This window comes from Marinobacter sp. ELB17, from assembly GCF_000169375.1.
Taxonomy (GTDB): domain Bacteria; phylum Pseudomonadota; class Gammaproteobacteria; order Pseudomonadales; family Oleiphilaceae; genus Marinobacter.
The window spans coordinates 1-57,671 of record NZ_AAXY01000015.1 but is presented as its reverse complement, the minus strand read 5'-3'; the positions used below and the strand labels follow the sequence as shown (position 1 = coordinate 57,671).

Annotated in this window: 48 protein-coding genes, 3 tRNA genes and 1 pseudogene (1 of these 52 running past the window's edge); 29 read left to right on the top strand and 23 right to left on the bottom strand. The window is 55.8% G+C overall.

What is annotated here, in order from left to right; all coding sequences use genetic code 11:
• From MELB17_RS15515 to rpoS, 3 genes are all read left to right on the top strand, one after another.
• Positions 1 to 403 carry the end of a DUF368 domain-containing protein gene (locus MELB17_RS15515; protein WP_007351242.1) on the top strand. It extends 587 nt beyond the left edge of the window, so only the last 403 of its 990 coding nucleotides appear in the window; its start codon lies beyond the left edge, outside the window; its stop codon occupies positions 401 to 403.
• Positions 404 to 591: 188 nt separating this feature from the next.
• A complete protein-coding gene (locus MELB17_RS15510) occupies positions 592 to 1,398 on the top strand; it encodes a peptidoglycan DD-metalloendopeptidase family protein (protein WP_007351241.1) in 807 nt (268 codons plus the stop codon).
• Positions 1,399 to 1,573: 175 nt separating this feature from the next.
• Positions 1,574 to 2,575: an RNA polymerase sigma factor RpoS gene (gene rpoS, locus MELB17_RS15505; protein ID WP_007351240.1), complete on the top strand. Its 1,002-nt coding sequence runs from the start codon at positions 1,574 to 1,576 to the stop codon at positions 2,573 to 2,575.
• Between the two features lie 60 nt (positions 2,576 to 2,635).
• Here rpoS and nth read toward each other — a convergent pair whose 3' ends face one another.
• From nth to metG, 8 genes are all read right to left on the bottom strand, one after another.
• Complete coding sequence (nth, locus tag MELB17_RS15500; protein ID WP_007351239.1) at positions 2,636 to 3,274, bottom strand: endonuclease III; 639 nt, start codon at positions 3,272 to 3,274, stop codon at positions 2,636 to 2,638.
• A gap of 76 nt (positions 3,275 to 3,350) precedes the next feature.
• Positions 3,351 to 4,067, bottom strand: coding sequence for an electron transport complex subunit E (locus MELB17_RS15495; RefSeq protein ID WP_007351238.1), 717 nt, complete (start codon positions 4,065 to 4,067; stop codon positions 3,351 to 3,353).
• A 5-nt stretch (positions 4,068 to 4,072) separates the two neighbouring features.
• Entirely contained in the window at positions 4,073 to 4,768 is a 696-nt protein-coding gene (rsxG, locus tag MELB17_RS15490) for an electron transport complex subunit RsxG (RefSeq protein WP_007351237.1), read from the bottom strand.
• A 4-nt stretch (positions 4,769 to 4,772) separates the two neighbouring features.
• Entirely contained in the window at positions 4,773 to 5,825 is a 1,053-nt protein-coding gene (rsxD, locus tag MELB17_RS15485) for an electron transport complex subunit RsxD (protein ID WP_007351236.1), read from the bottom strand.
• 50 nt (positions 5,826 to 5,875) lie between these two features.
• Positions 5,876 to 7,786 carry an electron transport complex subunit RsxC gene (gene rsxC, locus MELB17_RS15480; RefSeq protein WP_007351235.1) on the bottom strand — a complete coding sequence of 637 codons (1,911 nt, stop codon included), beginning with the start codon at positions 7,784 to 7,786 and terminating at the stop codon, positions 5,876 to 5,878.
• Complete coding sequence (gene rsxB / locus MELB17_RS15475) at positions 7,783 to 8,418, bottom strand: electron transport complex subunit RsxB (protein WP_007351234.1); 636 nt, start codon at positions 8,416 to 8,418, stop codon at positions 7,783 to 7,785. The genes rsxC and rsxB overlap by 4 nt, the downstream gene beginning before the upstream one ends.
• A gap of 15 nt (positions 8,419 to 8,433) precedes the next feature.
• On the bottom strand, positions 8,434 to 9,015 hold the full coding sequence (gene rsxA, locus MELB17_RS15470) for an electron transport complex subunit RsxA (RefSeq protein WP_007351233.1): 582 nt from the start codon (positions 9,013 to 9,015) through the stop codon (positions 8,434 to 8,436).
• 39 nt (positions 9,016 to 9,054) lie between these two features.
• Positions 9,055 to 11,094, bottom strand: a complete 2,040-nt coding sequence (metG, locus tag MELB17_RS15465; RefSeq protein ID WP_007351232.1) for a methionine--tRNA ligase — start codon at positions 11,092 to 11,094, stop codon at positions 9,055 to 9,057.
• A gap of 230 nt (positions 11,095 to 11,324) precedes the next feature.
• On the opposite strand from metG, the gene apbC reads away from it, so the two are divergent.
• From apbC to MELB17_RS15440, 4 genes are all read left to right on the top strand, one after another.
• Positions 11,325 to 12,437 (top strand): iron-sulfur cluster carrier protein ApbC, encoded by a 1,113-nt coding sequence (apbC, locus tag MELB17_RS15455; RefSeq protein WP_007351230.1) that lies wholly within the window; start codon positions 11,325 to 11,327, stop codon positions 12,435 to 12,437.
• 56 nt (positions 12,438 to 12,493) lie between these two features.
• A complete protein-coding gene (gene dcd / locus MELB17_RS15450; RefSeq protein ID WP_007351229.1) occupies positions 12,494 to 13,060 on the top strand; it encodes a dCTP deaminase in 567 nt (188 codons plus the stop codon).
• Complete coding sequence (locus MELB17_RS15445; protein WP_007351228.1) at positions 13,057 to 13,656, top strand: YjaG family protein; 600 nt, start codon at positions 13,057 to 13,059, stop codon at positions 13,654 to 13,656. The genes dcd and MELB17_RS15445 overlap by 4 nt, the downstream gene beginning before the upstream one ends.
• Before the next feature lie 69 nt (positions 13,657 to 13,725).
• Positions 13,726 to 15,003, top strand: coding sequence for a valine--pyruvate transaminase (locus tag MELB17_RS15440; protein WP_007351227.1), 1,278 nt, complete (start codon positions 13,726 to 13,728; stop codon positions 15,001 to 15,003).
• Positions 15,004 to 15,024: 21 nt separating this feature from the next.
• On the opposite strand, the gene MELB17_RS15435 is transcribed toward MELB17_RS15440, so the two are convergent.
• The 3 genes from MELB17_RS15435 to purM are packed head-to-tail and all read right to left on the bottom strand — an operon-like array spanning position 15,025 to position 17,550.
• Entirely contained in the window at positions 15,025 to 15,795 is a 771-nt protein-coding gene (locus MELB17_RS15435; RefSeq protein WP_007351226.1) for a DUF3108 domain-containing protein, read from the bottom strand.
• A 31-nt stretch (positions 15,796 to 15,826) separates the two neighbouring features.
• Entirely contained in the window at positions 15,827 to 16,489 is a 663-nt protein-coding gene (gene purN, locus MELB17_RS15430) for a phosphoribosylglycinamide formyltransferase (RefSeq protein ID WP_007351225.1), read from the bottom strand.
• Positions 16,486 to 17,550 (bottom strand): phosphoribosylformylglycinamidine cyclo-ligase, encoded by a 1,065-nt coding sequence (gene purM, locus MELB17_RS15425; protein WP_007351224.1) that lies wholly within the window; start codon positions 17,548 to 17,550, stop codon positions 16,486 to 16,488. Before purM ends, purN begins: the two co-directional genes overlap by 4 nt.
• 316 nt (positions 17,551 to 17,866) lie before the next feature.
• On the opposite strand from purM, the gene MELB17_RS15420 reads away from it, so the two are divergent.
• The 5 genes from MELB17_RS15420 to MELB17_RS15400 are packed head-to-tail and all read left to right on the top strand — an operon-like array spanning position 17,867 to position 21,437.
• Positions 17,867 to 18,961 (top strand): DUF2066 domain-containing protein, encoded by a 1,095-nt coding sequence (locus MELB17_RS15420; RefSeq protein WP_227498933.1) that lies wholly within the window; start codon positions 17,867 to 17,869, stop codon positions 18,959 to 18,961.
• A gap of 21 nt (positions 18,962 to 18,982) precedes the next feature.
• A complete protein-coding gene (locus MELB17_RS15415) occupies positions 18,983 to 19,543 on the top strand; it encodes a CDP-alcohol phosphatidyltransferase family protein (protein WP_007351222.1) in 561 nt (186 codons plus the stop codon).
• Positions 19,522 to 20,238 (top strand): DnaA regulatory inactivator Hda, encoded by a 717-nt coding sequence (gene hda / locus MELB17_RS15410; RefSeq protein ID WP_007351221.1) that lies wholly within the window; start codon positions 19,522 to 19,524, stop codon positions 20,236 to 20,238. Before MELB17_RS15415 ends, hda begins: the two co-directional genes overlap by 22 nt.
• A 48-nt stretch (positions 20,239 to 20,286) precedes the next feature.
• Positions 20,287 to 21,096 (top strand): ParA family protein, encoded by an 810-nt coding sequence (locus MELB17_RS15405; RefSeq protein ID WP_007351220.1) that lies wholly within the window; start codon positions 20,287 to 20,289, stop codon positions 21,094 to 21,096.
• Positions 21,093 to 21,437, top strand: a complete 345-nt coding sequence (locus MELB17_RS15400; protein WP_007351219.1) for a YqcC family protein — start codon at positions 21,093 to 21,095, stop codon at positions 21,435 to 21,437. Before MELB17_RS15405 ends, MELB17_RS15400 begins: the two co-directional genes overlap by 4 nt.
• 34 nt (positions 21,438 to 21,471) lie before the next feature.
• On the opposite strand, the gene nadC is transcribed toward MELB17_RS15400, so the two are convergent.
• Positions 21,472 to 22,314 (bottom strand): carboxylating nicotinate-nucleotide diphosphorylase, encoded by an 843-nt coding sequence (nadC, locus tag MELB17_RS15395; RefSeq protein ID WP_007351218.1) that lies wholly within the window; start codon positions 22,312 to 22,314, stop codon positions 21,472 to 21,474.
• A gap of 210 nt (positions 22,315 to 22,524) precedes the next feature.
• Here nadC and MELB17_RS15390 point away from each other — a divergent pair, with 210 nt between their 5' ends.
• The 4 genes from MELB17_RS15390 (at position 22,525) to MELB17_RS15375 (ending at position 28,594) form a co-directional block, all read left to right on the top strand.
• Positions 22,525 to 24,861 carry a DUF1631 domain-containing protein gene (locus MELB17_RS15390; protein WP_007351217.1) on the top strand — a complete coding sequence of 779 codons (2,337 nt, stop codon included), beginning with the start codon at positions 22,525 to 22,527 and terminating at the stop codon, positions 24,859 to 24,861.
• Positions 24,862 to 24,983: 122 nt separating this feature from the next.
• Entirely contained in the window at positions 24,984 to 25,556 is a 573-nt protein-coding gene (ampD, locus tag MELB17_RS15385; protein WP_007351216.1) for a 1,6-anhydro-N-acetylmuramyl-L-alanine amidase AmpD, read from the top strand.
• Positions 25,553 to 26,449, top strand: coding sequence for a histidine kinase (locus MELB17_RS15380; protein WP_007351215.1), 897 nt, complete (start codon positions 25,553 to 25,555; stop codon positions 26,447 to 26,449). The genes ampD and MELB17_RS15380 overlap by 4 nt, the downstream gene beginning before the upstream one ends.
• 117 nt (positions 26,450 to 26,566) lie before the next feature.
• On the top strand, positions 26,567 to 28,594 hold the full coding sequence (locus tag MELB17_RS15375; RefSeq protein ID WP_036185055.1) for a methyl-accepting chemotaxis protein: 2,028 nt from the start codon (positions 26,567 to 26,569) through the stop codon (positions 28,592 to 28,594).
• 7 nt (positions 28,595 to 28,601) lie between these two features.
• On the opposite strand, the gene cysG is transcribed toward MELB17_RS15375, so the two are convergent.
• From cysG to MELB17_RS15355, 4 genes are all read right to left on the bottom strand, one after another.
• Positions 28,602 to 30,062, bottom strand: coding sequence for a siroheme synthase CysG (gene cysG, locus MELB17_RS15370; RefSeq protein WP_007351213.1), 1,461 nt, complete (start codon positions 30,060 to 30,062; stop codon positions 28,602 to 28,604).
• A 24-nt stretch (positions 30,063 to 30,086) separates the two neighbouring features.
• Entirely contained in the window at positions 30,087 to 30,710 is a 624-nt protein-coding gene (locus MELB17_RS15365; protein WP_007351212.1) for a phosphoadenosine phosphosulfate reductase family protein, read from the bottom strand.
• 79 nt (positions 30,711 to 30,789) lie between these two features.
• Positions 30,790 to 31,284 (bottom strand): DUF934 domain-containing protein, encoded by a 495-nt coding sequence (locus MELB17_RS15360; RefSeq protein WP_007351211.1) that lies wholly within the window; start codon positions 31,282 to 31,284, stop codon positions 30,790 to 30,792.
• The gene (locus MELB17_RS15355) at positions 31,268 to 32,935 is read right to left on the bottom strand and encodes a nitrite/sulfite reductase (protein ID WP_007351210.1); all 1,668 of its coding nucleotides are present in this window, start codon (positions 32,933 to 32,935) and stop codon (positions 31,268 to 31,270) included. Before MELB17_RS15355 ends, MELB17_RS15360 begins: the two co-directional genes overlap by 17 nt.
• Positions 32,936 to 33,197: 262 nt before the next feature.
• Between MELB17_RS15355 and cysD the strand changes: the two genes are divergently transcribed.
• On the top strand, positions 33,198 to 34,115 hold the full coding sequence (cysD, locus tag MELB17_RS15350; RefSeq protein WP_036185029.1) for a sulfate adenylyltransferase subunit CysD: 918 nt from the start codon (positions 33,198 to 33,200) through the stop codon (positions 34,113 to 34,115).
• A pseudogene (cysN, locus tag MELB17_RS15345) lies at positions 34,115 to 35,614 on the top strand (sulfate adenylyltransferase subunit CysN); the annotation flags it as partial. The gene cysD and the pseudogene cysN, both read left to right, overlap by 1 nt.
• Positions 35,615 to 35,810: 196 nt before the next feature.
• Here cysN and MELB17_RS15340 read toward each other — a convergent pair.
• From MELB17_RS15340 to MELB17_RS15315, 6 genes are all read right to left on the bottom strand, one after another.
• Positions 35,811 to 36,389 carry a cob(I)yrinic acid a,c-diamide adenosyltransferase gene (locus tag MELB17_RS15340; RefSeq protein WP_007351207.1) on the bottom strand — a complete coding sequence of 193 codons (579 nt, stop codon included), beginning with the start codon at positions 36,387 to 36,389 and terminating at the stop codon, positions 35,811 to 35,813.
• Between the two features lie 46 nt (positions 36,390 to 36,435).
• Positions 36,436 to 37,245: a ketopantoate reductase family protein gene (locus MELB17_RS15335; protein ID WP_007351206.1), complete on the bottom strand. Its 810-nt coding sequence runs from the start codon at positions 37,243 to 37,245 to the stop codon at positions 36,436 to 36,438.
• Positions 37,246 to 37,528: 283 nt separating this feature from the next.
• The gene (iscB, locus tag MELB17_RS15330; protein WP_083796407.1) at positions 37,529 to 38,872 is read right to left on the bottom strand and encodes an RNA-guided endonuclease IscB; all 1,344 of its coding nucleotides are present in this window, start codon (positions 38,870 to 38,872) and stop codon (positions 37,529 to 37,531) included.
• Positions 38,873 to 39,165: 293 nt separating this feature from the next.
• Entirely contained in the window at positions 39,166 to 42,036 is a 2,871-nt protein-coding gene (locus tag MELB17_RS15325) for a valine--tRNA ligase (protein ID WP_007351204.1), read from the bottom strand.
• Positions 42,037 to 42,166: 130 nt separating this feature from the next.
• Entirely contained in the window at positions 42,167 to 42,691 is a 525-nt protein-coding gene (locus MELB17_RS15320) for a DNA polymerase III subunit chi (protein WP_007351203.1), read from the bottom strand.
• Entirely contained in the window at positions 42,678 to 44,171 is a 1,494-nt protein-coding gene (locus MELB17_RS15315; RefSeq protein ID WP_007351202.1) for a leucyl aminopeptidase, read from the bottom strand. The genes MELB17_RS15320 and MELB17_RS15315 overlap by 14 nt, the downstream gene beginning before the upstream one ends.
• A gap of 190 nt (positions 44,172 to 44,361) precedes the next feature.
• Here MELB17_RS15315 and lptF point away from each other — a divergent pair, with 190 nt between their 5' ends.
• Both lptF and lptG read left to right on the top strand, forming a co-directional pair.
• Positions 44,362 to 45,510 (top strand): LPS export ABC transporter permease LptF, encoded by a 1,149-nt coding sequence (gene lptF, locus MELB17_RS15310; protein ID WP_007351201.1) that lies wholly within the window; start codon positions 44,362 to 44,364, stop codon positions 45,508 to 45,510.
• Complete coding sequence (gene lptG, locus MELB17_RS15305) at positions 45,503 to 46,564, top strand: LPS export ABC transporter permease LptG (protein ID WP_007351200.1); 1,062 nt, start codon at positions 45,503 to 45,505, stop codon at positions 46,562 to 46,564. Before lptF ends, lptG begins: the two co-directional genes overlap by 8 nt.
• Positions 46,565 to 46,631: 67 nt before the next feature.
• On the opposite strand, the gene MELB17_RS15300 is transcribed toward lptG, so the two are convergent.
• Complete coding sequence (locus tag MELB17_RS15300) at positions 46,632 to 47,165, bottom strand: RDD family protein (RefSeq protein ID WP_007351199.1); 534 nt, start codon at positions 47,163 to 47,165, stop codon at positions 46,632 to 46,634.
• 141 nt (positions 47,166 to 47,306) lie between these two features.
• Here MELB17_RS15300 and alaS point away from each other — a divergent pair, with 141 nt between their 5' ends.
• The 9 genes from alaS to MELB17_RS15255 all read left to right on the top strand — a co-directional run bounded on the left by alaS (position 47,307) and on the right by MELB17_RS15255 (position 57,583).
• On the top strand, positions 47,307 to 49,937 hold the full coding sequence (alaS, locus tag MELB17_RS15295; protein ID WP_007351198.1) for an alanine--tRNA ligase: 2,631 nt from the start codon (positions 47,307 to 47,309) through the stop codon (positions 49,935 to 49,937).
• A 101-nt stretch (positions 49,938 to 50,038) separates the two neighbouring features.
• Positions 50,039 to 51,271: an aspartate kinase gene (locus MELB17_RS15290; protein ID WP_007351197.1), complete on the top strand. Its 1,233-nt coding sequence runs from the start codon at positions 50,039 to 50,041 to the stop codon at positions 51,269 to 51,271.
• 180 nt (positions 51,272 to 51,451) lie between these two features.
• Positions 51,452 to 51,649, top strand: coding sequence for a carbon storage regulator CsrA (csrA, locus tag MELB17_RS15285; RefSeq protein ID WP_007351196.1), 198 nt, complete (start codon positions 51,452 to 51,454; stop codon positions 51,647 to 51,649).
• 127 nt (positions 51,650 to 51,776) lie between these two features.
• Positions 51,777 to 51,866, top strand: a tRNA-Ser gene (locus MELB17_RS15280).
• Between the two features lie 67 nt (positions 51,867 to 51,933).
• Positions 51,934 to 52,010: transfer RNA gene (locus MELB17_RS15275), tRNA-Arg, on the top strand.
• Between the two features lie 36 nt (positions 52,011 to 52,046).
• A tRNA-Arg gene (locus tag MELB17_RS15270) sits at positions 52,047 to 52,123 on the top strand.
• Between the two features lie 290 nt (positions 52,124 to 52,413).
• A complete protein-coding gene (locus tag MELB17_RS15265) occupies positions 52,414 to 53,391 on the top strand; it encodes a TAXI family TRAP transporter solute-binding subunit (protein WP_007351195.1) in 978 nt (325 codons plus the stop codon).
• A gap of 82 nt (positions 53,392 to 53,473) precedes the next feature.
• A complete protein-coding gene (locus MELB17_RS15260; RefSeq protein WP_007351194.1) occupies positions 53,474 to 55,654 on the top strand; it encodes a TRAP transporter permease in 2,181 nt (726 codons plus the stop codon).
• A 114-nt stretch (positions 55,655 to 55,768) separates the two neighbouring features.
• Positions 55,769 to 57,583 carry a sensor histidine kinase gene (locus MELB17_RS15255; protein WP_007351193.1) on the top strand — a complete coding sequence of 605 codons (1,815 nt, stop codon included), beginning with the start codon at positions 55,769 to 55,771 and terminating at the stop codon, positions 57,581 to 57,583.
• Positions 57,584 to 57,671 lie beyond the last annotated feature (88 nt).

Sequence of the window (57,671 nt, the reverse complement as noted above, 5' to 3'; positions counted from 1 at the left end):
TCTGGGTATGTATGTGCCAGTGCTTGGCGCCATAAAGGACTTTGACGTTGCGTTGTTGTTGCTGTTTGTTGGCGGCTGTGCAACGGGTCTTTTTTCTATTGCTCGTGTTATTACCTGGGCCTTTGACCGTTTTCACGACGTTGTTCTGGCACTGTTGATCGGATTTATGCTGGGCGCGCTGAACAAGGTCTGGCCCTGGAAAGAAACTCTGAGTTGGCGGATTAACAGCGCCGGAGAGCAGGTGCCTGTGCACGAAGTCAGCATTAGCCCGGCGTTGTTTGCTGAACTGACCGACCTGAATCCACTTGTTTTCCAGGCCTTATTGATGGTCGTGGCGGGCATTCTGCTAGTGCTGGTGGTGGAGTGGTTGGGGCTGCGTTTTGCCGGGCGTAAACGCTCCTGAATGTTACGAAATGTAAGAGACACTGTTCCCCTGAGTAACATGAGTGCCCGTAAAGCCTGCTGTACCAGTTAGAAAAATCACCGCAACAATAGTGGCTTACAGCGAATATTCCGAATCTACTTAGACACCGGCGCGGGCTTGCATTATTGTTGAGCTGAATTTTTCATAACCGCATCGGTACCTATGTCGTGATTTCCCAGCCCCGCGTTTTTTTCAACTATCCAGTCGCAGCTCTGTTGTGGCTGACGTTGATGCTGGGCGGCTGCAATACGGCGGCGCTGTATCAGGACGACATTTATAACCCCCCGGTGTATTGGGGCCAGCACATGGTCAAGTCCGGTGAAACGCTGTACGGCATTGCCTGGCGCTACGGTCGCGATTATCGGGAGTTGGGCAACGCCAATGGCTTGCGAGCACCTTGGACCATTCTACCGGGCCAGGTGTTGCGTCTTGACAAGCGTGGCCGAGCGCCCACTACAGCGGTTGCAGGGGCTGGGGCCAAGCGCAGCGCAGCGGCAGTAACGAGCAGCAGCGCCCGAGTCCCCAAGCCGACCAGACAACCTGTGATTACCCGAAAGCCTGACACAAGCGCACCTTTGGCGTCGCAGACCCAGACCGTTGCCGATATAAAATGGCGGTGGCCTCACTCTGGCACTGTAATTGCTAACTTTTCAGCATCCGGGAAAGTCAACAAAGGGATTGATATTGCCGGAAAATCCGGCGACTCTATACGGGCTGCGGCTGGCGGAAGTGTGGTCTACGCAGGCAGCGGCTTGCTGGGTTATGGCAACCTTGTAATCGTTAATCACAGCGAGCAGTATCTCAGCGCTTACGGGCACAATCGTAAAATACTGGTCAAAGAAGGGGAGAATGTTCAGGCTGGTCAGATAATTGCCGAATTGGGCAGCAGCGGCGCAGAGCGGCCAATGTTGCATTTTGAAATACGAAAAAATGGCAACCCAGTAAATCCAGCATATTATTTACCAGCGCGGTAGACTAGGTAGTACTCCGTAAAAGCACGTACGCACACATAAAATAATAATGAAACAACAGCGGCCAGGGTGGCCATGAATAGATGTCCTGAATACGACCACGAATAGAACGGCACGCCCGACCTAACAAACAAAACACGGGCGCTGTCCAGGATCATTTAGAGGCGGGGCAAACAAAATGTCACAATATCAGGAAGACTTGATTGTCGATCGCGTCGAGCAGTCCGAAGACGCTGAAAAGAAGAAACTAAAATCCGGGGATACAGCCTCACCGCGCAAGGTTGCCACCAAAACATCTGCGAAACCTGCTAGTCGTCCGGCGAGCAGTCGTTATTACAGCAGCAGCAAGCAGCTGGATGCAACACAGCTTTACCTCAACGAAATAGGCTTTTCGCCGCTGCTTACCCCTGAAGAGGAAGTGTACTTTGCACGCCTGGCCCGAAAAGGCGAGGAATCAGGTCGTAAACGCATGATTGAAAGCAACTTGCGGCTGGTTGTAAAAATCGCCCGGCGCTATGTGAATCGCGGTTTGACTCTGTTGGATCTGATTGAAGAAGGTAACCTTGGTTTGATTCGCGCGGTTGAAAAGTTTGACCCAGAGCGCGGGTTTCGCTTCTCTACTTATGCCACCTGGTGGATTCGCCAAACCATCGAACGCGGCATCATGAACCAGACCCGCACTATTCGCTTGCCCATTCACGTGGTGAAAGAACTCAACCTGTATCTGCGGGCGGCCCGCGAGCTGACCCAGCAACTAGACCACGAACCCACAGCCGAAGAAATTGCCCGCAAGGTCGACAAACCGGTCAAAGATGTTAAGCGTATGCTCGGGTTGAACGAGCGCGTTGCTTCTATGGACACGCCCATTGGCGCCGGCGGTGAAAAATCCCTTTTGGATACGGTAGCCGACGAAGGCGCATCAGACCCCGCCGATGTGCTGCAGGACAACAACATTTCGGTTTGCCTGCAACAGTGGATTGACCAACTTAGCGAAAAACAGCAGGAAGTGCTGGCTCGCCGTTTTGGCTTGCGTGGCTATCCTGTTAGTACGCTGGAAGAAGTTGGGCAGGAAATCGGACTGACCCGAGAACGAGTGCGCCAGATTCAGGTGGAAGCTCTACGTAGGCTGCGCGAGATATTGGAAAAAGAAGGGCTTACTGGAAATCTTTTATTCCAGTAGCCGTCAGGGCTGCCAGCGCCGCTCACGTGTTGGCAGCCGAGCCTGATCGGGCATCAGGCATCATATATAGTCGCGTTTATCCTTGAACTCGCACAAATCTTCAATAAGACAGGCACCGCACCGAGGTTTTCGGGCGATGCAGGTATAGCGCCCGTGCAGAATAAGCCAGTGATGGGCATCCAGCAAAAACTCCTGCGGTACCAGGCGTATCAGACGTTTTTCCACTTCCAGCACGTTCTTGCCCGGAGCAATACCGGTACGGTTAGATACTCGGAATATGTGGGTATCTACGGCCATGGCGATTTGACCAAACGCTGTGTTCAGCACCACATTGGCGGTTTTGCGGCCAACACCGGGTAATGCTTCCAGTTCTTCCCGGGTTCGCGGTACCTGGCTTGCGTGCCGATCGATCAGCGCGCGACAGGTTTTTATCACGTTTCCGGCTTTGCTGTTAAACAGGCCAATGGTTTTTATGTATTCCTTAAGGCCATCTACGCCCAGGGCAAAAATGGCCTCCGGGGTGTTCGCCACCGAATACAGTTTGTTGGTGGCTTTGTTCACGCCCACATCGGTGGCCTGCGCCGATAGAATGACCGCAATCAGCAATTCAAAATTGGAGCTGTAGTTCAGTTCGGTAACCGGCTTGGGATTTTCTTCCCGTAAACGGCTGAAAATTTCTGTGCGTTTCTGTTTGTTCATAACCGTCATTCAATAAAGAGGGTGTGCCAGGCAAGATTGCGCCTGCAATCGATCGTTCGTTGTTTGTCAGTTTTTATCAGGAAAGGCTGCCAGTAACTCGCACCCGTTTACTGCCGGCGCTGACCGTTTCAACTTGCGCAGCTTTGCGTTTTTCTTCAATGCGACTGTCAATCACGTTTTTCAGTGCGATCAGCAGGCCCAGGCCCATAAACGCTCCGGGTGGCAGCATCATAAACAGCATGTTGGGGTAATCTGCAAACGGGCGCAGTGTCCACTCGGCGGCCACGGGCCCCAGCAGAAGGTGCATGTCCGCGAACAGCGTGCCTTGGCCGATCAGTTCGCGCATGGCGCCCAGCACCACCAGCACTGCCAAGAAGCCCAGCCCCATCATGGCACCGTCGAGCAGCGCGAGCCCTGGAGGGTTGCGTGATGCAAAGGCGTCGGCGCGGCCCAGAATGGCGCAGTTGGTCACAATCAACGGGATGAAAATGCCCAGAATCTGATACAACTCGTAAGTGTATGCCTGCATCAGCAGTTCGGCGCAGGTTACAAACGAGGCGATGATCATCACAAAGGCCGGCAGGCGAACAGATTCGTTTACAAAGTTCCGTATCAGCGATACCGCCAGATTTGAACCCATCAATACCAGCAGTGTGGCCAGCCCCAGTCCCAGTGCGTTCACCACTGTGCTGGTTACGGCCAGCAAAGGGCACAGCCCCAGCACCTGCACTAGCGCAGGGTTATTGCTCCAAAGACCGTCGCGAATAATCTCGCGTGATGTTTTTGTTGCCATGGCAATTAGTGCTCCGGCTCGGGAAGATGACTGGCAACGGCACTGCGTTGCTTGCGGTTGCCACGATCGAGGGGCAAACCCAGACTCTGGCGAATTTCGGCTTGGTGTTCGCGCACATACACCAGGGTTTTGTGAACCGCCTTGACCACTGCCCGGGGGGTAATGGTGGCGCCGGTGAACTGGTCAAATTCGCCGCCGTTCTTCTTTACATTCCACTGTTTGCCCGGCGTATTGGCCAGTGAGTGGCCGTTAAACTGGTAAACCCAATCCGATTTTCCGGTGTCTATGCGATCCCCCAGTCCTGGTGTTTCATGGTGGCCGGTCACCCGCACACCCAATAACTCGCCAGACGGAGTAATGCCCACCAACAGGTTGATGTCGCCGGAATAGCCGTCGGTGGCCGTGACCGGAATGATAAAGCCCACCAAGTCGCTCTGCTGTCGGGCTACCCAGGCGCTGGGCGTCTCACCGCTGTTAAGAACAGCAGCGTCTGGCAAGCTGATGGTGTCATTCAGCATGTCATTGTTATGGGCGCTTTCGGGAATGATTTCGAACAGCGCAGCGGCTTCGGCCCGTGCCGCCTGCTCGGCAATACGCTCCTTGGTGACTGCCTGGGTCAGGGCGATGGTGCCACCGGTTATCACTGCGAAAAGGCCAAGGCCGATGGCGCTGCGGCTTATGGATTGAGCCATGGTTGCCATAAAGTCAGCCCTGCTTCCGGGTGGGTAAACCGCGTCGGGCCTTGTGATGACCGTAGGTGCGTGGTGGCGTGTAATAGTCAATAAACGGCACCGCAAAGTTCATTAGCAACACGCTGAAAGCTACGGCGTCTGGATAGTTGCCCCAGCTGCGTATCAGGTAAACCAATGCGCCAATGCCCACCGCATAAATCAGTTTGCCTTGGTGGCTGGTGGCTGCCGACACCGGATCGGTGGCGATGAAGAATGCTCCCAGCATGGTGCCACCGGCCAGCAGATGCAGCGAAAGCGGTGCATACTGATCGGCGTTGGTGCCAAACAGCAGGCTCATGGCTACCAGCCCACCTAAAAAACCGACGGGTATGTGCCAGCTGATAATACGCAGCGCCAACAACACCAGGCCGCCTGCCAGGAAAGCTGCGTTCACCCACTCCCAGCCGCGAGCGACAAAGCTGCCAAAGGTGGGGTGAACCGTAATTTCCGCGGCGGTGTGGCTGCCTACCTTGTGTTTGTATTCGTCCAGCGGGGTGGCCATGGTCCAGCCGTCAACGGCGGTTTGCTGGCCCGAGGCGATGGTGCTGAGGGTTTCGCCAAACCCGGGTGCGTCCTGCCATAGGCCGACCGGCGCGGCCCAGTTGGTGGTCATCGCTAGCGGAAATGAAATCAGCACCAGGGCGTAACCCACCATAGCCGGATTGAACGGATTGGAACCCAGGCCGCCGTATAGCTGTTTGGCCACCACAATGGCGCTGAAAACCGCTACCGCAGACACCCACCAGGGCGCAAATTGCGGCAGCGATAGGCCCAGCAACAGGCCGGTTACAGCCGCAGTGTTGTCTTTCAGGAAAAACCCGACTGGCTTGCTCCGCCATTTTAGAATGGCGGCTTCAGTAGCCAGTGCCAGCGCGATGCACCAGACCACGTTGATCAGATTACCCCAGCCAAAAAACACCGTTTGCGCCAGCAGCCCCGGTACCGCGGCGATAATTACCCACAGCATTACCCGCGCAGTAGGGCGAGCCCGGTGGGCGTGGGGGGAAGACTGTTGCACAAGCGCCATGACGTTACAGCCTGTTTTTTAATAGTTTAATAGTTTAATAGTTTAATAGTTTAATAGTTTGTCCGGCTTAGCGCCGGTTCGGCGTTGCCATTGGCGGGCACGGCCTGCTGTTGGGCATCATCAATCGCCCGCTGTGCGTGCCTGACCCGCTCGATATTCTTATCAACGGCGCGTTCGAGCTTGTCGACGTTGGGCGCTTGGCCGCTGTGAGCGTCTTCCAGCATGCTCTGCATTTTTTCCAGTTTGGTTTGGGCCTGAGTCAGCTGCTGTTCCAGTTCTTCTATGCTTGGAGCCGTCTCGGCCGCAGGAATTTTGTCTGCATGTTCGGGTGTGAATGTTTCAGACGGCGCTGCTTCTTCAGAGAGTTGTGTTGAAGGCTCGGTGCGCTCAGCGCTAGCACCCGCGGCTTTGGCTCTTTTACGGGCCAGAGCTTGCTCTACCAGGGCAGATTTGCCTGCACGCTCGTCGGTTACCGTGCCGTCTTGAACCCTCGTCTGGGCGTCGGCTGTTTTCTGTTCCTGAGCTTTGGCGGCGGCCAACGCCCGGTCTTTGCGGCGCTGATCTTTTTCCTGCTGTTCACGATCAAGGCGCTGCTGGCGGGCTTCAAAGCGTACGCGGGCACGGTCGGATTTTTGCTGTTCGGCGCGTTGCAGGCGAATTTCGCCTTTGGCAAAGCGGTAATACTGCACCAGAGGAATGGAACTTGGGCACACGTACGAGCAGGCGCCGCATTCGATGCAGTCAAACAGATTCAGATGTTCGGCTTTGTCAAACTCTGTGGCTTTGGCGTGCCAGAACAACTGCTGAGGCAAAAGCTCCATCGGGCAGGCTTCGGCGCACTGGCCGCAGCGAATGCACGGCTGTTCCGGCGCCGGCGCGGGCAGCTCGCTGGCGCTGGCGGCAATCACGCAGTTGCTGGTTTTTATCAGCGGGATATCCGTGTTCGGCAGCGTATAGCCCATCATCGGGCCGCCGAGCACCAGGCGCGACATGCGCTGTTTATCAACACCGGCGCAGGTCAGTAAATGGCGGGCGGGGGTGCCAACCAAGACTTCAAAGTTGCCGGGTTCGGCCAAGGCTTCACCCGTGGCCGTCATCACGCGAGAAATCAGTGGTTTGCCTTGCAAGATAGCGTCGGCAACGGCTACCGCGGTACCAATGTTCTGGCACATCACGCCAATATCCGCCGGTATGCCACCGCTGGGTACTTCTTGGCCGGTCAGAATCTGGATCAGCTGTTTTTCACCACCGGACGGATAGATGGTGGGAATCACCGCAATTTCGGTTTTGCTGCCCTCTGCGGCCTGCCGCAAAGCGGCAATGGCTTCGGGTTTGTTTTCTTCGATGCCGATCACCACCCGTGCCGGGCGCAGGAGCCAGGCCATTATGCGCAGACCGGCCATCATCTGGTCTGCTTTCTCGCGCATGGTCATGTCGTCGGCGGTAATGTAGGGCTCGCACTCGGCGCCGTTGAGAATCAAGGTGTCGACTTTGCGGTCTACAGACGGCCGTAGTTTGATGTTGGTTGGAAAACCGGCGCCGCCCAGGCCCACAATGCCGGCCTGACGAATCAGCGCCAGCACTTGGACGCGCTCTAGCTTGCGATATTCTGGCTGCGGCACCAGCTCGCACCAGCGCTCCTCGCCATCCGGTATCAGCACCACGCAGGTGTCGCTCATACCCGACGGGTGCGGCACGGGCTCTAGGGAAATACGCTCAACGATGCCTGACGTGGGCGCGTGTACTGGTACGCCCATGCCGTTGCCTACCTGGGCGATGACTTCACCTTTCAGCACCTTTTGCCCAGGCTCGACAATACAGCGCGCAGGCTCGCCAATGTGCTGTTGCAACGGCAGTATCAATTTCGCGGGTAAGCCCGCGGGGCGGATGGGCCGACTGCTGGATTGGCTTTTATTTTCTGGCGGGTGTACGCCGCCGCCAAAGCTCCACAGCTGGGTCATAACAGGCTCGCTTCGCGGGTTTCTGCCTGGCTGTCGGTGGCAATCACGCGGGCATCGGTAGCGCTGGGCTCTTCATTTGGTGCCTTATCCAGAACGACAGGCGGCGCCCAGATCCAGCTGCGGATGTCCGGTTCGATGACTATCATGTCGATACAGTCAACCGGGCAGGGCTCCACGCACAAATCACAGCCGGTGCATTCGCTTTCTATCACTGTGTGCATGTGTTTGGCGGCGCCCAGAATGGCGTCTACGGGGCAGGCCTGGATGCACTTGGTACAGCCAATGCATTCGTCTTCGCGAATCACGGCTACCCGCTTGGCTTGGGCAGCACCGTGTTCGGCGTCCAGAGGTTGGGGCTCTACGTCCAGCAAGTCGGCCAGGGCGTTGATGGTGGCTTCACCGCCCGGTGGGCACTTGTTGATGGCTTCGCCGTTGTTGATGGCTTCAGCATAGGGTCGGCAGCCGGGAAAACCACACTGGCCGCACTGGGTTTGCGGCAAAAGCGCATCTATCTGATCGACCAGCGGGTTGCCTTCTACCTTGAAACGCTCGGCGGCAAAGCCCAGCAGGGCTCCAAACACGGCGGCCAGGCCTAATAAAACGGCAATTGCGATGATGATATTTGTCCACATAAGCCAAGGACTCCGTTACACGCTGACCAGGCCGGTAAAACCTAAAAACGCCAGGGCCATGAGCCCTGCGGTCACCATACCGATGGCTGCGCCGCGAAAGGCAACGGGCACATCGGATACCGCGATACGCTCGCGCATGGCGGCAAAAAAAATCAGCACCAGGGAAAACCCAAGTGCGGCACCAAACCCATAAAGCAACGATTCGACGAAATTGTTGTTGCGGTTCAGGTTTAGCAGGGCCACACCCAACACCGCACAGTTAGTGGTAATCAGCGGCAGAAAAATGCCCAGCACCCGGTACAGCAAGGGGCTGGTTTTGCGTACCACCATTTCGGTGAACTGCACCACCACCGCTATCACCAAAATGAAGGTGATGGTTTTCAAAAACGCCAGATTCAAAGGCTCTAATAAATAGGTGTACGCCAGATAGCTGCACACCGACGACAATGTCAGCACAAAGGTGGTCGCCAGCGACATGCCCATGGCGGTTTCCAGTTTGCTGGACACCCCCATAAACGGGCACAGGCCCAAAAATTGAACCAGCACGAAATTGTTGACCAGTATGGTACTGACCAGTATGAGCAGGTACTCGGACATGTTTGCTTCGGGCCTCGCTGGCTACTTTCTATTGACGACTCACATTATCCGCATGCCGGGTGTAGCGCCGGAGTCTGGCGACAGAATAAAGATGTCTTTTCCGCCCGGGCCGGCTGCCAGCACCATGCCTTCGGACAGGCCGAATTTCATTTTGCGGGCTTTCAGGTTGGCGACCATTACGGTTAAACGGCCTTCCAGGTCTTCGGGCGCGTAGGCTGACTTAATACCAGCAAACACGTTGCGTTCGCCATGTCCCACGTCAAGTGTCAGGCGCAACAGCTTGTCGGCGCCCTGTACGTGCTCGGCTTTGATGATTTTAACCACCCGCAGGTCCACCTTGGCGAAGTCGTCAAACTCGATTTCCGGGCTAATGGGCTCCAGTGGTGTTTCCGGCGCGGCTTCTGCCGGCGCTTCAGCCGCCGGCAGCTGTTCTTTCGAGGCATCGAGCATTTTTTCGATCTGCGCCATGTCCACCCGGCTCATCAGCGGCTGAAACTTGTTGATGCCGTGATCTTGCAGCAGCTCGGCGCGGTTGTTCCAATCCAGCTTCGCGTTCAGGAAAGCTTCCGAGGCGTCAGCGGTTTTTGGCAGTACCGGCGCAAGGTAGGTCATCAACAGGCGGAACATGTTCAGCGCGTTGGTGCAGATGGCTTGAAGCTTCTCGTCTTCGCCTTTCTGCTTGGCCACTACCCAGGGTTGTTCGTCGTTGACGTACTGATTGGCAATATCCGCCAACTCCATGATTCGGCGCATGGCGCGGCCGAACTCGCGGTTTTCGTAGTAACCGGCTAGCTCTTCGCCGGCGTCGATGAACTCGTTGAGCTTGTTGATCTCGGTGACTTGACCCAGCTTGCCGTCAAAGCGCTTGCTGATAAAGCCGGCGCTGCGACTGGCTATGTTAACCACCTTGCCCACCAGATCCGAGTTTACCCGGGCGGCAAAATCGTCCAGGTTCAAATCCATGTCATCAACGCCGCCGGTGAGTTTGGCCGCAAAGTAATAACGCAGGTATTCCGGATTCAGGAAGTCCAGATAGGTGCGGGCCATGATAAAGGTGCCGCGGGATTTGGACATTTTTTTGCCATTAACGGTCACAAAACCGTGGGCCCAAACCGCGGTGGGCGTGCGGAAACCTGTGTCGTGCAGAATAGCCGGCCAGAACAATGCGTGGAAATTGATGATGTCCTTGCCGATGAAGTGGTACACCTCGGCGGTGGAGTCGGCTTTCCAGAAGTGTTCGAAATTGATGCCTTCGCGGACGCACAAGTTTTTGAAGCTGGCTAGATAGCCGATGGGTGCGTCCAGCCACACATAAAAATATTTGCCCGGCGCGTCTGGCACTTCAAAACCGAAGTAGGGCGCGTCACGGCTGATGTCCCAGTCGTGCAGACCAGCGTCCAGCCATTCAGCCAGCTTGTTGGCTACCTGCGGCTGCAGGGTGCCGCTGCGAGTCCATTTGGCCAGGAAGTCGGCAAAATCCGGCAGTTTGAAGAAAAAGTGCTCGGATTCTTTTTCGATAGGCGTGGCTCCGGACACCGCCGAACGAGGGTTGATCAGTTCGGTGGGTGAGTAGGTGGCACCACAGACTTCGCAGTTATCGCCGTATTGATCGTCGGTTTTACACTTGGGGCAAGTACCCTTGATAAACCGGTCGGCCAGAAACATGTTTTTTTCAGGGTCGAACGATTGGGTAATCGTGCGAGTCGCAATGTGCCCGCTTTGCTGCAGTTGACGGTAGATAAACTCTGAAAACTGGCGGTTCTCGTCAGAATGGGTGGTGTAGTAATTGTCAAAGCGGATCAGGAAGTCGCCAAAGTCTTGCTGATGTTCCTGGCGGATGCGGTCAATCAACTGCTCGGGGGTAATACCTTCCCGCTCGGCGCGGAGCATAATGGCGGTGCCGTGAGCATCGTCGGCGCAAACGTAATAACAAGTATGGCCGCGCAGTTTCTGGTAGCGCGCCCATATATCGGTCTGGATGTATTCCAGCAAATGGCCCAGGTGGATGGGGCCGTTGGCATAGGGCAGGGCGCTGGTGACCAGAATGTCCCGTTTTTGCTTCGCACTCGCTTGCGTCATGGTTGAGCTTGAACCTTTGCTGGAATTGAATGTGGGCCGCGAATCGACAAAACACCCCCGCGCGGATTTGCGCACGGAACGCGGGTATCCTGTATGGCCAGAATTGGGCACAAATGATACCTTCCACGCAGAATTTTTTCATCCGAAACCCCGTTTAAGTGCCGCATTATCGGCCTGAACTCTTTCTGAACTCTTTCTGTGCTGTCCCTAAACTCTCCCGGAGTGATGTTATGACCACGATTCCCCGCCAGGCCCTGGAGGCAGCCATTCGCGAATACCGCGATCCATACCTTGAAAAAGACTTGTACGAGTTGGATGCGGTAAAAAAGCTGGACGTGGACAAGCGCGGCAAAGTGACCTTGATGGTGGAGTTGCCCTATCCGTCCAAAGGCATTGCCGGGGCTTTGAAGCAGCTGGTGGGGAATGCGCTGGAATCGGTTGAAGGTGTGGAAAGCTCGGACATTCACGTGGCCCAAAAAATCCACGCCTACAAAGCCCAGAAAGAATTGCCATTGATTCCCGGGGTTAAAAACATTATTGCTGTGGCTTCCGGTAAAGGCGGCGTGGGCAAGTCCACCACTGCGGTGAATCTGGCTCTGGCGCTGCAGCACGAAGGCGCCCGGGTGGGCGTGCTGGATGGCGATATTTACGGCCCCAGCGTAGGCATAATGCTGGGCGTGCCGGATGGCCAAAAGCCGGGGGTGCAGGAGCAAAAGTACTTTATTCCAATTGAAGCCCACGGTTTGAAAACGAATTCCATGGCGTATCTGGCTAACGACAAAACCCCAATGATCTGGCGTGGCCCAGTAGTCACAGGTGTTCTTATGCAGCTGCTGCAGCAGACTCTGTGGGGCGAATTGGACTATCTAATCGTGGATATGCCGCCGGGCACCGGTGATATCCAGCTGACGCTGGCGCAAAAAGTACCGGTAACCGGCGCGGTGATTGTCACTACGCCGCAGAATATTGCCGTGATGGACGCCCAGCGCGGTATTGAAATGTTCCGCAAAATGGAAATACCGGTGTTGGGTGTGGTGGAAAATATGAGCGTGCACATCTGCAGTAACTGCGGTCATAAAGAAGCGTTGTTTGGCGCCGATGGCGGAGCGCGTATTGCCGATGACTACGACACCGTATTGTTGGGCCAGTTGCCACTGCACAAAACCGTGCGCGAGCAAACCGATGGTGGCAAGCCCACAGTGGCCGCAGAGCCGGATTCGGAAGTGGCGCGGCGCTATCTGGACATTGCCCGCCGTGTGGGGGCGGAGTTGTCAAAGCGTGAACTCCACTTAAGCGGCGCTATTCCCAGCGTGTCGGTCACCGGCCATTGGAATTCGCACTAAAACCGGCCAACAGTTAAACTGTCGCCCTTTATAACTCCGGGATATGAGAAACCAGCATGAGCATTAAACCCGACAAGTGGATTCGCCGCATGGCGCAGCAACACAGCATGATTGAGCCCTTCGAGCCCGGCCAGGTGCGTGAATCGGAAAAGGGCCGGGTAATTTCCTACGGTACCTCCAGTTATGGCTACGACGTGCGGTGCAGCAACGAGTTCAAAATCTTCACCAACGTGCATTCCGCCACGGTAGACCCAAAGAATTTTGACGAAAACAGCTTTGTTAACATCACCAGCGACGTTTGTATCATCCCGCCCAACTCGTTTGCGCTGGCGCGTACTGTGGAATATTTTCGCATTCCCCGCAATGTGCTGACCATCTGCCTGGGCAAGTCCACTTATGCCCGTTGCGGCATTATTGTCAACGTCACTCCGCTTGAGCCAGAGTGGGAAGGCCAGGTGACATTGGAGTTTTCCAACACCACCAACTTACCGGCAAAAATTTACGCCAACGAAGGCGTGGCGCAGATGCTGTTTTTCGAGGCTGACGAAGTGTGTGAAACCAGCTACAAAGACCGGGGCGGCAAGTACTTGGGCCAAACCGGCGTAACGCTGCCGCGCACATGAACGCCAATCAGTTTTTGAAAGCAGTACAGCAGCTACAGGGCTGGCGCGAATGCGCTTTTTTGCTATCGCTCGCCGAGCGGGCGTTTCCCAATTACGCCCTGTTTGCGGACGCTATGGAACTGAAAACCGGCGCCAAAATGCGCCAGATTCTGGATGCGGGTTGGAATCTGTTAAAGCCAGATGCCATCGAGACTGCCATTCCCCAGTGGCTGCGCAAGCTAGAAGCGCTGTCGCCAGACGTTGAGGACTACGACGCCTACGGCGTCTACCCCGCATATGACTTCTGCCAGTTGCTGGAGCAGGCGCTGTTGAACAGGTTGAACCCTGGCAAGCATAGGGCGACAGAAGCTTCACAGCTTGCCACGGCAACAGTGATGAGCTTTGTTGAGGTTTCAGAGGCCGAAGAACTAAGCGAAGACGAACTGGTGCGCCTGCTGGATCAGCATTCCTTGATGAAAGAGGACAAGTTGTTTCAGCGCGACTTGGTGCTGGAATTAAAGCGTCAGCGCGTTCCGCGGCAAGAATTTATCGATACCCTGCGGCAGCAGGCGGAAAACGATGGCGTTAGTAATCTGGGCATTTCGCTGTCCGATTAACATTGACTGAATAACCTTGACTGAATAAAACCGCTCAACCAACGCTGTTCAATTAACGGACGGGATCTGATGAAACTCTCTGCGTTTGGCCAGAAATTTACGGCGGATGCCGGTATTACCTCGTTGATGGACGATCTAGGTAATGCCATGGCCTCGGGTGATGACCTGATCATGATGGGCGGCGGCAACCCCGGCCATATTCCTGAGATACAGCAGCGGGTTCGGGAGATTCTTGTTCAGATCAGCCAGAGCGACGCCGATATGCGTCGCCTGGTGGGCGTTTATGATCCCCCTCAGGGCGAAAAGCAGTTTATTGCCGCGTTGGCGGAATTGTTGAGACGTGAGTACGGCTGGGATCTGACCAGCGAGAACATTGCGCTCACTAACGGCAGCCAGGCAGCATTCTTTATGCTGTTCAATATGTTCGGTGGTGACTACGGCGATGGCGTGCACAAACACATTCTGTTGCCGCTGGCACCAGAGTACATCGGTTACGCCGACGCAGGCATAGACGCGGATCTGTTTCACGCGGTGCAGCCTGACATTTCCTTCACTGATGCCCACGAGTTCAAATACCGAATCGACTTTGACGCGGTAGAGGTGACCGGCGAAACCGGCGCTATTTGTGTGTCCAGACCAACCAATCCCACCGGCAATGTGATCACCGACGACGAACTGGCGCAATTGGAAACCCTGGCGCGGCGCCAAAATATCCCTCTCATTGTGGATGGCGCCTACGGCACACCGTTTCCCAACCTGTTGTTTACCGAAGCCAAACCGACCTGGAACGAGCAGATCATTCTGTGCTTGAGCCTGTCCAAATTAGGGTTGCCTGCGGCCCGCACCGGCATTGTGATTGCTGCGGCGCCTACCATCAAGGCGCTGGCGAGCATTAATGCGATTATGAATCTGTCCACCGGGAGCTTTGGTGCCATGCTGGCGGAGCCGCTGGTGCGCTCGGGGGAGATCTTGACCCTAAGCCGTGACCTGGTATGCCCGTTCTACAAGGCCAAAATGCAGCGCGCCGTGGCAGCGTTCACCGGCGCCATGGAAGACGCGTCTTGCCGCTGGTATATCCATAAACCCGAGGGCGCGATGTTCCTGTGGCTGTGGTTTCCGGATTTACCGATTACCAGCCTGGAACTGTATCAGCGCTTGAAGCTTCGCGGTGTGCTGGTGGTGTCTGGCCATTACTTTTTCCCGGGGCTGCCCGAGGATGGCTGGAATCACCGTGACGAGTGCCTGCGGGTGACCTATTCGCAGAACGATGAGCGGGTTGCCGAAGGGCTGAGAATTATTGCTGAAGAAGTTAAAGCCGTTTGGGTTGAGGCTGAAACTGCGGACTGATGCCCGCAGTCCAGGCGCAGATTAGAGCTTTTTTATGCTTTTCAGGTTGAGCTCGTAGCGGCTGCCATCAGGCTCGGTTTGCAGCAATTGCACCAGCATGTGGTCGAATTTCGGGGCGAACCACATCAGTGTCTCCCGCTTGGCGCCTTCGCCACGCAGTTTTTCCACTGTCAGAGCGTTCATCTCGCCTTGGGGTGTTTCAATCAACCCCTCGTTAATGACTGCAAACCGTTCCTTGTCCACTCGGCCGTGGCGCACATAACGGTACTCCATTTCCCGTTTACCGGCCTTGATGTCTTGGTGCAACTGCAGTTGGTAGCCCAGTGGGTCCAGCAGGCCGGGGCTGAGGGCGACTTCGAATGCTTTATCTTTATAGCGGCCGGTCGCAAGATTTTGCTTCCAATCAAAATCGATGTTTTCTTCGCGGTCGCGAATCAGCAAACCTGAGAGCTTATAGCGATAGCGCAAAGGAATGACCTGACCGTCCTGCCATTTCAGAACCACCGATTCTTCAATATCGGCTACAAACGATTTTACCGAGGTGCGATAAAGCCAAACGCCGTTATTCTGGTCACTAAGAATGCGCCTTGCGCTGCCGCTCAAGGTAATGCCCTGCTCGATAGAGGCAGAAAAAGAGGCTTCGAAAGGCGCTAATCTGGGCGTGTCTGAAGGCTCGCCACCCACTTCAGCCAGCACAGGTGTAATAAAGACAATCAGGCACAACCGCAAGGCCAAGCTGAGCCGCAGGGGTAAACCCGGAAAAGCGGATCCAACCAGGGATTTTTTCTGCATGACAGCCTCCTCAAGCACAGCGTTCGGGCGATTAGTTTGCCGGCAATACCACTGGCTGGCGAAGCGCCTGGCCATCAAACAAAACCCGTTCAGCCCCCAGTTGCACGCGGCCTTCACAGCACCAACGCACCACAATCGGATAAAGCACATGCTCCTGAGCCTGCACCTTCTGCGCCAGGGTTTCAGCGCTATCGTCCGGGCCCACTGCAATCTGGGCCTGGGCAACAATCGGCCCGCCATCCAGTTCTTCGGTGACAAAGTGCACAGATACACCGTGCACTTTGTCACCGGCGTCCAGTGCGCGCTGGTGGGTATTCAGGCCAGTGTATTTTGGCAGCAGCGAGGGGTGAATGTTCAGTAGTTGGCCGCGGAGCGCGCGGACAAAACCCTCGGTCAGGATGCGCATGAAACCGGCCAGCACAATCAGGTCCGGGTTGTGGCGGCGGATTTCCTGCATCAGAGCGCCGTCGAATTCATCGCGACTGCCATAGCGACCGTGTTCAATCACAAAGGTCGGAATGTTCGCATGGGCCGCCTTCGCCAGTGCTGGCGCCTTGGCCTGATTACTGCCAACCGCCACGATGTCGGCGGGGTAGTCGCGCTCACGGCTGGCTTCAATCAGCGCCTGCAGGTTGCTGCCCTCGCCTGACACCAGAATCAGAATCTTGGGGCGCGGTGACGGATCCGCTTTCATATCGCCAGCAGTCCCGGTTGGTAGCGTACAGCGCTGTTGGCCTGGCGATCCGCGCCGGCTTCAATCGTACCAAGATGCCATGCCTTTTCGCCCATGGCATTGAGTGTATCCAGTGTCAGCGACAGTTGGTCTTGTGGAACGCAGAGCACCATGCCAATGCCGCAGTTAAACGTGCGGTACATTTCTTCAGTGGCCACGCCGCCGGCGTCTTTTAGCCATTGAAACACCGGCGGTAGCTGCCAGCTGGCGGTATCAATTGCGGCCACGGTGCCCTTGGGCAATACGCGGGGTATGTTCTCGGGCAGGCCACCGCCGGTAATGTGTGACAGAGCACGTACGTCTATGTCGCGAATCAGCTTTAGCAGGTTTTTGACATAGATGCGTGTCGGGGCCATCAGGGCCTCGGCCAAGGTGGTATCGCCTATTGGCTGGTTCAGATCGGCGTTGCTGACTTCCAAAATTTTGCGGATCAGCGAATAGCCGTTGGAGTGGGGGCCGGAAGAGCCCATTGCCAGCAGGGCATCACCCGGGCGCACGCGGCTGCCGTCAATAATATCAGCGCGCTCGGCTATGCCAACGCAGAACCCGGCAAGATCGTAGTCGTCACCTTCGTACATGCCCGGCATCTCGGCAGTTTCACCACCCACCAGCGCGCATCCGGCCAGCTCACAGCCTTCGCCAATGCCTTCAACCACGCTGGCAGCAACGTCTACATTCAGTTTGCCGGTGGCGTAATAGTCCAGAAAGAACAGGGGCTCGGCGCCACCCACAATCAGGTCGTTGACGCACATGGCGACCAGGTCGATGCCGATGGTGTCGTGTTTTTGTAACTGCATGGCCAGGCGCAATTTTGTGCCTACGCCGTCGGTGCCAGACACCAGTACAGGCTCTTTATAGCCAGCAGGAATGGCAACCATGGCACCAAACCCACCCAGGCCGCCCAGCACTTCCGGGCGACGGGTGCGTGCCGCTGTCGCTTTAATGCGGTTGACGAGTTCATTGCCGGCGTCAATATCAACGCCTGCGTCGCGGTAAGTCAAAGAGGGCTTGTGTTCGCTCATGGAGGTGTAAACCGTTGGCCAGTGGGTCAAGGCGCGGATTTTAGCAGGTGCAGTGAATGGTACCAACCGTAATTGCCACGATTCCGCCTCAAAGCTGCTGGGGCGCAGCGCTACTCAGGCCCGGGGGCTTGGTGTATCCTGTCCGTCATCCATGCAATTGCCGGGTTTTTACATGCGTGCATTTCAAAAGAGCTACAGGCCTGAATTTCCAAAAATCTATATGCCTGACTTTCAAAGATCCATCGAATTCAAGTTATTGTCCGAGTCTTGCTGCCGTCTCGTAGTCAGCGCCCTGGCCCGTGTCAGGCAGTCCGCTGTGCGCTGGGTATTGGCGGCGATGTTGCTGCTGGCGGCTCAGGCTCAGGCAGTAACTGTCAACAATCTGTATTCTGCCAACGTGGCTCTGCAAGGCACCGGGCCAGAGGCGTTATCGGCGTCTTATGACGCAGGGTTGCGTGAGGTGCTGGTGCGTGTTGCCGGCAGCCGTGGAGTATTAGAGCGCGAAGGTGTCGATGGTGTGCTTGGCACGGCCGAGTCCATGCTGGCGTCTTACCAGGTTTTAAATGCAGGGGCTGAAAGCCGGGTACAGATGAGCTTTGGCGCGGTAGCAGTCACCCAGGCGCTGGCCTCAATTCAGGCGCCGGTGTGGGGTGCCAACCGGCCACTGACATTGGCCTGGGTTGCGCTTGAAGAAAATGGTGTGAGGGCATTGATTACCGATACCGGCCCTCTTGATGGTGCCAGCGCCGATATCCGCTCCGGTCTTGAAAACGCATCGCGGGTTCGCGGCTTGCCGCTGGTGTTACCGGTTGCGGGGGCGGCAGGTAATCGCGAGTTGCTGTCGGATATCTGGGGCCAGTTTGTTAGCCGTGTACGCAGCGCTTCCAATGATGTTGGTCGTGATGTGTTGGCGCTGGTGCGGGTTAGTCGTAGCGGTGATCAGTGGCGCGCGGGCTGGGTGATGGACGGCTTCAGTTCTTATAGCCCTGGCGAACAGGCGGTGAACGCAGACTCGCCGGCGGCCCTGGCGCAAGCCCTCATCGATCGCTGGACCGAACTTTATGTTAGCCGTTACGCGGCAAGCGGAGGCGAGGCTGGTAAACAACCTACGGTGGATTTAGTACTGCAGGGCGTGACTAAATTGGCTGACTACGCCAAAGTAACCCGAGCCTTGGCGCAGATTAATGCTGTTGAAAATGTGGTACCTGTTGAAGTGAAGGGCAGTGAGCTGACCATGCGCCTGACATTTTCTGGTGAGTTGGATCAGCTGCGTGACCACATCACGCTGGATTCCCGCTTGGTGTCGCAGCCAGCAGCGGCCGGACCGTCTGAGGAACAGGCTCTGCAGGCGCTGTATCCGGTTCTGATCTATCGCTGGCAGCCTTCACCGGTCCCGGCGGTGGTGCGTTAAGGTCGATGTGAGGAGGGCGCTTTGAGCTTGCATCATTGGCGCTGGATTCCGAATGCCCTGACCTTTCTGCGTATTGCGTTGATTGTTCCGTTTGCTATGGAGTTGCACGCAGGCAGTTATCCCATGGCATTGATTATTTTTACTTTGGCAGCGGTGACTGATGGCGTAGACGGGTATCTGGCCCGCCGCTTTGACTGGCGCTCCCGCTTTGGCGCCATCGTCGATCCGCTAGCGGACAAAACTTTGCTCATTACCGCCTATCTGATGTTGGCACTGGGCGGAGTATTTCCTTTGTGGCTGTTTTTGCTGGTGCTGGGGCGCGATCTGTTAATTGTTTGTGGCGCACTGATATTTCACTATGGAATCGGCAGATTCGAAATGGCTCCGAGCCTGTTGGGCAAATTCAACACCGCGATTCAGATTTTTGCAGTGCTGGTGGCAATGCTATTGCAGGTCATCACCATGGTGCCGCCATGGATAAACTCGGCGCTCGTTTGGGTGGTTGCTGTATTCACAGTGCTTAGCGGTGCGCACTATCTGCTCGCTTGGAGCTTACGGGCATGGAGGGCCAGGTTGTCGTGACAAGTTCACAGTTAATTCTGGGTGTTAAATTGCGTGACGATGCCCGCTTCGACAACTTCCACGGCGAGCGCAATGCGGCTGTGGCCGAGCGTTTGCAACAGGCTTGTCAGCCTCCGGTGACGGTGCCAGTGGTGGTGTTGTGTGGCGATTCCGATACCGGCAAAAGCCACCTGTTACAGGCCCTGTGCCACTACGCTGAAAGCCAGTCGTTATCGGCGGTTTGTATCAGCATTACCGAGCTGGGGCCGTTTGGACCAGATGCGCTGACCGGGCTTGAGCAATTTAACCTGGTGTGCCTGGACGATCTGGACAGCGTCGTTGGTCAGACCGGCTGGGAAGAGGCCGTTTTTCATCTTTACAACCGCATGCTGGATGCCGGCCACCAGCTCGTTGTGAGCTTGTCGGACGTGCCCGCGTCTTTACCGTTTATTTTGCCCGACTTGTCTTCCCGTCTTAGCCACGGTTTGACTCTGCAGCTGGGTATTTACCGCGATTCAGATCGCAAGCGTATTCTGATGGCCCGCGTAGAGCAGCGAGGTCTGGTGATGGCTGACGACGTTGCCGGATTTATTCTGCGCCGCGCACCGCGACGCCTGGGTGAGCTGCTGGCCATTCTGGACTCGCTGGACGAAAATTCGTTGCAAGCCCAGCGCCGGCTGACCATTCCGTTTGTGAAAACCGTAATGAACTGGTAACTGCGGCCGCTATGAGCGAACGCCAATACACAAGTAAGGAGACGAGCGATGAGACGGGTGGTATTCAATCAGAAAGGCGGTGTCGGCAAGTCCAGTATTGCCTGCAACCTGGCCGCAATCAGTGCGGCTCGCGGCAAGCGCACTTTAGTGGTTGATCTGGACCCGCAGGGTAATTCAACCCATTACCTGATGGGTCGGCCTGCCACCGAACTCGATAACAACGCGGCTGATTTACTTGAGCAGACCTTGACGTTCACGGTGTTCAACCGGCGCCCGGAAGAGTCGTTTGTGCACACAACGCCTTTTGAGAACCTGTGGGTGTTGCCTTCAAGCCCGGAGTTGGAGTTTCTGGAGCGCAAACTTGAAGCCAAGCACAAAATCTACAAACTGCGTGAAGCCCTGAAAAAGCTGGATCAACATTTCGACGACATTTACATCGATACTGCGCCGGCGCTGAATTTTTACACCCGCTCGGCATTGATTGGTGCTCAGCGCTGCCTGATCCCGTTTGATTGCGATGACTTCGCGCGCCAAGCGCTTTACAGCATCATTCACGAAATTCGAGAGCTGCAGGAGGACCACAACCCGGAGCTGAGTATTGAAGGTATTGTTGCCAATCAGTTCCAGGCCCGCGCCAGTCTGCCGGCCAAGCTGTTGGCTGAATTGGAGCAGGAAGGTTTGCCGGTACTGTCGGTGCGCTTGTCTAGCTCGGTGAAAATGAAAGAGTCTCACCAGTGTCACCAACCGCTGATTCATATGGCACCGCGACACCCGCTAACCCAGCAGTTTGAAGACCTTTACCGATTGCTTCACGGCGAACCACCGGCTGCCGAAGCGGCGCTAACGGCGCAAGAATGAGAGCCGCACCCGACAACCTTGGCCATACCTACCAAGTTGCCGACCGTCTGCTGGCTATTGAAATTCAGCTGCGTCAGATGAATTGTTGGCAAAGCGAGCCTCTGGCAGCAGAAAAGTACCTCAGCCGCGAGCCGTTTTGCCTAGATACAATGAGCTTTGAGCAGTGGCTGCAGTTTGTGCTTTTGGCGCGGCTGAAACAGCTGGTTGAAGATGATCAGCCGTTACCCACGGTTAGCGGCGTGGCGCCTATGGCAGAAGAGCACTATCGCAGCGGCCCCGGGCAGGCGTTGATTCGCGAACTGGCAGCACTGGACGAACTGTTGGGTGCAAAGCCCGGCTGAGCGCTATCGCCAGGTCACGAAATGTGATGGCCGCTCAGGCGTCCAGGCGCATGGACAGGTCTACGGCTCGCAGGTTTTTTGTCAGCGTACCTAAAGAGACAAAGTCCACACCGGTTTCGGCGATGGCCACCAAGGTGTTGTCGTCAATACCACCAGAGGCTTCAAGGCGCGCTTTGCCTGCAGTTTGTGCCACTGCTGCGCGCATATCCGCCAAGGAAAACTCGTCAAGCATGATGATGTCGGCGCCAGCATCCAGCGCCTGCTGCAGTTCGTTCAGATTTTCGGTTTCCACTTCTACCAGTTTACCCGGCGCCAGTTCCCTCGCTGCACGCACAGCGGCCGCAATAGAACCGCAGGCCGCAATGTGGTTTTCTTTGATCAGAAAAGCGTCCCACAATCCCAAACGATGATTACTGCAGCCGCCACAGGTGACCGCGTATTTTTGCGCCAGGCGCAAGCCAGGCAGAGTTTTGCGGGTATCCAGCAGGTGCGTTCGGGTGTGGCTGATCAGCGCCGCGTAACGGGCGGCGTGGGTGGCGACCGCAGACAGGGTTTGAAGCCAGTTTAAAGCCGCACGTTCGGCGGTCAGCAGGCTGCGGGCCAGGCCGTTCATGCGGAACAGTAGCTGACCGGGTTCGACGCGTTGGCCGTCTTCCACCTGCCAGTCCAGAACAACGTCGCAATCAACCTGGCGAAATACTTCATCTACCCATTCTCGGCCGGCAATAACGGCGTGTTCGCGGGTAATCACGCGGCCTCTGGCGCGGGTGTCGGCCGCGATAAGTTGTGCGGTAATGTCACCGTCGCCAATGTCTTCGCGCAGACTGTGGGCAACCGTTTCAATTCTGGACTGGCGCAGAAGTTCGGCACTGATCATGGTGTGGTGTCCGTAACGGCAGAGAAGTTAGGTGCACGCGGCACAAATAGGCAGAAACAGAGTTTATCGCGCCCGCCGGCGTTCGCCAACCGTCGCGCACATGTCGCCGAGTGTGATCCAGTTCAAGACTCTACAAATCCTGACAAATCCTGACACATGCTGACGCAAAAAGGCTTTATGATATTATCTGCAAGTATATCCCGATCGGCAATGGAAAAGGCGGCTCGGCATAAGCAGGAGGTAGATACAGTGCAGGACAAAAAAGTGGTCAACATCACTGGACAGGGTTCGACGTCCCGCTTTTTTTTGCCGACTGCGTTAATTCGGCTACGGGACGCGTCTGCCCAGAGTATCCGTACTGTGCTGAATCAATTTTTTGACCGCGCTGACGATGCCCTTTTCGAACTCGCCGATCGCGCCGGCACTGATCAGGAACAAACCCGCTATTTTGACGCCATGCGTGAGCTTCGGCTGCGTCGTAAGTCGATGACGGTAGCGGTGTTGCATCACGTCGGTCAGGCCTTCAACGATATTGGCAAGTTCCGCCCGCAGAGCACCGTTTCGAGCCTCGACAGTGTCGATGAAGGTTTCCTTAGCCTGCTGGATCACGCCGAACTTGAGCAGCAGGTGGCCATCGATAATATGGTCACAAAACTGCGTTACCAATACAGCGAAGCGTTACGTCACCTGAGCTTGCGCGTGCGTCATTTGTTACCCGGTGTGACTCTGGAAGACGACCAGATGCCCTTGTGCCCGGAAGTTCTGTGCGGTGGACTGGCCGCGGCCAGCAAAGACCTTGACGTTGACATAAAAGCACGGCTGATAGTGCTGAAATTGTTTGACCAATTGCTGGTGACTAGCCTCGGCGAGGTGTATCACGGCGCCAATGTGACCCTGATCAAAGAAGGCGTTCTGCCTGACAGCAAAGCTGTCAGGCCGGTGCAAACGGCTCGCAGCCGCCAGGGCGCGCCTGTGCCGCCGCCATCAGTAGTGTATCGAGAGGCAGATTGGTACGGTGTGGGGCAACCTCAGGCAGAGGTCTCTGCCGCTACTTTTTCGCAACTGAGCGCGCTGCTGCGGCAGGGTCAGCCTGCTTATGGTGACGGTCAGGCTCCTGCCAGTGGTGGCCAGTGGCTGCAAACCGACGCGTTGCTGGCGCGGCTGAGCCAGGTTCAGACAGCATTTGGCAACGACCCCGGTGCGCCGCTGGTATCTCTGAGCCAGCAGCTGCAACCGGTGTTACAGAATTCGTCTGGCCAGTCACTGCGGCCCGGCCAGGTGGACAACGACGTCATCAATCTGGTGGCTATGTTGTTCGAGTTTATTCTGGACGACCGCCATTTGCATTCGGTGATGAAAAGCCTGTTGGGGCGGCTGCAGATACCGATACTGAAAGTGGCTTTAACAGACAAGAATTTCTTCAACCGCGGTGGCCACCCCGCACGCAAGTTGCTTAACGAAATGGCATTGGCCGCCACTGGCTGGACTGAAAAACGCCCCGGCCAGCGCGACCCCTTACTGGATAAAATCAGCGCAGTAGTAAACCGGATACTGGCGGAGTTTTCCACAGACGTATCGTTGTTCAACGAGTTGCTGGACGATTTCAACCAGTTTTCTGATCTGGACCAGCGCCGCAGTGACTTGGTAGAGCAGCGCCTGCGGGATGCAGAAGAAGGTCGTGCACGCCATGAACAGGCGACCGCAGACACCAAAGAGCTGCTGCATGAGGCAATGGATGGCCGGCTGTTACCCGAGCCGGTGCAAGATATGCTGAATGGCCCCTGGAGCCACTACCTGCATTGGCTGGCGCTCCATGAAAGCACCGACAGCGAGGCCTGGCAGCGAGCCAAGACGTTAACCGAGCAGCTGATCTGGACCATTGACCCGGTACCCCTGACGGCAACGACCCATGAGTTGTTACAACAAGCCATACCGCAAGTTATTGAGCAGTTGCGTGGGGCTCTGGAAGGTGTGGCCTGGGATGGTTTGTCGGTAGAAATGGTGGTCCGTGATCTGGAACTGGTACATCTGGACGTGTTTCAGCGCCTGGTGATTGCGCCCAGTGAAGCCGCCGGCAATGATCATGCTCAAATTGATGACAGCCAGGAAGCGCCTGCTGTCAGAGCGGATGCTGTACCTTCAGACACTACAAACACTTCAGCCGATGTCAGTCACCCGGCGCCTGCCTTGCCAGTTGCCGCAGATGACCCCAAAGAAGCGGTGGTTGCCCGGGTGCCAGAGCCCACAAGAGCTCAACCGGTTGTTGCCGAGGAATGGCTGGCCAAAGCCGATGGTTTGCGAGTTGGTTGCTGGCTCGAGCTGAATCGCGATGGCAGTCAGATTCGCTGTAAGCTTGCGGCGTTTATCCGGGCGGTAGATAAGTACATATTTGTAAATCGCAGCGGTGCCAAAGTCGCCGAATACCGCCGCAACGAGCTGGCGGAAATGATGGCCCAAGGCCATATTGAAATACTGGACGATGGTTTGATTTTTGACCGGGCTCTGGAGTCGATTATTGACAACCTGCGCACCAGTCGCCGCTTTTGAAGGTTACAGCGTGCCGTGGCACACGGTGACGCTTTGTGATTCAATCGGAGTTATTCCACTTCGTTGAATCAGGATTCGCCTTGCCTCAAACTCCCCACTCTGTGTTTACCCCAGCCTCTGAGATGGCAGCCACACTGCGCGCAAACGGCAGAATAGATGCAGCCCTCTGGCGACCGTCTCCTAATTTTGGTGCGCGGCCCGCGACCAGTCAGGTAAGCCTGATTGTTGTGCACTGCATCAGCTTGCCTCCGGGCCAGTTCGGGGGCCCTGAAATTGAAGATTTCTTCTGCAACCGGCTAGACATCAAGGCCCACCCGTATTTTCAGGCCATCGCCACAATGACTGTTTCAGCCCACCTGTTGATACGCCGTGATGGCACGCTTATCCAGTTTGTCAGCCTGCTGGATCGTGCCTGGCACGCTGGCCGTTCCCGTTTTTGCGGCCAGGACGAGTGCAACGATTTTTCCATCGGCATTGAGCTTGAAGGCAGTGACGATGTGCCTTATACCGAGGGTCAATACCAGGCATTGTGCGCTGTTTGCCAGCAAATTATGGCGGCCTGGCCAGAAATTGGCGTTGACGAGATTACGGGCCACAGCGACATTGCGCCGGGGCGAAAAACCGATCCCGGGCCGGCGTTTGACTGGCCGCGGTTGTATCAAAGCCTGGCAAAACCCACAAAGGACAGATTATGACCTTGCTTGTATTTGTGCTGGCCTACCTGCTGCGGCGACGGCTGGATAGTCGCGATCAGTTTGACGGCCATCAGCTATGGCGCAGCTGGTTTGAAGGCTTGGGGCAACGCCTGTCGCAAAGCCTTACCCAAAGGACGAGTGCTTTGGCGCCGTTTTTGGCGGTGGCTATTCCGACCGCCGTGGTGTGGCTGGCGCAGAGTTACTGGCACCACCACCACTGGCTCTTGGCGGGTTGGTTACTGGAATTGTTATTGCTTCTGCTGTTGCTGGGTATGCCAGGCTGGCGTCAGCTTCTGGCAAATTACGCCCGGGCATGGCGCCGTGGTGACATGCAGGCAGCCTGGCGCTATATCCAGCATCTGCTACCGGCGCATCAGCGCGGCGCAGCGCTATCGCCTGAAACCATGCAGCTGGCGCTCTCTGAAGCGTTAATGGAGCAAGTATTCTGGCGTTATTTCATGGTGCTGTTCTGGTACGCGGTGGGCGGCATTTCTGCCGCGGTGCTGGCGAGCGGCCTGGTTGCATTGGGGCAGAGCTGGCCGCAATCTGGCAAATGTGGCCAGTGTGAGCGTTGGCGCGAATGGGGCGGTTGGTTGCCGGCGCGGCTGCTAGCGCTGACCTTTGGCCTGGCCGGTGACTTGGCCGGCTGGCTGCGGCAACGCCGCCAAGCCCGGGACCACTGGCAATTGCCAGTAGCAAAGCTGCTGATGGCCACTGCCGATGGCGCTTTGACCGGTTACGCGCTGGACCCAGGCCGATTTGCCTCATTACACCCGCAAGACTGGCAGAGCTATGGTGAACGTAGCTTGAACGCCATTCGCGATCTTCTTAACCGCAGTATGCTGGTATGGCTGTGCCTACTGGCATTGATGGTGATCGCCGGCGTGGCCTAGCCGAGTGCGAGGAATATTGTTACATTTCCTGACAAAAAAGAGCTAAGGTTTTTAGGGTTTTGGGCGACACTCAAGTTGAATAATAAAAATGCAGAATCTGATAAAGCGGCGAAACACGTGAAAAAATTGATTGCTCCAGCCATTGCGCTGATGAATCGACTACCGATGATTTTTAAATTCAGCCTCATTAGCTTCCTCTTTTTGCTGCCCATTGCCGGGCTGTCCTGGCTGGTCATTACTCAGCTTAACCATTCCGTGGCCATTACGACCAACAGCAAGGCTGGCTTAACACAGCTAGAGCAAGCCGATGAACTACTGCGCCGCGCCATTGACTATCGCGATTATCAATCGGTAGCGGCATTCCGCGACGATAAGGAGTTGCATGCCCGTGCAGACCAAGCGGCTGCGGCTGTTGATGCCGCAATTGCTCGCTTGAACAGTGCCGCTCCCGAGTTTGATCGCGGTGGAGTATGGGCCGCCCAGGCCAACCAATTGCGCGAGGCCTGGAATACTCTGCGTACCACGCAGGTCGTTAATAACCGGTTTGACGCCCAGTTCACCTATAACCAAGAGTTTGTGCAGAAAGCGTCAACCCTGTTACCCGCTACCGTTGAACTGTCGGGCCTGGCGCAAACCGATTCGCGGGAAAATCTGGTGTTGTTGAAGTTATTGGGCGACTCTTTGCCCGAGGCGCGCAGTGCGATCGGTCAGGCTCGATCCTATGGCATTTACGCGTTGCTGGAAGGGCAATTAAGTTATGATCTGGGCGATCAGCTGAATCGGGTTTACGATCGCTTGACTAATCAGGCCTCTTTGCTCACTCCCGCGTTGACGGTGGCGCAGGAAGCGGCGCCTTTGCTGGCAGCCCACGCTGCTGGCGTACAGAAAGTCAGCGCGAGCGTACTGCAAACCCAAGCTTTTGTGGACGCCAACGTACTGACTCCAGTGCGCCTTGAGATGAGCTGGGAAACCTATGACAGTGCTGTGAGTGGGTATTTGCTGGACCATCAGCGCCTTGGCGCTGTGGCGTTTAATGGTCTGTTGCAAAATCTGGGTGATCGTCTTCACTTCGAAACCACTCAACGCACGTTGATTATCGTTTCGCTGCTGTGCGTGCTGATTCTAGTGGTGTATCTGTACATTGGATTTTTCATATCAGTACGCACCGCCATAAACCGTTTTGCCGATTCTGCGCGGCAAGTGGCATCGGGCGATATGACGGCGCGCATCGAGCTTAGCAATCGTGATGAATTGGGTGAACTGACCGGTGAATTTAACAGCATGACTGACCGTATTGCCAGCCTGATCCGCTCGGTGGGTAACACCACCGCAGAGGTAGATCAGCAGGCGAGCCGGGTAAATGCTACGGCGGTAGCGACCAGCGATGCAGTGAGTCGGCAGATGCATGAAAGTGAGCAGATTCAAGAAGCTATGAGTCAGATGACGGGTGCGGTCAATGAAGTGACCGAGAGCGCTCATCGGGTAGCTGATAGCGCCGGAGCTGCCGAAAAAGATACCGAGACCGGACGCCAGACTGTAGCCGACTCGGTGACGACGATTCACCAGTTGGCGACTGAGATTTCCAGCGCTGTAGACGCGATTCACCGGGTCAGTTCTGACAGCAGCGACATCAGCAAGGTGCTGGTGGAAATCAAGGCTATCGCCGGACAAACTAACCTGCTGGCGCTGAATGCGGCCATTGAAGCGGCTCGGGCGGGAGATCAAGGCCGTGGTTTTGCGGTCGTAGCCGACGAGGTGCGATCCTTGTCTCAGCGTACTCACAAATCCACTGAAGAAATAGAAAAGATGATCTCGCGTCTGCAGAGTGGCGTTAAAGGGGCGGTTGCCGCGATGACAAACAGCCATCAGGTGACTGAAGTGACTGTGCAGAAATCTGCGCTGGTGACCCAGGCGCTGGACCGCATTGCTTCCGGCATTTCGACCATTGTCGATATGAGTCAACAGATTGCTCAGGCGGCAGAGGAACAATCGGCGGTCACCCGTGACGTTAATACCAGCGTAGCGCAAATTGGCGAACTGAGCTTGGCGACGGCACAGAACGCCCGGGGCACATTGGAATCGTCCCAGGAAATGTCACGGCTAACGGCTTCGCTGCAGCAACTGGTAGAGGCGTTTCGGGTCTAGAAGCGGCTCAGGCCACGTTCGCCTCAGTGAACTTGGCCTTTCTGCGCACCATGCCCAGGGCGTGGGTGATATTGTCGCTGGGCGCAGCCTCGCCAAACCAAGCCAGCTTTTCGTAAAGGCGTACTACGTCACCCACAATAATCAACGCGGGCGCCGGCAGTTGCGCCAGTTCCTGTTTGGCAGCGATATCGGCCAAAGTGCCAATCAGCACTTTCTGGTCGACTGCGGTACCGCGGGAGACAATGGCAACCGGTGTATCCGTCGCCCGGCCATGAGCCATCAGGCCGGCACTGAGTTGCGGCAGTGTGTGCAGTCCCATATAGAACACGACCGTTTGATTGGGCTGTATCAGCTCTTTGTAATCAAGGGCTTGTTGTCGATTTTTTAACTGGCCGGTAACAAACCTGACTGACTGGGCATAGCCCCGGTGGGTCAGCGGAATGCCGGCGTAGGTCGAGCAAGCGCTGGCGGCGGTAATGCCCGGTACCACCTGGAACGGTATGCCATGGGCTTTGAGCTCTTCCAGTTCTTCACCGCCGCGTCCGAAAATAAACGGATCACCGCCTTTAAGCCGCACCACCCGCCGCCCCAGTTTGGCGTGTTTCACCAGCAGGGCATTAATGTCGTCTTGGGGCACCGTGTGATGATCGCGGCGCTTGCCGACGTAAATCAGGTCGGCGTCGCGCCGGCACAAATCCAGCACCTCTGGCGATACCAGATTGTCGTAAAACACCACGTCAGCCTGCTGCATCAGACGCAGCGCCTTAAACGTCAGCAGCTCCGGATCACCCGGGCCAGCACCGACCAGATACACCTCGCCGGTTTTATGGCCGGCGTCGCCCCGGTTGATGGCCGACACCAGCATCGATTCGGCTTCGTCATGGCGACCGGAAAACACCTTTTCGGCAATTTGTCCTTCCAGCACGTTTTCCCAGAATTGACGACGGTCATTCAGTGAATTGAAACGCGCCTTAACCCGATCGCGAAAGCGCCCGACCAGACCACCCAGGCTGCTGTAGCCCTTGGGTATCAGGGTTTCCAAGCGGGCCCTCAACAGCCGTGCCAGCACCGGTGACTGCCCGCCGGAGGTAATGCCAATCACAATGGGCGAGCGGTCGACGATGGCTGGAAATATGAAGCTGCACAGCTTGGGCGTATCCACCACATTGATGGGGATATTTCGCGCTATCGCCTCGGCGTGAACCTGACGGTGCAACTCGGCGTTGTCGGTGGCGGCGACCACCAGGGTTTTCCCTGCTAGCAGGTCGCTGTGATAATCCCCCAAAATGATCTCGTCTCGGTCATCGGTCAGCAGAGCCCGAAGTTCCTCATCGACGGCGTGGGAAATCACAGTCAGGCCAACACCTGCGCGTTTGAGCAGGCGAGCCTTGCGCAGGGCGATATCACCACCGCCCACCAGTAACACCTGGCGATCGTTCAAATTGAAAAACAGTGGTAAAAAATCCATGGCAGCCTCCCGGAATGAGCAGTATCAGAGCTTAGTGTGTAACCCGCACTCGCGGGTTTCCAGAGCTTTGGTGGGATCGAAATAATCGTGTTCGTCGGGCAACTGGTGCGCGGCCTGGTAGGCATCCAGGTCGGCGCTGGTCAGGTTGAATAAAGGTGCTACTTTCACAATGCCGCTTTTGCTGGTGGAGACGATGTCTAGCGATTGGCGAAAGTCGGTTTGGTCTTTGCGGATGGCGTTAAACCACACATCCGGCTGAATTTCTGCCAGGGCCCTGGCGAAGGGCTCCAGCTTTACCTGGCGGGTAAATTCCTCATGCAGCGGCTGGTCAATCTCAGGTATGCCCTGCATCAGCACGTTGCGCCGGGCAGCGGTTTGCTGCGGTATAAACGTGCGCACATTCAGCTTCAGCTGGGCAATCAGTTTTTCTGCAAAGCGATAGGTGGCAGAGGTGTTGTAACCCGAATCGATCCATATCACCTGAATGTCCGGCCGGGCTTGAACCGCCATGTGCAGGATCACGGCTTCGTAAGGACCGAAGTTGGTAGTGACTACCGGATTGCGCGCCTGCGTTAAGGCCCACGTTATGATTTCTTGGGGCCGGTTACTGGCAAGCTGTTGGTTGGCCGTAGCCACATCAAGCGTCATGGTGTCTATGTCCTTTGACTAAAAAATCGGCGCTACAAACAGCGACGAACAAAATATTTGGAGGCGATTAACCCCGTGTTTAACGGCGAAAAACCGGACGCGGATCCGCCGTCGTACCCTGATAATTCACGCTGATCTCGGAAAATGCCTGAAGATGATCGGTTTGGAAACGCTCGTCATTGATGGCAAAAGCGTTGAATCCGGAGCTTTGCATCAGCGCCAGGCGATCGCGGCTAACATGGCCCAGAGCTCGAATTTGTCGATTAAAACCGCTACGCACCAACTGGCGGGCGATGCTGAATCCGCGGCCATCGCGAAACGTTGGGAATTCGATGGCAATCAGGTCGAGTTGGCTGTGGTCGGCGTAAAGCGCCGCCAGGTCATCATCACCATTTACGATCACGCCCAGCGGGCTGTTGCGCTGCTGCAGTGCTTCCCGGTGTTGCCGGTACCAAATGAGGGGCACAGCAACAGGCCCATTTTCGGGTATTGGTGATCCCTCGTCGAGAGCCGCCTGATCAAGCAATTGCCAGGGGTCTTCGGTCACAATGCGCTGGTCAATGAGCAGTGGCATACACACGTTCCTTAAAAGGTTTGATGCCCACACGTTGCACTACCTGCGCAAACGATTCGTCTTCGCCGCGCTGGTCAACGTATACGGCCAGAATTTTTTCCACGGTGATAGCAACGTCGCTCGCCGGTACTGACCTTCCTAGAATCTTGCCCAAGCGTGCGTCTTCTTTGGACGACCCGCCGAGTGAAATCTGATACCAGTCTTCGCCCTTTTTATCCACGCCCAGAATGCCGATGTCGGCGACGTGGTGATGGGCACAGGCGTTGATACAACCAGACATGTTTAGTCGGATTTCGCCTAGGTCGTACAGATGATCCATATCGTCAAAATGCTCATTGATCTGGTCCGAAATGTTCAACGTGCGGGCGTTGGCCAGCGAGCAAAAATCAAACCCCGGGCACACAATCATGTCGGTCAGCGTGCCAATGTTGGAACGCGCCAGATTGTTCGCCGCCAGCGCCTGCCATACTGCGTAAAGGTCGCCCTTGCGCACATCGGTCAGCACCAAATTCTGGTGGTGGGTGGCGCGAGTTTCGCCAAAGCTGTAACGATCAGCCAAGTCTGCAACCGCATCCATCTGGCTGTCGGTGATGTCGCCAGGGGCTTCCAGATACGGTTTCAGCGAAACAATGGCAATGCGGTAACCGTCAACCCGGTGAGCCAGAGTGTTGTGGCGGTACCAGGCGTTGAACTCGATATCGGTTGCCAGTGAATCACTTAAAGACGCATGAGCGTCGGCGCTGGCGGCGTTGGCATCGTAATCAGGTAGGGTGAAAAACGATTTGGCACGGGCAATTTCGGCATCGGTGAGTGTCAACTCGCCATCGCGGATGTGGGCCCATTCCTCCTCGACCAGGCGGCGGAATTCGTCGGGGCCCAGAGCCTCCACCAGAATCTTGATGCGCGCCTTATACTTGTTGTCGCGGCGGCCTTTGAGGTTGTAAACCCGCAAGATGGCGTCCAGATACGACAACAGATGCTGTTTGGGCAGGAACTTACGAATGCTCTTGCCAATGATGGGCGTGCGGCCCAGCCCACCGCCGACCAGTACTTCAAAGCCTATTTCGCCATCGGCGTTTTGCACCATTTGCAGGCCAATATCGTGCACCTGGGAGGCTGCGCGGTCTTCCGTTGCGCCGGTGACGGCAATTTTGAATTTCCGCGGCAGGTAAGCAAATTCTGGATGCAGGGTGGACCACTGGCGGATAATTTCGCAGTAGGGGCGAGGATCTTCAAGTTCGCTTTCCGCTACACCGGCGTAGGGATCGGTGGTGGTGTTACGAATGCAATTGCCCGAGGTTTGAATAGCGTGCATCTGCACCTGCGCCAGTTCCGCCAGAATATCGGGTACCGCAGCTAACTCTGGCCAGTTAAACTGAATGTTGGTGCGGGTGGTGAAGTGGCCATAGCCGCGGTCGTAAGTGCGGGCAACGTGGGCCAGCTTGCGCATCTGGGTTGACGATAGAAGGCCGTAAGGGACAGCCACACGCAGCATGGGAGCCTGGCGCTGAATGTAAAGACCGTTCATCAGCCGCAGCGCAGAAAATTCATCCTCCGGCAGTTCGCCGGTCAGATACCGGCGGGTCTGGTCGCGAAATTGCTCCACCCGTTCGTCGACCAGTGTCTGGTCAATCTGATTATACTGATACATGACTGTTTCACCGACTTGTGTAAATTTCTGCAGTTATCATACGCAATGCTCTTTATTCTTTATAATGATATTTATTGATTTTGATATTCATATATCGAATATAAAGGGTTGCGTCGGCAAGACCGTCATTATTCTAAAAAAGAATAAATAAACGTTTATTTATTCTTTTAAAATCTTGTTTTCCTTTGTGATACTGCATGGCACATCCAGCCGGTGGTATCCGCCGGCCTTCTAAACTGTCGATTTACGCAGGCCGCCGTTAATGACTTCTTTGCCAGAACGCCGTCTTACCCACCTGAAGCAGCTGGAAGCTGAAAGCATCCAGATTATTCGTGAAGTCGCTGCGGAGTTTGACAATCCGGTGATGCTGTACTCGGTGGGAAAAGACTCGGCGGTCATGCTTCACCTTGCCCGCAAAGCGTTTTTCCCGGGCACCCCGCCGTTTCCACTGCTGCACGTAGACACCACCTGGAAATTCCGTGAAATGATCGAATTTCGCGACCGCATGGCCGCGCAGTCGGGCATGGAGTTGTTGGTGCACATCAACCAGGAGGGCGTAGACATGGGGGTTGGGCCTTTTTCCCACGGTTCGGCCACTCATACCGACGTGATGAAAACCCAGAGCCTGAAGCAGGCGTTGAACAAGTATGGCTTTGACGCCGCTTTCGGCGGTGCCCGCCGCGATGAGGAAAAATCCCGTGCCAAAGAGCGGGTGTTCTCATTCCGCGACAAGCATCACCGCTGGGACCCGAAAAATCAGCGGCCGGAGCTGTGGAATCTGTTCAATACCCGCATCAACAAGGGCGAAAGCATTCGCGTATTTCCGCTGTCTAATTGGACCGAACTGGATATCTGGCAATACATCTTTCTGGAAAGCATTCCGATTGTGCCTTTGTACTTCGCAGCCCTGCGGCCGGTGGTTATCCGCGATGGCATGATGATCATGGTGGACGACGAGCGCCTGCCTCTGAACCCGGGCGAAGAGCCGGAACTGCGTAAGGTCAGGTTCCGCACTCTGGGCTGTTACCCGTTAACCGGGGCGGTGGATTCCGAGGCCGATACGTTGCAGGGAATTATTCAGGAAATGCTGTTAACACGAACCTCCGAGCGCCAGGGGCGGGCGATAGATCGCGATGGAGCGGGCTCTATGGAAAAGAAAAAAATGGAAGGGTACTTTTAATGAGCCACCAGTCTGACTTGATTGCCGATGATATCGAAGCCTACCTGCACCAGCATGAAAACAAGGAACTGCTGCGCTTTCTGACGTGCGGCAGCGTAGACGACGGCAAATCCACCCTGATTGGACGGCTGCTGCACGACTCAAAAATGATTTATGAAGACCAGCTGGAGGCGATCCACAACGACAACGCACGGATGGGTAATGCCGGTGACGAGCTGGATTTGGCGTTGCTGGTGGACGGCTTGCAGGCCGAGCGCGAGCAGGGCATCACCATTGATGTAGCCTATCGTTATTTCTCGACCGCTCGGCGTAAATTTATCATCGCCGACACCCCGGGCCACGAACAGTACACTCGCAATATGGCCACCGGCGCTTCCACCTGCGACCTGGCCATTATTTTGATTGACGCCCGCCACGGCGTGCAGGTGCAAACCCGCCGCCACAGTTTCATTGTGTCGCTGCTGGGGCTGAAGCATACGGTCGTGGCCATCAACAAAATGGATCTGGTGGATTACAGCGAGGAACGCTACGAGCAGATCAAGGCTGATTATTCGGCGTTTAGCAGTCAGCTGGACTTGCCAGACATCCAGTTTGTGCCTTTGTCGGCGCTAAAAGGCGACAACGTGGTTAATCGTTCAGAGTTCATGCCTTGGTATCGGGGGCAAGCGTTGATGGAAACTCTGGAAAGTGTGGAGATTGTCCGCGACCAGAATTTCGACGCGCTGCGTTTTCCGGTGCAATACGTGAACCGCCCCAACCGAGACTTCCGCGGTTACTGCGGCACCCTGACCGCTGGCGTGGTGTGCCCGGGTGACGACGTAACGGTGTTGCCGTCCGGTAAGTCATCAAGGGTGAAATCCATCGTGACCTACGACGGCGAGCTGAGCGAAGCCTTCCCGCCTATGTCGGTGACGTTAACGCTGGAAGATCAGATTGATATTTCCCGTGGCGACATTCTGGTGCACAGCAAACAGATACCGCAAACGACGGACCGCTTCGATGCCACTTTGGTGTGGATGGCCGAGCAGCCGCTGGTACAGGGGAAAACTTACGACATAAAACTGTTGACCAGTCGCGTGGCTGGAGCCGTGACGGCCGTTCGCCATCGAGTGGATGTGAACTCGTTACAAAAGACCGAGGCCAATACCCTGGCGCTGAACGAAATCGGTCGTTGCGAACTAACGCTGGAACAGCCTGTGTTGGCGGACAACTACAAAGAATTCCGCAGCACCGGGTCGTTTATTGTGGTGGATCGCTTAACCCACACCACCGTGGCAGCCGGTATGATTCTGCCCGGCTCGCAGCAACAAGGCTACGCGCTGCACCACAGCGCACAGGTGACCACAGCGCAAAAAGCCCGACGCTTTGGCCAGCAAGCCGCGGTGATATACATAAAAGGCGACGCGAACGCCGCCCGCACGCTGGTTCATTCATTGGAAAAAGTGCTGTTCGATGACGGCCGCGCCGTGGCTACGCTGCAGCACGACAATCTGCAATACAGTGAAGGCTTCAAAGCACCGCTGGCTCTGGCACTCAAAGCCAACGGTCTGCTGGTGCTGACCGATACCGACACCGGCCACAGCGATCTGACTCTAAACCTGGCGGATTTGCCAGATCAGGGCAAGCAAGTGGCCGCTGCATTGAAGCAGCTGCGCGAGCACAAAATCCTGTAAAGGCGTTGCTGTTTCTAGGGTGCTATTTCTGCGGGGGCAGTTCATCGCGGCTGGCCTTCTTCTGTTCCCACAGAATTTCCTCCGCGCCCTCGCGCCGTGCCAGCACCCGTGAGGCTACAAACAGCAGATCAGACAAGCGATTCAGGTACTGCCGCGCTAGCGGGTTGATAGAGTCCTCATGGCTGAGTGCCACTACAACACGCTCGGCACGGCGGCACACGGCGCGGGCCATGTGGCACTGAGCTGCGGCCGGGCTGCCACCGGGCAAAATAAAGTTCTTCAACGGTGGCAGTGATTCGTTCCACCCATCCAACAAGCCTTCCAGCCAGCTGATGTGCTGCTCACTGATGACGATGCTACCCGGAATCGCAAATTCACCACCCAGGTCAAACAGGTGATGCTGAATGCGGCGCATGGACTCAAACAGCGCATCATCGCTGTCCAGCATCTCAACCAGTAAGCCCATGTGACAGTTCAGTTCATCCGCCGTACCCATGGCCTCAACGCGCTGGGCGCTCTTGGCAATGCGGTTACCATCGGCCAGACCGGTAGAACCATCGTCTCCGGTGCGGGTGTAGATTTTTGACAGGCGGTTGCCCATGGAATTCTCCTGATTGGTTAAAATGCTAGCCTGATTGGTTGAAAGGCTAAAGAGCTTGTACTCGCTGAACCAGCATTTGGTTTACCGGTGTGGCAATCCCGTGGCGCTGCCCGCACTGCATAAGGTAACCGTTAATAAAATCGATCTCGGTTTTACGCCCGGCGTTTACATCCGCACGCATCGACGACGTGTTACTGGCCGTACTTTTGGCGATCGCCTCAATCCGCTCCCGCAGCGCTTGCGGGGTAGCATGCTCACCGGTATCGGCCTGCAGTAAAGCAGCAATTTCGGTGCATAACCCGTCAATCGTCTGCCGATACAGCGGCGCGCCCACTATGGCGCCATTCGGGCAGTCCAGCAGTGCGGTAAACGCATTAATTCCGGCGTTGACCACCAGCTTTTGCCAGAGCCGTTGCACAATACTGTTTTCGGTATGCACCTGTAATCCGGATTGTGCCAGCTGCTGAACCACCGATTCAGTATAGTCAGAAGCAGAGTCGGTAAGCGGGCCCACCCAGGTATCCCCGGTGCCGGCATGCACCAACACATCCGGCTCTGGTCGATTCGCCCCCTCTGTGGTGCTAGCCGCCAAAATCGGCCGATCCGGCCAGCGCTCGGCCACTGCCTGCTGACTGCCCAAACCGTTCTGGAAAAGAACAACCGGCGTGTCTTTAGCGATATACGGCAGCCAGCTCTCCAGAGCCGAAAGCGTATCCCCGGCTTTGGTGGTAACAAGCAGTAAAGTGATGTCAGTAACCGAACGAAACCAAGGCAGAGAAATACGAGATCGCGTCGGCCCAGGCACAGATTCCGGCGAAGCCGTCAGGAAGGCCTTCCCGAAACCTTGTGCAGCCATGGATGGCGGAGCAGAGCGTACAAGGACGTATTCACAGCGTGTTTCGGGAAGGCCTACCTGACGACTGAAGCACCTCCCTAGCTCAAGCTCGGAACTATCCCCCGAGAGCCGAGGCAAAAACCCACAATGCGAAGACGGCAAAAGGGCGGCCCATAGCCGCCCCATTGAACCCGCTCCAAGAATGGCGATCTGCCCGCCACCCCCGGAACGCTTAACACCCACATTCATCATTTTGCGCGGGATACCCCGTCCTTCAGGTCGGGGAGGGAGTGCGCGTCGTGCGTCAGCGCGACTCGTGTTCCCTGTCTCCCTCCTCCTTGGGTTGGTTGGGTTGGATGTGATAGCCGTAGCCATCCGCTCGCTGGGTTAAAACACAGTGGCGATGAGATATTCCTTGAATAGCACCACTACTTGTCTGGATATTGAAGCTGCCGGTTTTACGAACCGCCACACGACCCAACCAGGTGCCGGCTTTCGTGCCTGTTGGCACCACGGCTCGCACCATGTCGCCGGTCTGAAACCCTTGGACTTTCTTCTGGCGCATCAGATAGCCACGAGGGAAACCGTATCTTGTGAGTCTGGTACGCTGATAGCTGCCACGTCCGGTGGCTTTGATCGCCAAGGTTGGAACGTTCCAGCCCTCTACGATCTCAACTTCTCCGACGCAAGCCGCATCCAGCGCATGTGTCTTAGGAATGTTTAGTCGCCGACGATTGAACTTGGTACGGCCGCCGGTACCCACTTCAACCTTCAGGCCCGTTTTCTTCAGGGTCTGATACAGCGCCCACCGGGTTGAATTAACCGCGGAGGCGTCCCTTAAGGGCTTTTTGCACTGTTTTAGAATGCGATCCAGTCTGGCCTGGTGGTTTTTCAGCCGCTTGGACGATGCAAAGAAATCAGCAAGTGGCTGCCTGCCTTTCTCCTGATTGCATGGCCGGCACGCCAATGTCAGGTTGCTGATCCGGTTCGAGCCACCGTTGGCTTTTGGGTCGATATGCTCAATTTGAAGAGGGGTGTCTTTACCGGTGCAGTAAGCGCATTCGCGCCCCCACTTCTCCAGAAGGTATTCGCGGACCTCGTAGCCGAGCAAGGTGCCCTGCTGATATTCGACACCGCTGACTTCCGGGTTTTCCATCTTTTGCGTGTCGAATCGAACCAGTTCCTGGCTGATAAATTCAACCGGCACCAAAGACCGAAGCCGATTCACCAGGTTTTTCGTGGTATCCACCCGGTGTTGCAGGCTCGGGGCCAGCCAGCCCCTGGGCTTGGTTCGATTCAGGAATCTGGGTGCCCGGTACCTGAGCTGGTTGCGACGACGCCGGCGAAACGCCCGACGTTGCTCCAGAGACTTGCTGATCTGGCGACCGCGATGAGCCAACTCCATTAACGCCAGAGCGTGTTGCTTCTGGCCGCTTTCTCGAACCACTGCAATCCCGGTGGTTTTGCTGCCGGGATCGATCTTGATACGGACCGGCTGTATGATGCCACCGGTACGGTCTTTCAGCCGGATCGTAAACGGATACGCACGCACTACCACGGCTCGACCACGGCCGACCAGAAGCCGTGCGCGCTTTTCCGAGCATGGCATTAGTGGTTGCTTGCGTCTATCCAGTACGAAGACCGACATCGTTTTCCTTTCAATGAATGCCCTTACGGGCCTTGTGACGCGAATCTTGCGATTCGTCTCCCCTCGGGAATGTCTATCACCGGCTCCCGCTTGCGCAGCGACCGGAACCTTCGGCGCTTTACCTTTCGCCAGCGTGATCCCAGTCTTCCAGAGCGCCGAACTGAGGAAGCATTCGACGGTGGGTCTTAGCGACCTGTGATAAACGTAGCGGATTGGTGTCCGCTTTCCCTGGTCAACCTGGCTTGCAGGGTGTTTTCTACAAGCCCCGTCCTTCAGGGCGGGGTAGTTGACGCCTACATGGCCTCAATGTCAGCACGCTGCTGCTGCAGTCGAGCCGCGTTGCTCTGGAACTCGGTCAGCTTTTCCTGCTCCTTGGCTACAACATCTGCCGGTGCCTTGGCCGTAAACTTCTCATTACCCAGCTTGCCTTCCAGCCGGCCAATTTCCTTACCTAGACGCTCCAGCTCCTTATCCAGCCGCTTAAGCTCTGCATCCTTATCAATCAGACCGGCCATAGGCACCAGCACTTCCATATCGCCCAGCAGTTGAGTGGCGCACATGGGCGCATTATCGCCCTCAAACCATTCCAGGCTCTCAAGCTTGGCCAGCGAACTCAGGAACTGACGGTTCTCATTCATCCTGCGCTGGCCGTCTGCACTATTGCCACGGAACAGAACAGGAATCTTTTTCGCCGGAGAAATATTCATTTCACCGCGAATATTACGCACCGCCACAATCACGCCCTTTAACCATTCAATATCCGCAACCGCCTGATCGTCTTGGCGGCTGCTATCAGCCTGCGGGAACGGCTGCAGCATAATGCTGTCACCGGATTTGCCTGCCAGCGGTGCAATGCGCTGCCAGATTTCCTCGGTGATGAACGGCATAATCGGGTGCGCCAGACGCAAAACGGTTTCCAGCACGCGCACCAGTGTACGGCGGGTGCCACGCTTGGCTTCCGCACTGGCGCTGTCGTCACTCAGTGAAGGCTTGGACAACTCCAGGTACCAGTCGCAGTATTCGTTCCAGATAAACTCGTACAGCGCCTGTGAGGCCAGATCAAAGCGATACTGGTCCAAATGACGGGCCACATCCTGCTCGCACTGCTGAAGGGCGCTGATAATCCAGCGGTCGGCCAGCGACAGTTCCACCGGTTCGCCGTTTACGCCGCAGCCTTCACCCTCGGTGTTCATCAGTACGTAACGGGCGGCGTTCCACAGCTTGTTGCAAAAGTTGCGGTAGCCTTCCAGACGCTTCATGTCCCAGTTTATGTCACGGCCGGTGGTGGCCATGGCCGCCAGGGTGAAACGCAGGGCGTCGGTGCCGTGGGCAGAGATACCTTCGGGGAATTCCTTCTCGGTCTGTTTGGCAATTTTCTTCGCCAGCTTCGGCTGCATCAGGTTGCCAGTGCGCTTTTCCAGCAAGGGCGCCAGGTCGATGCCGTCGATCATGTCCAGCGGGTCAATCACGTTGCCCTTGGATTTGGACATTTTTTCGCCGTTTTCGTCGCGGATCAAACCGGTGACGTAAACGGTTTTGAACGGAACCTGGGGTGTGCCGTCTTCATTTTTCATGAAGTGCGTGGTCATCATGATCATCCGCGCAACCCAGAAGAAAATGATATCAAAGCCTGTCACCAGAACGTCTGTCGGGTGAAAGGTCTTCAGCCGCTCGGTAGTCTCCGGCCAGCCCAGAGTGCCAAATGTCCAAAGGGCAGAGCTGAACCAGGTGTCCAGAACGTCGTCGTCCTGCTTTAGCGCAAAATCGGCTGCCAGGCTGTGCTTCTGGCGCACTTCCTCTTCGCTGCGGCCCACGTAAATGTTGCCCTCGGCGTCGTACCAAGCGGGGATACGGTGGCCCCACCACAGCTGGCGGGAAATACACCAATCTTGAATATCGCGCATCCAAGAAAAGTACATGTTCTCGTATTGCTTGGGCACAAACTGGATGCGGCCGTCTTCAACCGCTTCAATGGCCGGCTTAGCCAGAGTTTTGGCATCGGCAAACCATTGATCCGTCAGCATCGGCTCGATGATCAAGCCGGAACGGTCCCCGCGGGGCACGCTTAACACGTGATCTTCCACCAGCTGAACCAGGCCAGTTGCGTCCATGTCAGCCACGATCTGCTTGCGTGCGTCTTCCCGAGTCAGCCCGGCGTAGGCGGCGGGCAGCGAAGCGTCCAGATCGGTGTTTTCAGTGCCGTCGCTGTTAAATATTTCTGCTTGCTGGCGGATGTTGGCGTCCTGAGTCAGCACGTTCATCATCGGCAGATTGTTACGCTTGCCCACGGCGTAGTCATTAAAATCATGAGCCGGGGTAATCTTAACGCAGCCGGAGCCCTTTTCCGGGTCGGCGTGGTGGTCTGCAATCACCGGAATGCGGCGATTCACCAGCGGCAGCATCACGAACTTACCAATCAGATGCTGATAGCGCTCGTCGTCCGGATGAACGGCTACGGCAGTATCGCCCAGCATGGTTTCCGGGCGGGTGGTGGCGACCACCAGGTAATCTTTGCCATCCAGCGTGGTGGCGCCGTCGGCCAGTGGATAGCGCAGGTGCCAGAAAAAGCCTTTCTCTTCTTTGTTTTCCACTTCCAGATCGGAAATCGCGGTGTGCAGCTTCGTATCCCAGTTCACCAGGCGTTTGCCACGGTACACCAGGCCGTCTTCGTACAGGCGTACAAACACTTCCTGCACGGCCTTGTAGAAACCGTCGTCCATCGTGAAGCGTTCGGTGTCCCAATCTACCGAATTGCCCAGCCGGCGCATTTGGTCGGTAATGGTGCCGCCAGACTCTTCCTTCCATTCCCAGATACGCTTAATGAACTCTTCACGGCCCAGATCGTGGCGGGTTTTGCCTTCTTCCGCAGCCAGCTTGCGCTCAACGACCATCTGGGTGGCTATGCCTGCGTGGTCACTGCCTACCTGCCACAGGGTGTTGTGGCCTTGCATGCGCTTGTAGCGGGTGAGGGTGTCCATAATGGTGTGCTGGAAGGCATGCCCCATGTGCAGGCTGCCGGTCACATTCGGTGGCGGAATAGCGATGCTGTAAGACTCACCCTCGCTTCCCTCTAACGTTTCCGAATGGGGCCGAAAGTAGCCTTTAGATTCCCAGTTGTCGTACCACTGGCGCTCGATGTTTTCTGGCTGGTAGGTTTTTTCCATGGGTTTTTGCTGGTGGCCGTATTGGTGAATTCGAGAGGAGATTTTAGACGCATGATTATACATGGTCGCCCGCGGTCGGGCCATGAAGTGGGGGTTTCAGCTTTGGTTTAAACGACTGATTAAATTATTGCTACCGCTGATCGTGAACTCGCGCCTCAATGCCCAATGCACGTAACTGTTTGAAGTGGGACCGGGCCTGATCCAAAACCACCGGATCATTCTGAGCAATCAATGCCAGGCGCTTAAATTGGTCGGCGTGGGCCGGCAGTTCGGTGCAGAGAATAATCACGGTATCCCAGTCTTCGGCGGCCGGCGGATGCAGCAGGATGCCGACGGGGTCTTTGCAGGGCGTGTTGGCTTCGGAAATCACACTGTGGGGAATGAAGGCATCCGGGCTGAAGTTCCACAGCAGGTCGTCCAATTCTTGAGCGTGTTCGAGGGTGTCGCACACAATGCCCACGCGATCCCCTTGCTGCCAGGCTTTGTTGACCAGTTTGGCGGCGTGTAGATTGCGTGCGGCGGGGGTGTTCTGGCGCAGGATATGGAACCAGTAGCGCTGGTTTTTATCTTCCTGCCCAGCCTCTGGTGTGGGAGCACCGGCAGCAGCGCTGCCGGTTTCCGTAGTATGCACAGCAGGCGGCTTAGTTGCCGGCATGGGACATCAGGTATTCGACCAGCATGGGTACCGGGCGGCCTGAAGAGCCTTTGGCTTTGCCGGAATGCCACGCAGTACCGGCGATGTCCAGGTGGGCCCAACGGTAATCTTTGGCGTAGCGGGCCAGGAAGCAGGCCGCGGTGATGGTTCCAGCGGGACGTCCGCCGATGTTTGCCATATCCGCAAAGTTGCTGTCGAGCTGGCTCTGGTACTCTTCCCAAAGCGGCAGGCGCCAGGCTTTGTCGTTGGCGCGGTCGCCGGCGGCCAGCAGTTCGTTGGCCAGGTCATCGTTGTTGGCCAGTAAACCAGTGGCGTGGTGGCCCAGGGCGACGATGCAGGCGCCGGTGAGGGTGGCCAGGTCAATAACCGCCGCCGGGTCAAACCTCTTCACGTAGGTCAGGGCGTCGCACAGTACCAGGCGGCCTTCGGCGTCGGTGTTGAGAATTTCAACGGTCTGGCCAGACATAGTGGTAACAATGTCGCCGGGGCGGCTGGCGTTGCCGTCGGGCATGTTTTCAGCGGCTGCGATTACGGCCACAACGTTAATTTTTGGTTTGATTTCAGCGATGACCTGCATGGCGCCGAACACCGCGGCCGAACCGCCCATGTCGTATTTCATCTCGTCCATGCCTTCGCCGGGCTTCAGGCTGATGCCGCCGCTGTCGAAGGTGATGCCTTTACCCACTAACACGTGGGGCTTGTCTTTGGCATTGCCGCCACGATATTCCATTATAATGAAGCGCGGCGGCTGGCGGCTGCCTTTGCCCACGGCCAGAATGGTGTTCATGCCCAGGTCGGCCATCTGCTTTTCGTCAAGAATTTCGGTCTTGATGCAGTCGTGGTCTTTGGCAAGTTTTTCGGCCTGTTCCGCCAGCCAGATCGGGTGGCAGATGTTGGGCGGGGTATTACCCAGGTCGCGGGTAAAGTTCATGCCGCGGCCGGTGGCCAGACCGAGGTTAAAGGCGTCTTTCTCGGCTTTTCCGCCGGTAGAGGCGGTTACGGTGACTTTATTCAGATTACGCGCAGCAGGCTGCTCGCTCTTATACTGGTTAAACGTGTACAGGTGCTCTTCCAGACTGCGGCCGATCAGGCTCAGGCGAGCTCTTTCAGAGGTCGTTGCGCTGTCGCCGGTTAGCTGGGTGTCAGCCAAGGCCACAATGGCATGTTTTGAGGGGCCGTCTTTCAGAACGTTTACCGCAGCAGTTAAAGCCTTGCGATAGTTGGCCGGTGTGCGGCTTTCGTCATCACCGGTGCCGACAATGCACAGGCGCTGCCAATGGCTGTCGGTCAGCGGAACAGTCTGTACCGATGCGTTTTTGCCACTGATGTCGCCGGCGCTTTGCAGCTTGCCAATCAAGCCATCCAGAGCTTTGTCTGCCGCGCTGGTGCTGGCGGGCCATTCGCCTTTCTGCGGTAACGCCAGTACAAGACAGTCAGCGCTGATGGTGTCCAGGGCTTTGCTGCTTAAGGTAAAATTCATGGCAACTCCTGTTAGTGATTTTGTTAGTGATTCTGTTATACGAATTGAATGTGAGTATTAATATTGGGGCAATGCGATGAATTATCAAGCATTGGCGAGGACTTGTGGCTGACTCGCTGGGCGCGGCGCGGCCCTGTCAATCGTCTGCAAGGTTACTTAGAATAGCCGCTGCTGGCGTTTTCTTCCATCAATGGGCGCCGTTACCGGCTCGGCCAGAGAGACCGCTTTGACTATTATTTTTCGCTACCTCATTCGTCAGATCATGATCAGCATGATTGCTGTGTCCACCATTCTGTTGATGGTGTTCATGAGCGGGCGCTTTTTAAAGTATCTGGGTAATGCGGCAGAAGGTGAGATTTCTGCGGGCGTGCTGTTTTCAGTGATGGCCTACCGTTTTCCCGGTTTCCTCGAGCTGATTTTGCCTTTGGGTCTGTTCATCGGAATTTTGTTGGCTTATGGCCGCATGTATCTGGAAAGCGAGATGACCGTGTTGCTCGCCTGCGGCGTCAGTGAAGGCGATATTTTGCGCCAAACTCTGATTGGCAGTTTGCCGGTGATGCTGGTGGTCGCTGCCATGAGCCTGTATGTATCGCCCTGGGGCATGAAACAGGTCGAGGAGATATTCAACGAACAGCGCAAAGCCACCGAATTCGAGCTATTGGCGCCGGGGCGCTTTCAGGACTTTACCTCTGGTGGGCGAGTGACTTACACCGAAGGGCTGAGTGACGACAAGCGCGAGCTGCAGGGTGTATTTATCGCCGAGTTTGGCAAGAATGGCGAAGGTTTGACCATAATCACCGCCGAAACGGGCACCCAGTTGGTAGATGCCCAGACAGGAAGCCGTTTTCTGATTTTGAAAAACGGCGGGCGCTACGCGGGTAACGCCGGCCAGCTGGATTACAACACCACCGAATTTGAAGCTTACGGTCTAAAAATTGTCAGCGGCAAGAGTGGTACAAAAGAGCTGGAAGAAGGCCTTAGCACCGGGCAATTGATGAAGTCTAACGACCCGCAACAGCGAGCGCTGCTGCATTGGCGTTTTTCATTGCCCTTTATTGTGCCGGTGGTGACCCTGCTGGCGGTTCGGTTGAGCCGGGTAAATCCTCGTCAGGGCCGGTTCTTCCACCTGTTGCCTGCGATGTTGGTGTATATCACCTATCTCGGCCTATTGATTGTGGCTCGTGATGCGCTGGCCGATGGCAAGGTGCCAGAGTGGATTGGCATGTTCTGGGTGCACGGATTGTTTCTGGCTCTGGGGCTTTGGCTGCAGTTCGGCCCGGCCTGGTTGCGCAAGCGCCGCTTGCAGCGTGCAGAGCTCGCGGGGCCTACCCATGCATAAGATTGACCGCTATGTGATGAAAACCGTTGGCGGCGCCATGTTTTTGGTGATGGTGGTGGTGCTGTCGTTGGATTTGATTTTCGCGTTTATTGCCGAGTTGGACGGCACAGCCAATAACTACCAGACCCTGGATGCTCTTTGGTATGTGTTTCTGACGCTGCCGCGGCGGATTTACGATTATTTGCCGTTGGGCGCGTTTATGGGCTGCCTGGTGGGATTGGGTTCGATGGCCAGCTCTTCCGAGCTGACGGTTATCCGCGCCGCCGGCGTTTCCATAAAACGCATTGTCTGGTCTGCCATGAAACCAGCGCTGTTTGTGGTGCTATTGGGTGTGGGTATTGGCGAATACCTGGCGCCGCCGGCGGAGCGCATTGCGCAAAGTGAAAAGGCCGTTGCGCTGGGTGCAGGTAGCAACGTGGCCGCGGCGTCGGGTTTGTGGCATCGCGAAGGTAATGTATTTATTCACATGAATGCCGTGCAGCCCAGTGGTGTGCTTTTTGGCATTTCCATGTTCCGCTTTAACGAGCAGCGCCAGTTGTTAGCCGCCAGTTTTGCCGAGCGGGCGATTTACCAAGGCGATCACTGGATTCTTGAAAACGTACAAACCACCGAGCTGGCAGAGCAGGGCACCACCCGGGTGACTCATAACCAGCTGCGTTGGGAGTCTGGTTTGTCGCCCAGCGTACTGAGCGTATTGATTGTAAAGCCAGAGAACTTGGCGATGACCGGCCTGCTGACCTACGCCCGCTATCTGGACGAGCAGGGTTTGAGCGCGTCGCGCTATTGGTTAGCGTTTTGGAAGAAGACGTTAATGCCACTGGGAACCGCGGTGATGGTGTTAGTGGCAATTTCGTTTATTTTTGGCCCGCTGCGCTCGGTCACCATGGGCTTTCGGGTGTTTACCGGCCTGTTGGTAGGCCTGTCGTTTAAGTACATGCAAGATTTGCTGGGGCCAATGAGCGTGGTCTACGGTTTCGAGCCCATTCTGGCGGTACTGGTGCCTATCGCGGTGAACGCTGGCATTGGTATTTTACTAATGCGTCGTGCAGGTTAGTGTTAATAGGGGACAGATTTAAAATCTGTCCCCGGTTTTGGGTGTGAAGTCTGTCCCCGGTTTGCAGTCACAGCTTTTTCTTTTCGACCTCAACGACAACGCTGTCTGACATTCGGTCGGTCAGCGACAGCCCGTTAATGGGTACGAACAGAGTAAAGATCGCAGGAATGGAAAATAGCAGGCTGACAGCACCCAGGTAGTAGCCTGCCAATAATGCTAGAAACACAATAGCGGCCGCCGTCACATAACGGCGCAGAGCCTGGCTCCAGCTTACTGACAGGCCGTCCAGATTCTGAATGCGTACCCGCCACACCTGCATTCCAAGTGTTTGGCCCGCCCGGATCCAAAAATAGCCAAAAAACAGGTACAGCACCAGAAACAGGGTAAACGTCAGGCCTGGGCCGCCTTTAATCTGCCCAGCTGCCGCCATTTGTTCGTATTTTTCCCAACCGGTCAACTGGCCGGCGATCAGGGTGTATGCCCAGGTAACAACCAGCAACACAGCAATGCTGATGAGTGCGTCATAAGTAATGGCCAGGCCACGTTTTAGTCCGGTTGCTGGCGGCAAAAGCACGTCGGCATTGTGAAAGCGTTTGGGCATGCGGTCTCCGGTGATGTTTCACGTTTTTCAGGATGTTGGCGTGTGCTAGAGTAGCCGATTTGTACAATCATGTAAGTATCCGAATTCAATCGCGAACCTGGCGCAGTTTTGGTCGGGTTTATGGAAAGGTATCAAAGGGCTATGAAAACGGCAGAGTTGCGACAGGCGTTTCTTGAATACTTCAACCAGCAGGGCCATGCCATTGTTCCCAGTAGTTCACTGGTGCCGGCAGATGATCCCACTTTGTTGTTTACGAACGCGGGCATGAACCAGTTCAAGGACCTGTTTCTGGGCCGTGAACAGCGTGACTACACTCGCGCCACCAGTTCGCAGAAATGCGTGCGCGCCGGCGGCAAGCACAACGATCTGGAAAACGTCGGTTATACGGCTCGCCACCATACGTTTTTTGAAATGCTGGGCAACTTCAGCTTTGGCGATTATTTCAAGCGCGAAGCCATTAATTTTGCCTGGAATTTTTTGACTTCTGAACAGTGGCTGAACCTGCCAAAAACAAAGTTGTGGATCACGGTGTACGCCGAAGACGACGAAGCCTTTGATATCTGGAACCAGGAAATTGGCGTGCCTGCCGAGCGCATTGTCCGTATTGGCGACAACGCCGGCGGCCGCTACTCTTCAGATAATTTCTGGCAGATGGGCGATACCGGCCCCTGCGGCCCTTGTTCCGAGATCTTTTTTGACCACGGCCCCGATGTAGCCGGCGGCCCTCCGGGAAGCCCGGACGAAGACGGCGACCGCTACATAGAAATCTGGAACGTGGTGTTCATGCAGTATAACCGCACCGCTGACGGCGAAATGCTCAACCTGCCCAAACCGTCGGTAGACACTGGCATGGGTCTGGAGCGAGTGACCGCGGTATTGCAGGGCGTGCACAGTAACTATGAAATTGACCTGTTTCAGGATCTGCTGAAAGCCGCCTCTGACGTGCTCGGCGGCGTTGCCACCACCGAAGCGTCGCTGCGTGTTGTAGCAGATCATATCCGCTCCTGCTGCTTTCTGATTGGCGATGGCGTTATGCCGTCAAACGAAGGCCGTGGCTTTGTATTGCGCCGGATCATCCGCCGCGCCGCCCGCCACGGTAACAAGCTCGGTGCCAACGGCCCCTTCTTCTATAAGTTAGTAGGTGCGTTGGTTGAGTTGATGGGCGAAGCCTTCCCGCAGCTGGTCAGCAGCCACAAACAGATCGAAAAAGTACTGCTGCAAGAAGAAGAGCAGTTTGTAAAAACCCTGGATAACGGCCTGCGCCTGTTAGAACAGGACATTGCCGAGCTTAAAGGTGATGTGATTCCCGGCGAAACCGTGTTCGCCCTATACGACACTTATGGCTTCCCGGTCGACCTGACCAACGACATCGCCCGTGAACGCGGTTTGACTCTGGATTACCAAGGCTACGAAAAGGCAATGGAAGCCCAGCGCGAGCGCGCCCGGGCGGCCAGCAAATTTGGTATTGATTACAACGCGGAAAGCCTAAAGCTTGAGGGCGTGACCGAATTTAGCGGTTACCAGAATATTGATGGCCACGAGCGCATTCGCTCGGTGATTGTCGGCAGCGAACACAAAAACGCCGAAGCCGGCGACGAAGCCATCATTGTGCTGGAGCGTACGCCATTTTACGCGGAGTCTGGCGGCCAGGTCGGCGACACCGGACTATTGACCTGGAGCGGTGGCCGCTTTCAAGTAACCGACACCCGTAAAGAGGGCAACAACCACCTTCATATCGGCACGGTGGTTGAAGGTGAACTGTTCCCGGGCCTGGAAGTGGATGCGCGCATTGATCATGAGCGCCGTGAACGCACCAAGCGTAATCACTCCGCCACCCACCTATTACATGCGGCTTTGCGCAAGGTTCTGGGCGAGCACGTTAGCCAGAAAGGCTCGCTGGTAGACCCAGACAAACTGCGTTTTGACTTCTCGCATCTCGAGGCCGTCAGCGCCGCAGATCTGCAGGAAATCGAACGCCAGGTTAACCAGCAGATTCTGGAAAATACCTCGGTAGCCACAGAAGTGACCGACATGGAACAGGCCCAGGCCAAGGGCGCGCTGGCGCTGTTTGGTGAAAAGTACGGCGATTCCGTCAGGGTTCTGAGCATGGGCTCAGATGGCTACTCGGTTGAGCTTTGCGGTGGTACCCATGTTAATCGCACCGGTGATATTGGTCTAATGCGTATTACCTCTGAAAGCGGTATCGCTTCCGGCGTTCGCCGCATTGAAGCGGTCACCGGTTTTGGCGCTCTGGAATGGGTAGGCAGCGCCGAACGCACCTTGCGCGAAGCGGCCAGGCTGGTGAAAGGCTCCCGCGAGTCGCTGGTCGAGAAAGTGCAGCAGACATTGGACCGTAATCGTCAGCTGGAGAAAGAAATCGACGGCTTGAAGGCCAAGCTGGCCAGCTCGGCCGGCAGCGATTTAGCGTCGTCTGCGGTTGAAGTGGCGGGTTTAAGGGTGGTTGCTGCTGAAATGCCAGGAGCGGATCGCCAGGCGCTGATGGAAACGGCCGACCAGCTGAAAAACAAGTTGGGTGAGGGCGTCGTGGTTTTGGCTAGCGTTGAAGATGGCAAGGTCACGCTTGTATCTGGCGTGACCAAATCAGCGACCGGCAGAGTCAAGGCTGGCGACATTATGAAGCACCTGTGCGCGCAACTGGATGGTAAGGGCGGCGGTCGTCCTGACATGGCCCAGGGCGGGGGTAACGATGCCTCCAGGCTTACTGAGGTTCTGGCGGGTGTTGCTGGCTGGGTTGAAAAAAATAGTCAGTAATGCATGTTGTTGCTGCGGGCGAGGGTTTATAATCGCGCCCGATTGATTTGACGGACGGATCAACCTCCGCCCTGAGTCCCGGTCTAGACAGTGGGAATACTATGGCCCTGTATGTACAGAAATTTGGTGGCACCTCGGTAGGCACTACCGAGCGTATCGAAGCGGTTGCAGAGAAGGTTTTTAGCTTTCGTAAGGCCGGGCACGACATCGTTGTCGTGGTGTCAGCCATGAGCGGTGAAACTAACCGCTTGATTGGCCTGGCCAGTAACATTACTGATGAGCCCGGTCAGCGTGAAATGGACGTGCTTCTGTCTACCGGCGAACAGGTGACCATTGCACTCTTGTCGATGGCATTACAGAAGCTGGGTTGCGAGGCTCGTTCTTACACAGGCTCACAGGTGCGCATCCTAACCGACCGTGCCCATACAAAAGCTCGTATTCAGCACATTGATGAACAACATGTGCGTGAAGATCTGAATGCCGGCCGTGTGGTCGTGGTGGCAGGTTTTCAGGGAGTGGACGATCTGGGTGACATTACCACCCTTGGTCGCGGTGGTTCAGACACTACCGCGGTGGCCTTGGCAGCCGCGTTGAAAGCCGATGAATGCCAGATTTATACCGATGTGGACGGGGTTTATACCACCGACCCGCGAGTGGTGGATTCCGCTCGCAGGTTGACTCACATTACCTTTGAGGAAATGCTGGAAATGGCCAGTCTGGGGTCCAAAGTGCTGCAGATTCGCGCTGTGGAATTCGCAGGTAAATACAACGTTCCGTTACGGGTGCTGTCCAGCTTTCAGGAAGGCGAGGGCACCCTGATTACCATTGAGGATGATAGCACTATGGAACAACCAATCGTTTCGGGCATTGCATTCAATCGTGACGAAGCCAAGCTGACCATATCCGGTGTGCCGGATACGCCTGGCAGTGCACTGCGTATTCTGAAGCCGATCAGTGATGCCAATATTGAAGTGGACATGATTGTCCAGAACGTGGGTGAAGACGACAGAACCGCCTTTACGTTTACTGTTCTGCGTCACGACTTCAAACGCGCCGGCGATGTGCTTCGCTCGGTAGCAGCCGAGCTAGGCGCACGCGAGGTCATCGGAAACGAAAAGATCGTCAAAGTCAGTATTGTCGGTGTTGGTATGCGTTCTCACGCGGGTGTTGCCACCAAGATGTTCGAGGCACTGTCTAACGAAGGTATTAACATTCAGATGATTTCTACTTCGGAAATTAAAATTTCCGTGGTGATTGATGAAAAGTACCTTGAGCTTGCGGTACGTGCGCTTCATTCGGCTTTTGAACTGGACAAGCCCCTGGTAGAAGCTTGAAGCAATGGGTCTATGCCCGCTGTATCATCGCTTGATAGGATGTTCATTCGCTGAACCGGCTAACGCACATCCCCGTATAAGGGAATGTGCGGTTTCGGGAGGGCGCGTAATTCCGCTATAAATGTGCGCGTACGAGGCACCTATTTAAGAATAGGTCGCTTTTTCAGAGGGAGTAGGGATATGTTGATTTTAACGCGCCGCGTAGGCGAGACCCTGATGGTAGGTGACGAAATAACCGTCACTGTGCTTGGGGTAAAAGGAAACCAGGTACGGATTGGTGTGAATGCACCCAAAGAAGTTGCTGTTCACCGCGAAGAAATCTATCAGCGCATTCAGGCGGAGAAAAATTCCGATGAGGCTGAGCCGGGCAACCACTAGCGGGTCAAAAAAAAGCCGCTTGCGAATTTCAGGAGCGGTTTTTTGTTTTAAAGAACATCAAATGTAAAAAAATTCGTTCAACCCTATGAAAACATAAAAAACGTGGTAATATACGCCCCGTTCTTAAGGAGAGGTGGGTGAGTGGCTGAAACCAGTTCCCTGCTAAGGAACCGTACGCGCAAGTGTACCGAGGGTTCGAATCCCTCCCTCTCCGCCATTTCCTATTACAGGAAAGAGAGCCGGTTGATGTTGCAGTCAACCAAAGAAATGAAAGTGACCAATGCGCGGCTGTAGCTCAGCTGGATAGAGTACCTGGCTACGAACCAGGCGGTCGGAGGTTCGAATCCTCCCAGCCGCACCACTTTTTAAGTTAAGATGTCTGAACACCCAAGTTTTAGCGGCTGTAGCTCAGCTGGATAGAGTACCTGGCTACGAACCAGGCGGTCGGAGGTTCGAATCCTCCCAGCCGCACCAAATTACGACCAGAACGCCCCGATGTGTGGAAACACAGATCGGGGCGTTTTGCATTGGGCCTTCGCACCTCGCCGTACGTGTCATTACTTACCCGTATTTCCTCCCTGTTTTTCTCGAATGTGTCGGTTTTCACCCATTTGCCATCGTTGAAAATCCTCGATTTAATATAAGAACCTGTTTCAATTGATTAATTATTATCTGGCCCGGGCCTTGCTAAGTTAACAGGCAATCGGGGCCGTGCGGGCTTCGATGAGCACTAAAACAACACAATAATCCGGAGAGCATCCTTTATGAAAACCCAAGTCGTTATGGCAGTGGCATTCGCCTCCACGCTGGCCGTTGCAAATCCGGTCGCCGCCCAGGATCGGGCAGGCTGGCCTGACAACTTCACCGTAGGCACCGCCAGTCAGGGTGGCACCTACTTCGCGTACGGTGCCGGATGGGCCAACTTTGTCGCAGAAAACCTGGGCATATCAGGCGGCGCTGAAATTACCGGCGGCCCGATGCAGAATATGGCTCTGGTACACACCGGCGACCTGAAGTTTGGTCTGACCACTATGGGCCCTGCACGGGAATCCATGGAGGGCAACAGCCCAATAGCGCCAGGCATGAAAATGGACAACGTGTGCGCCATGTTCCCCATGTACGAAACGCCGTTTTCCGTAACGGCCCTGACCAGCTCGGGTATTACCTCTATTTCTGACATTCCGGATGGCGCAACCATCGGCTTTGGTCCGGCCGGCTCCACCTCAGACACCTACTTTCCGCGCATGATGGAAACGTTGGGTGTGAACTTCGAGCGCCGCAATGGCAGCTGGTCAGACTTGGGTACCCAGTTGCAGGATGGCCTGATTGATGTTGTCGCCTTTGCCGCCGGTATTCCGATTCCTGCGGTCAGTCAGCTGGAAGTGCAGACCGATGTGAACATCATTGGCATGACCGACGCTGAAGCAAAAAAAGTGGTTGATAACTTCCCCGTATCCGAATTTATCATTCCGGCCAATACCTACCAGTCTCTGGAAAAGGAATCTCGCGTAGTGTCTATGTGGAACTTCGCCATGGCCAATTGCGACGTGCCGGAGAGCCTGGTGTATGAAATTACCAAGCTGACGATGGAAAACAACGAGAGAATGGTGTCGATCCATAAGGCAGCTCAATTCTCCATTCCTGAAAATTACACCAAGAACAAAGTATTGCCGTGGCACAAAGGCGCGGCGCGTTGGTTCAACGAAAACGGTTACACCATCGAGCAAAGCAACATCAAGTAACGCTGTCACCGGGGGCGCCTGCGCCTCCGGTTAATTTGCCGGCTGCTTGCCGGCTCCGATTTGCCCGCTGGCAGGATATCCCATGACCCTCGAACAAAAACCCAAAGACTTCTCTGACATTGAGGAGAGCACAGATCATGTGCTTGCCCATGATGTGGACGAAGAACCCATAGAAAGTAATCGCCGCCTGTTTGAAGGTAACCTGCTGAAGTTTGTGACGCTGCTGGCTATTGGTTACTCGTCGTTTCACCTTTATGCTCTGAATATTGCACCTCTGGAGACCTGGTCTTTCCGGATAGTCCACATCGCTGGTGCCCTGATATTGGGCTTCATACTGTTTGCCGGTGCCCGTTTTGTGTCCGCTGAAGAGGGCGGCGTCCGCCATCGTTGGACCACCTGGATAAGCGCTGTCGCCATGCTGCCGGCGCTCTATGTTTGCTATCAGGTGTTCACGTTTTGGCAAATGGTGCAAGACGGCGCTTTGCGTATTCCCGTTAACCTGGAAACCTGGCATTTCGGCTGGCCGCTGCTCGCTGTAACGGGCGTGACAATTGTTATGAGCTGGTTTCACCAGCGTGAACGTTCGCGCTTCAGTCTGCCGGACCTGGTACTGGTGGTGTGTTCAGTTGCGGTCGCTGGTTACTTTCTGATGGCTTACAATACCTCTATGCGGATGGCGACGGGCACATCGTTTGCACCGATTGGTATCTCCTTTGCTGCGGTTGCCGGTGTTGCGCTGATAATGGAGCTGACTCGCCGTATGGCTGGCCTGGCTTTGGTTATTATCGGCCTGGTGTTCTTGGTCTATGTGTTTGCCGGGCCTTATCTGCCGGGCTTCCTGGGCTATCCTGGTTTGTCGGTACAGCGCTTTTTTAGCCAGGTTTATACCGATGCCGGTATTCTTGGGCCCACCACAGCTGTGTCGTCTACCTACATTATTCTATTCATCATTTTCGCGGCGTTTCTACAGGCCTCAAAAGTGGGTGATTATTTTGTGAACTTTGCTTTCTCCATCGCTGGTCGCTCCCGCGGGGGCCCCGCAAAGGTGTCTATTTTTGCCTCTGGCCTGATGGGTATGATCAACGGCACCAGTGCCGGCAATGTTGTGTCAACCGGTTCTTTAACCATACCGTTAATGAAAAAAGTCGGCTACAGCAAGAAGTCCGCGGGCGCGGTTGAGGCGGCTGCGTCTACCGGCGGCCAGATCATGCCACCGATCATGGGCGCAGGCGCCTTTATCATGGCGGAAATTACCGGTATTCCTTACACCGAAATTGCGATTGCCGCGATTATTCCGGCGATTCTGTATTTCGCCTCTGTGTACTTCATGGTGGATTTTGAAGCCGCCAAAACCGGTATGCGTGGCATGCGCGAAGATGAATTGCCGAAATTGCGCAAGTTGATCAAACAGTGCTACCTGTTTGTACCGATCATTATTTTGATCGTGGCGTTGTTTATGGGCTATTCGGTGATTCGTGCCGGCACCCTGGCCACCGTTTCCGCTGCGGTGGTGAGTTGGTTTTCGCCCAACAAAATGGGCATAGGCCTTATTCTGAAGGCATTGGAAATGGCGTCTTACATGGCCATCCAGATTATCGTGGTATGTGCCGCAGCTGGCGTGATTGTGGGCGTTATCTCGCTGACTGGCGTGGGCGCGCGATTCTCGGTGTTGCTGCTGGACGTGGCCGCGACCAGCCAATTGCTGGCACTGATCTTTGCCATGTTCATTTCCATTTTGTTGGGCATGGGGATGCCCACCACGGCTGCGTATGCGGTGGCCGCGTCGGTGGTAGCTCCAGGGCTGGTACAGCTGGGTATCGAACCTCTGACGGCGCACTTCTTCGTGTTCTACTTTGCCGTCGTTTCCGCGATTACTCCGCCGGTGGCTTTGGCATCTTACGCCGCAGCCGGTATTTCCGGGGCCAACGCCATGGAAACCTCGGTGGCGTCGTTCCGCATTGGTATTGCTGCCTTCATTGTTCCATTTATGTTCTTCTATAATGGCGCTTTGCTGATGAACGCCGAATGGTTTGAAATTGTCCGTTCGCTGGTCACCGCGCTGTTTGGGGTTTATATCCTGTCAGGCGGTGTACTGGGCTGGTTTGCTGAGGTTTCAGCGTCGTGGGTCATACGCATAGTGCTGATTACAGCGGCCTTGCTGATGATTGAGGGCGGCTGGCTAACGGATCTGACGGGTATCGGTATGGCGGTCGCAGCTTATATCAGTCAGCGCCAGCGCCGTGAACGCTCGGCAGTAGCCTGAGTTTCGGCGCCAAGCCGGCGCAGAATAACCCATAAGTGGTGTTGTACTGTGCCGGTTTGGCGCTCGCCTTGGGGTTTTTAACGGTGCTTTTAATGGTGTTTTAGAGGCCAGTGTATGTTCTTTCGTTTTGGCGCTGTGCTGATGTTTTTGGTGGTGCTTGCAGCGGCCTGGATTCTTGGCGGCTGGGTAGGGTACCGCCAGGTAGAGCAGGAAAGCCTGGTGGAATCTTTCCGTTATCGCCAGTTAGTGGCCAATGAGCTCAACCGCTACCTGCCCATTCCCGAATTGATGGCCGAGCATCCGCTGCTGGCGACTGCGTTGAGCGCGCCAGACAACATGGATGTTATTCTGCAGGCCAATGAGGAAATGCAACGCATGGCCACCATTGTAGGCGGCTCAGATGTATATCTGATGGATATGTCTGGGTTGACCATCGCGGCCAATAATTATAAGCAGGCTGGCAGCTTTGTCGGTCGCAACTTCAGTTTCCGGCCGTATTTTTTCGAAGCGATCGAAAGAGGCGGTTCTGCTATTTATTTTGCTTTGGGTTCCACCTCAGGGGTGCGCGGCCTGTATTTTTCCCATCCGGTTCGTGACGAACACGGGCAGGTGCTAGGAGTAGTGGCGGTAAAAGTGCTGGTGCATGAACTGGAATCTCAGTGGGCACGGCCGTCCTTAAGGCGCGAAGCAGAAATGCTGGTGTTGGATGCCGCTGGAGTCAGTTTTCTGTCCAGCCAGCCCCGTTGGCTGTTCCGTGACTTTACTGGCAGCGATAGTCCTGCACCCGGCGAGGCCTCGCGCCGACGCTATCCGGAGCGGGATCTGGAACCGGTTCAGCTCGATTATCTGGATAAACCTTGGGGCTTGTCGGGTCAGTCCGGCACCGTTCGCGTTCGTGAAAATGGCGGTGGTCATGAATACCTCAGTGTTCGCACGCCGCTGCCACGAATGGACTGGACGCTGCAGATAATGGTGAGTACCCAGTCGGTTATCTGGACGCGCCTGGGTTTTGTGCTTGGAGGTATGGCGCTTTACTTTGGGGTGTTGCTGACCTGGCTGTACATGCGTGAACGCTATCGCCGCGAGGCCGAACTGGCCCTGCGAGGCCAGCAGTTGGAGTTGAACGTGGCTGAGCGCACCGCGGACCTTGAACGTTCTAACCAGATGTTGGTTGAAGAGATACAGCAGCGAGAGCAAGCCCAGACTGACCTGCGGGAAACCCAGCAGGAGCTGATACAGGCCGCAAAGCTAGCGGTGTTGGGGCAGATGTCGGCGGGCCTGAATCATGAAATGAGCCAGCCGCTGACCGCAATTCAGACCTACGCCCGCAACAGTCGGCGCTTTCTGCAAAAAGGCGCCAGCAATATGGTAGACGCCAACCTGGTAGAGATCGTGCTGCTGTGTGACAAAATGGCAGAACTGACCCGCCAGTTCAAAGTATTCGCGCGCAAATCCGAAGGGCCACCCAGCATTGTCGATTTACGCCCGGCGGTGGACGCCTCTTTGAAAATCATCGCGGCGCAGAAAAACAGCGGCAACATTGATATTCAGTGGCAGCGACCACTGCAGCCAGTGTGGTGCCATGGTGACCAAATCCGCATCGAGCAGGTGCTGGTGAATCTTCTGACCAACGCAGTGCATGCGCTAGAGGGTTGCGCGCAGCCGGTTATCACCATAGACGTGGTGTGGCATCAGGGCTGTTGGCTGTGCCGGGTGCGCGACAATGGCGGGGGCCTGCCGGCTAATACCGAACAGCTGTTCGAACCGTTTTACACCACCAAACCTGTTAAGCAGGGCCTGGGGCTGGGGCTATCCATCTCGCGCCAGATTGTTGATGCGCTTGGCGGCCGCTTAAGCGGCCGCAATCGCAGCGATAGCGCGGGCGCGGAATTTGAATTCACACTGAAAAAGCGGGACACCCCGGTATGAGTCAAACTGACGTAATCTTCGTGGATGATGAGCCGGATATACGTAAAGCCATTGCCCAGGCCCTGACCCTGGATGATCTGGCGGTGAC

What these genes read in the sequence shown, in the direction of transcription:
- rpoS (WP_007351240.1), top strand. Translation starts at nt 1,574, where the DNA reads ATGTCACAATATCAGGAAGACTTGATTGTCGATCGCGTCGAGCAGTCC.
- nth (WP_007351239.1), bottom strand. Translation starts at nt 3,274, where the DNA reads ATGAACAAACAGAAACGCACAGAAATTTTCAGCCGTTTACGGGAAGAA.
- MELB17_RS15495 (WP_007351238.1), bottom strand. Translation starts at nt 4,067, where the DNA reads ATGGCAACAAAAACATCACGCGAGATTATTCGCGACGGTCTTTGGAGC.
- rsxG (WP_007351237.1), bottom strand. Translation starts at nt 4,768, where the DNA reads ATGGCAACCATGGCTCAATCCATAAGCCGCAGCGCCATCGGCCTTGGC.
- rsxD (WP_007351236.1), bottom strand. Translation starts at nt 5,825, where the DNA reads ATGGCGCTTGTGCAACAGTCTTCCCCCCACGCCCACCGGGCTCGCCCT.
- rsxC (WP_007351235.1), bottom strand. Translation starts at nt 7,786, where the DNA reads ATGACCCAGCTGTGGAGCTTTGGCGGCGGCGTACACCCGCCAGAAAAT.
- rsxB (WP_007351234.1), bottom strand. Translation starts at nt 8,418, where the DNA reads ATGTGGACAAATATCATCATCGCAATTGCCGTTTTATTAGGCCTGGCC.
- rsxA (WP_007351233.1), bottom strand. Translation starts at nt 9,015, where the DNA reads ATGTCCGAGTACCTGCTCATACTGGTCAGTACCATACTGGTCAACAAT.
- metG (WP_007351232.1), bottom strand. Translation starts at nt 11,094, where the DNA reads ATGACGCAAGCGAGTGCGAAGCAAAAACGGGACATTCTGGTCACCAGC.
- apbC (WP_007351230.1), top strand. Translation starts at nt 11,325, where the DNA reads ATGACCACGATTCCCCGCCAGGCCCTGGAGGCAGCCATTCGCGAATAC.
- dcd (WP_007351229.1), top strand. Translation starts at nt 12,494, where the DNA reads ATGAGCATTAAACCCGACAAGTGGATTCGCCGCATGGCGCAGCAACAC.
- MELB17_RS15445 (WP_007351228.1), top strand. Translation starts at nt 13,057, where the DNA reads ATGAACGCCAATCAGTTTTTGAAAGCAGTACAGCAGCTACAGGGCTGG.
- MELB17_RS15440 (WP_007351227.1), top strand. Translation starts at nt 13,726, where the DNA reads ATGAAACTCTCTGCGTTTGGCCAGAAATTTACGGCGGATGCCGGTATT.
- MELB17_RS15435 (WP_007351226.1), bottom strand. Translation starts at nt 15,795, where the DNA reads ATGCAGAAAAAATCCCTGGTTGGATCCGCTTTTCCGGGTTTACCCCTG.
- purN (WP_007351225.1), bottom strand. Translation starts at nt 16,489, where the DNA reads ATGAAAGCGGATCCGTCACCGCGCCCCAAGATTCTGATTCTGGTGTCA.
- purM (WP_007351224.1), bottom strand. Translation starts at nt 17,550, where the DNA reads ATGAGCGAACACAAGCCCTCTTTGACTTACCGCGACGCAGGCGTTGAT.
- hda (WP_007351221.1), top strand. Translation starts at nt 19,522, where the DNA reads ATGGAGGGCCAGGTTGTCGTGACAAGTTCACAGTTAATTCTGGGTGTT.
- MELB17_RS15405 (WP_007351220.1), top strand. Translation starts at nt 20,287, where the DNA reads ATGAGACGGGTGGTATTCAATCAGAAAGGCGGTGTCGGCAAGTCCAGT.
- MELB17_RS15400 (WP_007351219.1), top strand. Translation starts at nt 21,093, where the DNA reads ATGAGAGCCGCACCCGACAACCTTGGCCATACCTACCAAGTTGCCGAC.
- nadC (WP_007351218.1), bottom strand. Translation starts at nt 22,314, where the DNA reads ATGATCAGTGCCGAACTTCTGCGCCAGTCCAGAATTGAAACGGTTGCC.
- MELB17_RS15390 (WP_007351217.1), top strand. Translation starts at nt 22,525, where the DNA reads ATGGAAAAGGCGGCTCGGCATAAGCAGGAGGTAGATACAGTGCAGGAC.
- ampD (WP_007351216.1), top strand. Translation starts at nt 24,984, where the DNA reads ATGGCAGCCACACTGCGCGCAAACGGCAGAATAGATGCAGCCCTCTGG.
- MELB17_RS15380 (WP_007351215.1), top strand. Translation starts at nt 25,553, where the DNA reads ATGACCTTGCTTGTATTTGTGCTGGCCTACCTGCTGCGGCGACGGCTG.
- cysG (WP_007351213.1), bottom strand. Translation starts at nt 30,062, where the DNA reads ATGGATTTTTTACCACTGTTTTTCAATTTGAACGATCGCCAGGTGTTA.
- MELB17_RS15365 (WP_007351212.1), bottom strand. Translation starts at nt 30,710, where the DNA reads ATGACGCTTGATGTGGCTACGGCCAACCAACAGCTTGCCAGTAACCGG.
- MELB17_RS15360 (WP_007351211.1), bottom strand. Translation starts at nt 31,284, where the DNA reads ATGCCACTGCTCATTGACCAGCGCATTGTGACCGAAGACCCCTGGCAA.
- MELB17_RS15355 (WP_007351210.1), bottom strand. Translation starts at nt 32,935, where the DNA reads ATGTATCAGTATAATCAGATTGACCAGACACTGGTCGACGAACGGGTG.
- cysD (WP_036185029.1), top strand. Translation starts at nt 33,198, where the DNA reads ATGACTTCTTTGCCAGAACGCCGTCTTACCCACCTGAAGCAGCTGGAA.
- MELB17_RS15340 (WP_007351207.1), bottom strand. Translation starts at nt 36,389, where the DNA reads ATGGGCAACCGCCTGTCAAAAATCTACACCCGCACCGGAGACGATGGT.
- MELB17_RS15335 (WP_007351206.1), bottom strand. Translation starts at nt 37,245, where the DNA reads ATGGCTGCACAAGGTTTCGGGAAGGCCTTCCTGACGGCTTCGCCGGAA.
- iscB (WP_083796407.1), bottom strand. Translation starts at nt 38,872, where the DNA reads ATGTCGGTCTTCGTACTGGATAGACGCAAGCAACCACTAATGCCATGC.
- MELB17_RS15325 (WP_007351204.1), bottom strand. Translation starts at nt 42,036, where the DNA reads ATGGAAAAAACCTACCAGCCAGAAAACATCGAGCGCCAGTGGTACGAC.
- MELB17_RS15320 (WP_007351203.1), bottom strand. Translation starts at nt 42,691, where the DNA reads ATGCCGGCAACTAAGCCGCCTGCTGTGCATACTACGGAAACCGGCAGC.
- MELB17_RS15315 (WP_007351202.1), bottom strand. Translation starts at nt 44,171, where the DNA reads ATGAATTTTACCTTAAGCAGCAAAGCCCTGGACACCATCAGCGCTGAC.
- lptF (WP_007351201.1), top strand. Translation starts at nt 44,362, where the DNA reads ATGGGCGCCGTTACCGGCTCGGCCAGAGAGACCGCTTTGACTATTATT.
- lptG (WP_007351200.1), top strand. Translation starts at nt 45,503, where the DNA reads ATGCATAAGATTGACCGCTATGTGATGAAAACCGTTGGCGGCGCCATG.
- MELB17_RS15300 (WP_007351199.1), bottom strand. Translation starts at nt 47,165, where the DNA reads ATGCCCAAACGCTTTCACAATGCCGACGTGCTTTTGCCGCCAGCAACC.
- alaS (WP_007351198.1), top strand. Translation starts at nt 47,307, where the DNA reads ATGAAAACGGCAGAGTTGCGACAGGCGTTTCTTGAATACTTCAACCAG.
- MELB17_RS15290 (WP_007351197.1), top strand. Translation starts at nt 50,039, where the DNA reads ATGGCCCTGTATGTACAGAAATTTGGTGGCACCTCGGTAGGCACTACC.
- csrA (WP_007351196.1), top strand. Translation starts at nt 51,452, where the DNA reads ATGTTGATTTTAACGCGCCGCGTAGGCGAGACCCTGATGGTAGGTGAC.
- MELB17_RS15265 (WP_007351195.1), top strand. Translation starts at nt 52,414, where the DNA reads ATGAAAACCCAAGTCGTTATGGCAGTGGCATTCGCCTCCACGCTGGCC.
- MELB17_RS15260 (WP_007351194.1), top strand. Translation starts at nt 53,474, where the DNA reads ATGACCCTCGAACAAAAACCCAAAGACTTCTCTGACATTGAGGAGAGC.
- MELB17_RS15255 (WP_007351193.1), top strand. Translation starts at nt 55,769, where the DNA reads ATGTTCTTTCGTTTTGGCGCTGTGCTGATGTTTTTGGTGGTGCTTGCA.